A 57,671-nucleotide genomic window follows, 5' to 3' on the forward strand; every position below is an offset into this window, starting at 1 on the left:
GCGGGTATATTCCAGCCCAAATAATCGACCTTACAAACATAATCACAAGGATGCTGAAATGAAAACAAGGTGTTACCGGCCAGACAGGTTCGCAAAAACAGAATATTAGCCAACTGAAAAGAGGGGAAACGGCCTCTCAATTGGGAACATTCAATCGTTATGCTGTCGTTTTAGGCGGACGATTGATTTCTCAGGCACGTTGAAGTCATATCATTCCGATAAGAGTAGCCCAATAGCTAATCTTATTTTTAAGCCTTTCACCTGAAGAATATAATTTGTTTAAATATTATTAATGAATTGTTGCATTTGCGGTGAATATTAATTTATCGTCAAAATAATGAAGATGAATATCTAATTTACGATAAGAATATTTTATATTTACCAGAAGATTCGTTAACATAACCAACAGTTAATTTATTTTTTTGGGTTTTTAGTTTGCTCTCACTGTACGGCCTGTCGCAGCGTAGTACACCCGCAGTTATTGCTATTCTGGCAATACTGATGCTGTTTCTTGCTCCGGAAGTTTCAAAAAACCTGGTGCAATGGCAGGCAAATGCCACTGAAACGCATCTGATGCACAGTTCTGTGGCTCATGATGCTGTCGCAGACCATAACCACAGCGCTCACACAGCCGGACATCACGACCACCACGCTGAGAACGGCGGCCATCATATGATGGGCAGTACCACTATGGCAGGAGACTTTGCCTGTGGGTATTGCGAGCTTCTGATTCATTGCCCGCTGATTGTCTGGCTCTTCGTCCCCCTTATTTGGCTGTTACTGATTTCTTCTCGTACACCGCCGCCGATTATATATTGCCTTCTTCCCCTCGTTTATTTCGCAAGTAGTGCCCAACCGCGTGCTCCACCCGTTATTTGATATTTATTTCATATTAAAATTTAGCTCTGATTAATTTTGGACGCTATGTGACATTCAAGTCATACCCTGAATAATTCAGGTTACCCGTAGGCGCCAAGTTCAGCCAGGTAATGCGCATAGATAAACTATGTGATTAGACAGGCTGGACGCAGGCAGCCCCGGACAACTTGAAGTATGACCGCTATATATGTGCCTGGCACAGGATAACCCATGCCTGAAAAAAATATCACTCAACGGAATACACGAGCAGCCACACTGGAATTTTTCCGTCGGCTTCATTTCTATATTGGACTGTTTGTCGGTCCGTTTATTTTTATTGCTGCACTGACCGGGGCTCTCTATGTATCCAGCATACAGATCGAAAAAATACTCTATGCCTATGAGTTAAAAGTTGAGCCAACCGGAGAGCCGAAATCGCTGTCGCAGCAAATCGATGCTGCCAGACGGTATGCCGGCCAGAATGAAACAATTTATGCAGTGCGTCCGGCCCCCGGCCCGGCTGATAGCACAAGGGTTCAGTTTGTTGATGCCAACCTCGGTGCCTCGGAGTCCAGCGCTGTTTTTGTCGATCCCTATACCTTGCAGATCCTGGGATCCCATACAGTTTACGGAAGCAGTGGTTCTCTGCCTCTGAGAATGTGGATCGACCAGATCCATCGTGGTTTGTTACTGGGAGATTTCGGCCGCAATTATAGCGAACTCGCTGCGTCCTGGATGTGGGTTGCCGCTGTCGGGGGCATATTTCTCTGGTGGTCAAGCCGCCCGAAACGCCAGCGGCGTAAACCCAGAGGTGGCCTGGCTGCCAGTCGCCGTCTGCATATTACGCTGGGATTATTTTTACTGGCAGGCCTGCTACTGTTCTCTGCTACCGGTCTGACCTGGTCTCAGTGGGCCGGGGGCAATATCGACAGTATGCGTGCCGCATTTAACTGGCTGACACCCCAGGTTCGCACCACGCTGGAAGTCCCTGCTGCACACCACCACCAGGCACACGATCCACATGCAGAACATCATATGCCAGTCAGTCCGAGTGTGTTAAACAATCCGGATAATGCCCTCTGGGAGAATGTCCTGGCTGCCGCACGACTGGCTGGCGTCGATGCCAACAATGTTGAAATCCGCGCACCTAAAACAGCAAATCACGCCTGGACAGTGAGTGAAAGAGAAGCACACTGGCCTTCACAGGTGGATGTCGTTGCTATCGATCCACACAATATGCAGCTTGTCGATAAGGTCTCTTTTGAGCAATATCCGTTGGCCGCCAAGCTGACTCGCTGGGGTATCGATTTTCATATGGGGCTCTTGTTTGGCCTGCCAAACCAAATTTTGCTTATCGCTTTTGGTCTGGGTGTCTGCGTAATGATAGTACTGGGATACCGGATGTGGTGGCTACGTCGCCCGGCAGCACCGACTCCGCAAGCGGCCAGTACGCTTATCCATGCCTGGATAAATCTGTCACCGGGATTAAAAATGTTCTCCCTGTTCATTCCGCTGGTACTGGGATTTTGTCTGCCCGTCATGGGCATCAGCCTGCTGATATTTATCTTCATTGATTTATTACGCTGGCAGCGACAGAAGCGCCGTATAACCAGATAAAAAATGGCCGCAACACCCGGTGTTGCGGCCATCATCATAGACTTAATGGCATTTTTTGCTATGGCAGCTTGGGATAAGCTTCAGCAATCGTATCGCCGGTAAAATTGGCAATCCAGCCTTCCGGGTTATCAAAGATACGAATAGCGGTAAAGTTTGGCTCAGAACCCATATCAAACCAGTGCGGTGTTCCCGCCGGAACAGAGATCAGGTCATTCTTTTCACACAAGATCTGATAAACCTTACCGTCAAGGTGCAGACAAAAAAGCCCCGCCCCTTCCACAAAGAAGCGAACTTCATCTTCACCGTGGGTATGCTCAGCCAGAAACTTGGTACGGAAGGCCTCTTTTTGCGGGTGATCAGCACGCATACTGATAACATCCCAGCTCTGATAGCCTTTTTCTTCCACCAGCTTATCAATCGCGTGCTGATAAGCCTGGATCACCGTTTCCGGAGCAGGATCTTTTCCTAAGTCCTGATTGGCTTCCCAGCGCTCAAAACGCACGTCTTTGGCATTCAGTTGCTCACGAATAGCCTCTGCATCAGTGCTGTGCCAGACAGGCTCATGGGCTTCAGTATCGGTAAAAATGGTTAATGCACTCATGAAGAAATCGACTCCAGATTGATGTTATCAAAACCTTTTACTTGCTGATGATGGCTAACGTCATCAGGCTCGCCACGGACTAACTGCAAAGTATTCCAGCCGGCAGCTTCAGCGGCATCCAGTTCCTGATAAATATCAGACAGGAACAACAGCGACTCGGGTGGCAGGCCGATTTGCTCAGCAATATTACGATATGACTGCACTTCGCGCTTAGCACCGACATGGGTATCAAAATAGCCGCTGAACAAATCAGTAATATCACCGGCATCACTGTAACCCACTAGCAGTTTTTGCGATGCAACAGAGCCAGAAGAGTAAATATATAATCCAACCTCCTGTTGCTTCCAGGCCTGCAGTGCTGGCAGGACATCAGCATAAAGATGCCCCGTGAAGTCGCCCTGCTCATAGCCCTGACGCCAGATAAAACCCTGTAATGCCTTCAGTGAGGTCGATTTACGATCTTCGTCCATAAATCCAAACAGCACTTCAATCAAGCGCTCAGTATCCGCCTGGGGTTCATCTATTTCAGCGCGTAAGTTATTTAAAATATCCTGAATATCGTTCTGATTCTCACGGACAAATCCCGCCAGTCTCTCACGGGCATAGGGAAATAATACATTGTGAACAAAGCGAATATCCGTGGTAGTACCTTCAATATCAGTGACGATAGCGCGAATCATAGTTTCTCCAGCAGGCAGAACAGCATTGACTTTTTTACCTTCTTTTATCAAAAGCTAAGCAGAAAGTCTTCTCTCTTTAACAGACATTTAATGGAATTCCATTGCCAGGGCAGTTATAGCAATAGGGCTAGGCTCAATAAATTGCCTTTTCGTAGCAGGGTTAAGCACTACTTGCTCAGTATTTCTGACGAAATGCCAGATAACATCGTGTTATAGTTTTGATAACATCCAGATATCAATGTATTCCCTGTAAGGTCACCACACCATGAGTCATTCATCTTTCGCGCCCGAAAGTAAATTACCGGCGCTCGGAACCACCATTTTTACTCAGATGAGTATGCTGGCGCAGCAATATCAGGCAATTAATCTTTCTCAGGGTTTTCCTGATTTTGACGGTCCGGAATTTTTGCAGCAGCGCCTGGCCCACCATGTGAGTCAGGGGGCCAATCAGTATGCGCCTATGACCGGCGTACAGCCATTGCGTGAAGCGATTGCGGAAAAAACGGCAGCACTCTACGGCTATCAGCCAGATGCAAACAGCGAAGTTACGGTGACCGCAGGGGCGACTGAAGCACTCTATGCAGCAATTACCGCACTGGTTCGTCCCGGTGATGAGGTTATCTGTTTCGATCCGAGCTACGATAGCTATGCCCCGGCCGTCGCATTATCAGGCGGGGTGATGAAGCGCATAACCCTAAGTCCACCCCATTTCCGCGTAGACTGGCAGGCATTTAGTGAACTCCTGAGTCCACGAACTCGCCTGGTGATTATTAATACGCCACATAACCCTTCTGCTACTGTCTGGCAGAAAAGTGATTTTGCTTCTCTGTGGCAGGCTATTGCTGAGCAAGAGATTTATGTGCTGAGTGATGAAGTCTACGAACATATCTGTTTTGATGACCAGGGACATGCCAGTGTACTTGCCCACCCGGAACTGCGTGAACGGGCAATTGCCGTATCATCTTTCGGTAAAACCTTTCATATGACGGGCTGGAAAGTGGGTTACTGTGTCGCACCAGCCGCCCTGAGTGCGGAGCTGCGTAAAGTACACCAGTATCTGACATTTTCTGTGAATACGCCGGCTCAGCTTGCCATCGCCGATATGTTACGCGAACATCCGCAACATTACCTTGAATTACCCGCGTTTTACCGTGCCCGCCGGGACCGTTTTATCAACGCTCTCGCTGACAGCCGGTTAAAAATTTTGCCATGCGAAGGCACCTACTTCCTGCTCGCAGACTACAGTGCCATTTCAGATATGGATGATGTGAGTTTTTGCCAGTGGCTGACTAAAGAGGTCGGCGTTGCCGCGATCCCTCTGTCGGTCTTTTGTGAGGGAGAGTTCCCCCATAAGCTGATCCGTTTATGTTTTGCCAAGCAAAAAGCTACGCTGGACGCCGCAGCAGAAAGATTACGTACCTTGTAATCAAAGCTCTCCCTGTCGTAAAACGATGGGGAGGATCAGAGTCCGAGAATATCTTTCACAAAAGGGATAGTGAGCTTGCGCTGAGCGGTAATAGAAGCGTGATCGAGCTGATTCAGCGTGGTAAACAAGGTCCGCATTTCCCGGTCTAAACGTTTGAGCAAGAAACGGCCAACATCTTCGGGTAGCTCAAACCCACGTAGTCTGGCTCTGGACTGGAGCGCCTGAAGTTTATCGTCATCCGACAAAGGCTGTAATTTATAGATTTGTCCCCAATCCAGGCGAGAAGCAAGATCGGGTAGCTGTAGATTAAGCTGGCGAGGGGGCCTGTCACCGGTTATCAGTAATCGGGTTTTGCCTGACTCAAGAATACGATTATAGAGATTAAAAATAGCCATTTCCCACGGCTCATCCCCGGCAATACATTCAATATTATCGATACATACCAGGGAAAGTTGTTCCATACCATCAAGCACTTCAGGTACAAACCACGTCCGTTTGTCCAGCGGTACATAACCTACTGCATCGCCTCGCTGAGAGAGTTCCCCGCACGCTGCATGTAATAAATGACTGCGACCCGCCCCTTCCCGCGACCAGAAATAGATATATCCACTGTGCTCCTGACGAAGCACTGCATGGAGCGCTGCCAATAAAGAAGGATTATCACCCGGCCAGAAACTGGCAAAGGTTTCGTCATCGGGCAAATAAAGTGGCAGCGAAAGTTGCGCTGGCGTATTCAGAATTACCTCAACCATAACAGGCAGAAAACCCACGGAAGTCTACCACAGAATCCAGGCGCTTTCGAAGCATGTAACACAATATAAGGTAGATTCTGCAGCAAGAGAAAAATGTCGGGGTTTTATTCGCGAGAGAGGAAATACGGAGCAATGATTTGATTTTATAGCCAAAATAATTCGAGTTGCTTGTAGGCTCCCAGTTCAGCCCGTTGATGAGCACAGATAAACTCTGTGATTCGGCGGGCTGGGTGCAGACAACACCCGAGCCGCTGGATATATAACCTGTATTATCATTGTTGATAACCAGGGACCTGTAAAATCACAAATCCCTGCCATCATTCAAGGTCAGAGCAATGCGTTAGTCAGCATCATGCGCATCCAATACTTCCTCTTCCGGAATGACCAGGCTAATCACATGGAACAGCAAACTAAGAAGAACCCCAACCACGGTTGCCAGAGCCATGCCTTTCAGCTCAGCGGCACCAATATGAATTTTCGCGCCGCTGACGCCAATAATCAGGATAATTGATGTCAGGATCAGGTTTTTGGCTTTACTGAAATCAACTTTAGACTCAATTAATACCCGGATCCCAGACGCTCCGATGACCCCATACAGCAGCAGAGAAACACCGCCCATCACCGGCACCGGAATAACCTGAATCGCTGCGGCCAGCTTACCAATACAGGAAAGCAGAATAGCGAAAATCGCCGCCCCACCGATAACCCAGGTTGAGTAAACACGAGTGATGGCCATAACACCAATATTCTCACCATAAGTGGTATTGGGGGTTGAACCAAAGAAGCCTGAGAACACCGTTGAAATACCGTTAGCAAACATAGAACGGTGCAGACCAGGATTCTGGAGCAAATCTTTTTTAACGATATTTGCCGTCACCACCAGATGCCCGACGTGTTCAGCAATAACGACCAAGGCTGCCGGCAGAATAGTGAAAACGGCAAACCATTCAAAGCGTGGTGTATAGAAGGTTGGCAAAGCAAACCAATGGGCTTCACGGATTGCCGTGGTATCCACAATGCCCATAACAAAGGAGAGCGCGTAACCGACCAATACCCCGATAAGAATCGGAATAATAGCCATAAACCCACGGAATAATACCGATCCTAATACGGTTACGCCTAGTGTCACTAGCGAGATGAAAATGGTTGTGCCATCAGGGGCGACACCATCTGCAGGTAATAAGCCAGCCATATTTGCCGCCACGCCTGCTAATTCCAGACCGATAACCGCGACAATCGCCCCCATTGCCGCAGGGGGAAACATCACGGTAAGCCAGCCAGTACCGGCAACTTTAACGATAAGAGAGACTAAACAGAACAACACCCCACACATGATAAAACCGCCCAGGGCGACTTCATAACCGAGTGGTAACAGCAGCAGTACCGGAGAGATAAAGGCAAAACTAGACCCCAGATAGGCGGGGATCTTGCCCTTACAAATGAACAGGTACAACAACGTACCAATACCGTTAAACAGCAGTACAGTAGCGGGGTTTATCTGAAACAGAATGGGAACCAGAACGGTAGCCCCAAACATCGCAAACAGATGCTGAAGACTCAACGGAATCGTTTGCAATAGTGGTGGTCTTTCACTTACCCCGATAGCGCGGCGGGCCATGATGCTTTCCTCTAAGTATTATTACGACAAGTGTTGTTGTTATAGAAATCAAAAAAAAGCCGACTTCTTAGTCGGCTTGAATTACTTGGTACCAAATATCTTATCGCCTGCATCACCGAGGCCTGGAATGATGTACCCGTGTTCGTTTAATCCCTGATCAATCGATGCAGTATACAGTTCAACATCAGGGTGCGCTTTCTCTAACGCTTCAATACCTTCCGGCGCAGCAACCAGTACCAGGACTTTGATACTGACGCAGCCTGCTTTTTTCAACAGGTCAATGGTGGCTATCATTGAACCACCGGTCGCAAGCATCGGGTCAACAACCAATGCCATACGCTCTTCTATATTAGAAACCAGTTTCTGGAAGTACGGAACAGGCTTAAGCGTTTCTTCATCGCGGTAAACACCCACAACACTAATACGCGCGCTAGGCACATTTTCCAATACACCTTCCATCATGCCAAGACCAGCACGCAGAATAGGTACTACGGTAATTTTCTTACCCTTGATCTGCTCTATCTCGACCGGGCCATTCCAACCTTCAATAGTAACGGTTTCAGTTACTAAATCCGCCGTAGCTTCATAAGTCAGCAAGCTGCCAACTTCTGAGGCGAGTTCACGAAAGCGCTTAGTACTGATGTCATTCTCACGCATCAGGCCTAACTTATGTTTGACGAGTGGGTGTTTCACTTCCACAATCTTCATGCTCTTTCTCCCCGAGATAGTCTGGCATAAAAAAAATCGCCGGATTATACCGCTTTTTAACGGCAGTGCTATAGGTATTGCATCAGGTTCTGGTGAATCAGTAAGAATAGTAGAGATTGAACAATTATACATCAGCCATCAATAAGAGGCTCGCAAACGTTTGCTTCCACTGTTAGAATTGCCACGTTTTCATTTCATACCACCCACGGGGAACGCGCAGTGACCGATAAAACCTCTCTCAGCTATAAAGATGCCGGTGTAGATATTGATGCTGGTAACGCTCTGGTCGACAGAATTAAAGGCGTAGTAAAAAAAACGCGCCGTCCTGAAGTAATGGGTGGTTTAGGGGGTTTTGGCGCACTATGTGCTCTGCCACAGAAATACCGTGAACCCATTCTGGTTTCAGGCACCGATGGCGTAGGGACTAAATTGCGCCTGGCGATGGACTTAAAACGCCACGATGCGATTGGAATTGACTTGGTTGCTATGTGCGTCAACGATCTCGTGGTTCAAGGCGCTGAGCCGCTGTTCTTCCTCGACTATTACGCCACCGGCAAACTGGATGTTGATACCGCTTCCAGTGTGATAACCGGTATTGCTGAAGGTTGTCTGCAATCAGGCTGCGCCCTGGTTGGCGGCGAAACGGCTGAAATGCCGGGCATGTACCACGGTGAAGACTACGATGTTGCTGGTTTCTGCGTCGGGGTGGTTGAAAAATCAGAAATTATTGACGGTTCTAAAGTTGCCGATGGCGATGTACTGATTGCCCTTGGCTCCAGCGGCCCACACTCCAACGGCTATTCATTAGTACGTAAGGTGCTGGAAGTCAGTGGTACCGATCCGCTGACCACCGAACTGGAAGGTAAGCCGCTGGCCGACCATCTGCTGGAATCTACCCGTATTTACGTTAAAAATATTCTTGAACTGATTGAACAGGTCGATGTTCACGCTATTGCTCACCTGACTGGCGGCGGTTTCTGGGAAAATATTCCTCGCGTCCTGCCAGATAACACCCAGGCCGTTATCAGTGAGTCTTCCTGGCAGTGGCCGGCAGTGTTTGGCTGGTTGCAACAGGCAGGTAATATCAGCCGCCACGAAATGTACCGTACCTTTAACTGTGGTGTTGGCATGATTATCGCCCTCCCCGCAGCGCAGGCCGATAAGGCCGTTGAACTGATGAACGCCAAAGGTGAAAAAGCCTGGAAAATGGGTATCATCAAAGCATCTGATAGCGAAGATCGTGTGGTTATTGAGTAATGAAAAATATTGTGGTGCTGATATCCGGTAGTGGTTCTAATCTACAGGCTATTATTGATGCCTGTGAGCAACAGAAGATTAACGGCACCATTCGTGCGGTATTCAGTAATAAGGCCGATGTTTTCGGCCTTGAGCGGGCTCGTGATGCCGGTATTCCGGCCTTTTCACTTCTCCCTCGTGATTACGCTACTCGTGAAGCATTTGATAACCAGCTTATCACTGAAATTGATGCCTGGGCTCCAGATCTCGTCGTACTGGCAGGCTATATGCGAATTCTGAGCCCTGATTTTGTTGCACACTACAGCGGAAGGCTGTTGAATATTCATCCGTCTTTATTACCGAAATATCCCGGACTTCATACCCACCGCCAAGTACTGGAAAATGGCGATCGGGAACACGGCACTTCCGTGCATTTTGTGACTGAAGAACTTGATGGCGGGCCAATTATTTTACAGGCCAAAATTCCGGTATTTCCTGAGGATGAAGAAAGTGACATTTTTGCACGCGTTCAGCATCAGGAGCATGCTATTTATCCTTTAGTCGTCAGCTGGTTTGTCGATGGTCGTTTAGCTATGCGGGATAACGCTGCATGGTTAGATAATGTACGCCTTCCTCCGCAAGGCCATGCGGCTGACTGATGTCTCTGAATCTTTTTTAACCCCCTCCTGGGGGTTAAAATTTTCGGTCATTCTGTTTTGCTCACTGATAAGTGTATTTTCACTGTTGCACCTCTTCCCTCCGTTCATCAAGGCTCTCAATCCATTAAAAAATTTCATCTTTTTACTTTGATCTCATCTTGCTGTCATAATTCTGTCAGATAATTTTATTAACGAAGTTGGACATTTTTGATGAAAGCTCGCCATAATAAATAACGTGATGATGACAATATTGTCGTCTCTGCGTAAGAGAATGTGAGGACTAATGGGTCAGGATAAGTTGTATATCGAAAAAGAACTGAGTTGGTTAACTTTTAACGAACGTGTTCTACAGGAAGCAGCAGATAAAACTAACCCGCTTATTGAGCGGATGCGCTTTCTCGGCATCTATTCCAATAACCTCGATGAGTTCTACAAAGTCCGATTTGCCGAGTTAAAGCGACGGATATTGATTAATGAAGAGCAGGGATTACCGTCTAATCAGCGTCATTTACTGAATAAAATTCAGGCTCGGGTAATCAAAGCCGATCTGGAGTTTGACGGTCTGTACAACGATCTGCTGCTGGAAATGGCACGCAACCAAATCTTTCTGATCAATGAACGTCAGTTATCGCTCAACCAGCAATCCTGGTTACGTAGCTTTTTTAAACATCAGTTACGTCCACATATCACTCCTATTCTGATTAATCGTGATACTGATTTAGTCCAGTTTCTGAAAGACGATTATACTTATCTGGCAGTCGAAATTATGCGTGGCGATGATATTCGCTATGCCTTACTCGAAATTCCATCAGATAAAGTTCCGCGTTTTGTTAACTTGCCGCCTGAAGCACCACGTCGTCGCAAACCGATGATTTTGCTTGATAACATATTACGTTATTGTCTTGATGATATCTTTAAAGGGTTCTTTGATTACGATTCACTGAATGCGTATTCGATGAAGATGACCCGTGACGCAGAGTACGACCTGGTAACAGAAATGGAATCCAGTCTGCTGGAACTGATGTCTTCCAGCCTGAAACAGCGGTTAACGGCTGAGCCCGTACGTTTCGTTTATCAACGCGATATGCCAAAAGCATTGGTTGAAATGCTCTGCAATAAGCTCACTATCTCAAACTATGATTCCATCATTCCTGGTGGTCGCTATCATAATTTTAAAGATTTTATTAGCTTTCCGAATGTCGGCAAAGCTAACCTGGTGAATAAACCACTCCCCCGTTTACGCCACACGTGGTTCGATCATTTCCGCAATGGCTTTGATGCTATCCGCGAGCGTGATGTCTTACTTTACTATCCGTACCATACCTTTGAGCACGTACTTGAACTGCTGCGTCAGGCATCCTTTGATCCCAGCGTACTCGCGATTAAAATAAATATTTATCGGGTAGCAAAAGACTCACGCATTATTGATTCGATGATCCACGCCGCGCATAACGGCAAAAAAGTGACGGTTGTTGTAGAATTGCAGGCACGTTTTGACGAAGAGGCCAATATTCACTGGGCCAAACGTCTCACCGAGGCCGGAGTGCATGTTATCTTCTCCGCTCCTGGGCTGAAAATCCATGCCAAGCTCTTCCTTATTTCGCGTATGGAAGGCGAAGAGATCGTACGTTACGCACACATCGGCACCGGCAACTTTAACGAAAAAACCGCGCGAATTTATACTGACTATTCGTTACTCACCGCTGATTCGCGTATTACCAACGAAGTTCGTCGGGTTTTCAACTTTATAGAAAATCCTTATCGTCCGGTCATCTTTGACCATTTGTTGGTTTCACCACAAAATTCACGTCGTCTGCTCTATGATATGATTGACCGTGAAATTACCCATGTACAAAATGGACAACCTGCCGGAATTACGCTTAAACTCAACAATCTGGTCGATAAAGGGCTGGTAGACAGACTGTATGCAGCATCAACTGCCGGGGTGAAGATTAACCTCTTGATCCGAGGAATGTGTTCATTAATTCCGAATCTTAGTGGTGTCAGCGACAATATCAGTGTGATCAGTATTGTTGACCGTTATCTCGAGCATGACCGAGTTTATATCTTTGAAAACGGTGGTGATAAAAACGTGTTCCTTTCTTCTGCTGACTGGATGACACGTAACATTGACTATCGTATAGAGGTTGCTGTTCCGATCCTCGACCCGCGGCTGAAAAAGCAGATGCTGGATATCATGGATATCCTGTTTAGTGATACGGTGAAAGCACGCATCGTTGATAAAGAACTGAGTAATCGCTATGTACCGCGTGGCAACCGCCGCAAAGTACGTTCTCAATTAGCGATTTACGATTACCTTAAATTGCTGGAACAACCTGAATAACGCACTATGCCGCTATCAAACCCAACTCCCCGACCACAGGAATTTGCTGCGGTTGATCTAGGTTCCAATAGTTTCCATATGGTTATTGCCCGTGTGGTTGATGGAGCGATGCAAATTATTGGTCGCCTCAAACAACGAGTGCATCTGGCCGATGGTCTGGGCCCGGATGGCCGATTAAATGAAGAAGCCATGGAGCGTGGGCTTTCCTGTCTGGCGCTTTTTGCCGAACGCCTGCAAGGATTCAATCCTGATAATGTCTGTATTGTGGGCACACACTCGCTGCGTGAGGCCACCAATGCTGACGAATTTTTGCAACGTGCAGCCTTGGTTATCCCCTATCCGATTGAGATAATCTCCGGGAATGAAGAAGCCCGGCTTATCTTTATGGGCGTTGAACATACTCAGCCCGAGCGTGGCCGTAAGTTGGTGATTGATATTGGCGGTGGTTCGACTGAACTGGTCATAGGTGAAAATTTTGAACCACTGTTAGTTGAAAGCCGTCGTATGGGCTGCGTCAGTTTTGCCCGCCAATTCTTTCCTGACGGCAACATCACTGAAGCCAACTTTAAACGCGCACGCATGACGGCAGTACAGAAGCTGGAGAATCTGGCCTGGCAGTTCCGTCTTAAAGGCTGGAAAGTTGCCCTGGGTGCTTCTGGCACCATCAAAACCGCCCATGAGATCCTGGTCGAAATGGGTGAAAAAGATGGCATGATCACTCTGGAACGTCTGGAAATACTGCAACGCGAAGTTCTGAAATTTAAAAATATCTCCGCGTTAAGCCTGCCAGGACTTTCAGAGGAACGTAAGTCAGTATTTATCTCCGGACTGGCGATTCTCTGTGGTGTATTTGATGCCCTGGCGATTCGTGAACTCCGTCTTTCTGACGGTGCATTACGCGAAGGGGTGCTCTACGAAATGGAGGGGCGTTTCCGTCATCAGGACGTGCGTATTCGTACGGCGCAGAGCCTGGCGGAGCAGTATCATATCGACAGCGATCAGGCCAGACGCGTACTGGAAACGGTTGAAAATCTTCATCAGCAATGGGAAGAACAGAATCCCAAACTTGCAAACCTGCAGTTAACCGCGCTGTTGAAATGGGCGGCTATGCTGCACGAAGTCGGACTGAGCATTAACCACAGCGGATTACATCGCCACTCTGCTTATATTCTGCAAAACACTAACCTCCCGGGTTTCACTCAGGAACAGCAGCTCCTGATGGCAACTATGGTTCGTTACCACCGTCGTGTCGTCAGGCTGGATGACTTCCCGCGCTTTACCTTGTTCAGGAAAAAGCATTTCCTGCCGTTGATCCAGATCCTGCGTTTGGCAGTGTTACTGAATAATCAGCGCCAGTCGACGACAACGCCGCCGACACTGACACTGGTTACCGATGAAAACCACTGGACTCTACGCTTTCCTCATGACTGGTTTAGTCAGAACGCTCTGGTCCAGTTAGATTTGGAAAGAGAGCAACAATACTGGGAAACGGTTCTTGACTGGAAACTCAGCATTGAGGAAGCCCCTCATATTCTCGACTTCTGATCAGAACGTTATTATCAGCACCAGTCTCAAGCCCGTCGCATTTCTTTATTGCGACGGGCTTTTGTTATCCAGCAGGCTCTCCAGTGGTTGAGGATAACTGTTCAGATATCCTTGAATATAATCAACCCCTAACAGAATGACCGCTTCTTTGATTGATTCTGTTTCCACGCACTCTGCAACAATCTGCATTTTCTTGATGCGCGCTAACTGGCAAATAGAGCTAACAACCTGATAATCGAGGCTACTACTGAGAATATTACGGATAAAACCGCCGTCTATTTTTAACATATCAGCGTTCAGCTCTTTCAAGCTGGTATAACTCCCATAGCCCGTGCCAAAATCATCAATTGCTATCCGGCATCCCATACTTTGCAGGGCGCTTAGCGTGATATTAGCTTGTTCCATGTTAATCAGAGAGTCACATTCTGTTATTTCAAAAATAATCTGCCACGGCTCAATATGATAATGGGCAAGTAGTCGCCTGACTTCCTGCGAAAAATATTCTCGACACACAGATACCGGCGTCAGATTGATAGAAAAGCGGCATCCGGGCAATTGTTTACGATGCATCGCCATAAACATTAACGTTGCATTGAGTACCCAACGATCAATTCTCGCAGATAAACCAAATTCATGAGCAATCGGCATAAATTTATCCGGTGTAAGCAGCTCATTATTATCACCCTGCATCCGCAGCAAAATTTCATAATAAGTATCTCCCCGAACACCTTCAATAGACTGCGCCATCAGCACAAAACGGCCATTATCCAGAGAGTACTGTAAGCGGTTCATCATATCGACTTTATGCTTCACATCGTTCTGAACCGGGTTTGAACCCTGTGTTTGCAGTATTTCTGGGCGACAGGTCGTCAGTGAGTTTTCAGCCATGGCACCCAGTTCACCTAGCAGTAAATAGAGATGAGAAACGGGATGACGGATATCACAATAACTCATCCCTATTTGTGGCTGAAGTGGCAACCCATCCCAGATAAACCGGAACTGTCTGGCTCGCTGATAGATAGTCTCAATTTTATCCGGGGAAAATAAAGGTTGAGGAGAATCATGATTATGATTCAATCGCAGAACTAAACTTGAACCGGATAAATGATAAACCATCTCCTTTGGCATCAATTTGTTACGTAAAAATGCCGCCAACTGCTGCTTGTACTGAATGCGCAACATGACACCATAATTACGCCCCAATAATTCCAAGTCCGGAATGGTGATGACTCCAACAGTTGACCAGTTATGCTGTTCTAAATCCCGGCTTAATGCACGTAAATTGGGCATCTGTAACACCGGGTCAATGTAGGCCAGTCGTTTGGATTTATTATGCAAAATGCGCTGTCGTGTCGTGAGTGCGGCCATCAGATAAATAGTGACCGAAAAAACAGCATTACAAGAGGACACTATCGCTAAATGAAGTTCAATACCAATATCAGGCGAAAGATAATGATGGAATTTTGACGAAAGCAGGATCAGTAACAAGGTCCAGGCATTGATGATAAACAGAAAACCAAAACGCATGGCTCCCCATAACATGACAGGAAGCATCAGAATCAACGTATAATCGGTATTAAAAATCGTACTTTTTTCGCTGATGGGATTCAGGAGTAATACCATAAAGCAAACAACCAGGGCGCTCCAAAGAAGGATTTCAGTTAGCGTGACACCCTGTTGTTTCTGCGCCACCATACGACGCCAAAAACTTTTTATAAACAATGGATTAATAATAATCCGCAGCAGGTAATAAAAGAAAGGCAACCCGGTAAGGCAGCCCACTAATACTGCCTGATAATTGATAAGTGTACGAATCGTCCACAGCATTTCCGGGAAAATTAAATACTCTTGGTCGTACAATCCCAATAGTAAACCCGCTTCATAGAACAGTAAAAATAGCGTTCCGTTAACCCAGACCAGCCAGAACATTCGCGCCATCACCAGATGCATCATGTCAAATCGAACGACACGATGCCGTGGCACAAAAACATGGTAACAAAACCAGCTAATGCTCAGCGGCACTAAATAATGGAATGTATAGACAAGAACAACGAGCTCGGACTTCATGGGCAGGTAACGAATCAATAATGCCAGCACGATGCCAGGTAAAGCTGCCCAGCCGAAAAGCATGACAAAAGCGGTCATCAGGGCCAGTGGCATGTAAAGCAAGAAAACCCGACTACCATCAAGAAGAGTCTGGGCGTTCAAACTAACAACCAGAGGTAGCAAGAGGCTCGGAAGGATAAGCGGCAGTGCCCACCATTTATTTTTTGAACGTTGATACCAAAGAAAGAAACGCATTGTCATATATCATTTCCCCTTCCTGATTGGGTTTAGTGCCGCAAGTAACACTGACTCATTTTTATCCATGCTGCATGGATACGCGATAAGAGGGAGAATTTTAACCAGAAATAAATGTTTATAATAAAATTAAAGTATTACCAAATATGCTGCGACTTTGTCAGACAGTAACCACTTCGAAACGGTCCTACTCTGCAAACTATAGATTGACGGAGAAAATTTATCACTGCCAGCCCGTGAAAAATTGACCTGAGATGTTCCCTGTGACTAAATACTCATATTCCCAGAATAATGGATTATTTCTCAGCCCCCTCACGTGGCACAGGATACTTTGATGCGAAACCGCAACAGATTCAATAATCGTATGACGCGTATTATCCTTTTGATCAGTTTCTTATTTTTATTTGGTCGTTTCGTATATTCTTCGATTGGTGCCTGGTATCACCATCAGGATAAAAAAGAACAAAATCAGCAATCTCAGCAAAGTACCCAGTCGACAGAACGTAATAATACGCTATAGGTCCTCTCTACCTCAGGCTGCGCTTTCAAGATGCATTCTGAAGCATTCTCGCGTAGAAAACCAATCTCAGATGTTTGTCTTCATCGACAATAAATGAAGTATGGTTAAAGGTCACCTCCCCCTCCTCCGCTATTTGGAATGTTCGCTGGCCTTCACAACGACCATGAACATCATGCTGGCTCCACAAGGTTTTAAAATCACCCGATATCTCACTCAGCATAGCAACAAGGTTTACCATGTCCTCATCTTCTGGTGCCCGGGCAAAATCACGCCGAAAACTCGCTAATACCTGGGGAGCCTGAGCAGACCAGTCCACAATCTTGCTATTTAACTGACAATCAGAAAATAACATCCACAGCATATTTCGTTCTGATTCCGGACGTTCAGTGAAACCAAAAAGAGAATCAGCAGCCCTATTCCAGCCCAGAACATCCCAGCGTAAGTTAAGAATATAGGAAGGGCGCAGAGTTAAATCATCCAGTAACAGACGGATCATAGGGGATAACTGACACTCTGTCTGAGCCGTCATCGCCGGGGGACGTTGATGAGCCAGCAGAAACAGATGGCGTCGTTCAATTTCATCCATCTTCAGTACCCGGGACAGGTTATCAAGAAAACTCGTTGATACCCGAATACTGCGGCCCTGCTCAAGCCAGGTATACCAAGTAATACCAACCCCTGCGAGTGCCGCAACCTCCTCCCGACGCAGGCCGGGCGTTCGCCGCCGCTTTCCGGCAGGTAACCCAACATCCAAGGGAGAAAGTGACTCACGTCTGTGACGTAAAAAATCACCCAGTTCACTATGAGTTCTGTTCAGTCGGTTGCCCAGCATATTACCCTCAGTAACAGTATAACCAGTTATATAGTAATAGGTTAAACGTTCTGCGACACTCCGACAAGTTTCTTAAAACACCGGAGCTTTTATGACTGATACATCACTACCTGCAACCTGCCCGGCGGAATACCAGGCTCAGCGCCCCGCTTCCCCGATTGCGCTTTTTATCCTGTTACTCGGAGGTTTCATAACCATCTTTGATCTCTTTGTCGTCAATATTGCAGTGGCTTCTATTCAGGAAAGTTTCGAGGCAAGCTTCGCTGATATTGCTTTTGTTATCGCCGGATATGAACTCGCATTTGGTGTACTCCTGATAGCCGGAAGTCGACTCGGTGACCGTCATGGACGGCGGCGATTGTTTATTCTCGGTATGCTGGCCTTCACGTTGTCCTCCTTCCTTTGTGGTGTTGCTGCTTCAGCAACGATATTAATTGCAGCCCGCCTGATGCAAGGTGCTGCAGGCGCACTTTTGTTCCCACAAATTTATGCCTCATTACGTGTCATCTATGATGGCAAGGGACGTAGCAGAGCCTTTGGCCTACTCGGTATGACCCTGGGATTAGCCGCTATTGCCGGACAAGTGATTGGTGGATTACTGGTTGAAATGAATTTGTTCGGACTCGGCTGGCGGGTGGTTTTTTTAATCAATATCCCAGTTGGTATACTGGCAGCTATTGCCGCTCGCACCATTCCGGAATCAAAAGCCCAAACAGATACTGATATCGACTGGGTGGGTGTCATTCTGATTAGCTGCGGGTTATTGCTATTATTACTGCCACTTCTTGAAGGGCCCAATATCGGCTGGCCACTCTGGACAGGATACAGCTTTATTGCAGGTCTTACTCTGACAGCCCTCTTCCTGACCTGGCAATACCGCCTCGCGAATATGGGCGGAACACCGATTATTTCGCTGACATTATTTCGCCAACCGGCTTTCTCTGTCGGCTCTCTGTGTGTCTTACTGATTTATTCTACCGCAACATCACTTTTTCTTTGTTTCGCCCTGTTACTCCAGTCCGGACTGGGGCTTTCTCCCCTTGCTGCCGGGATGATCTTTGCGCCTTGCAGTGTCGGGTTTATCGCCTCCTCACTGTCCGCACCGAAACTGGTGGCTCGTTTTGGCAACAAAATTATTGCTCAAGGTGCTGCGGTCTATGCCGCCGGAATTGCCGGATTAATGGTGATGACCTGGAATTTCAGTCAGGAATCAGACGTTATTCTACTGATTTGGCCGTTAATCGTCTTAGGTTTTGGCCAGGGAATGGCGATGACTCCTATGCTGAATCTTGTGATTGGTTACATAGAAGAACGCCATGCGGGTATCGCAGCAGGATTTATTTCGACCATGCAGCAAGTAGGAGGGGCATTCGGTGTCTCTATTAGCGGTATTTTCTTTATGAATATTTTGACCCGTGACGCCAGTTTAACCACTGCCGCACGCTATCTTGACGCTTTTTCAGGTGCAATGATTTACAACCTGTTTGCTGTTGTTATCGCTATCATTCTGATTATCAGGCTTCTCCAACGTAGTCGTGGTATTGACAAAGAAGTCGGCCGTTAACCGGTCGCTTCCAGCAACAGCAAGTCCATCAGCAAGACCAGATTTGACTCAAAGGAGGTCACACCCGCGGCCTCCGCGGCATAATGGACAGCTTCGTCATATAAGGCAAAATGCAGATCGGCCATGCCTGCCAAACTATTCGCTGATGCACGGGTAAATGCCACCACTGTCATGCCAATATTTTGTGCGATCCTCGCCTTATCCAGTACTTGTTCCGTTTCACCGCTGCGTGAAACGGCAACAAATACCTGATAACGGGCGGCATTACTCAAAAAGATATTGCGGCTATCGCCCGGACCTGAAATAAAAGCAGTTTTACCAAGCACTTGTAATTTTTTAGTCAAATACTCGGCAAATAAATAGGAAAAACCCGCACCATAAAGAAAAAAGCTCTCTTTTTCGCGCAAAAGCTGAGTAAAAGTATGACGTTTTTCTTCGGTAACCCACTGGAAGGTTTGCTGATAATTAGCGACAAACTGGTTAAATAACGCAGGAAGTTCCGGAACATTATTCGTTCGCGTCGCCCACTGTGGCGTTTCTGATAATAGCTGTTTGCAGTGCCAGATAAACTCACTAAAACCGCTAAAACCGAGCTTCTGAGCTAAACGCATTATTGTGGCGGTAGAAACGTAGGTCGCCTCAGCCAATTCACGAACGGTAATATGCCCGACCCGTAAAGGGTGTTCCATTAACCAGGAGAGAATACGATATTCAGCACGCGTTAAATTGGCATCACGCGTTAACAGGGATGAAAGACGAGTATCCATCAGGCTACCCGCCTGAGTGCAGGAATCAGACATTCAGTACGTTTTTTCAGCACATCAGACAGAATATTCCAGCCATCGCGCGTTTTTAAGTACCAATGAATAAGAGTCAAATCACCTGATGACATATGTAGCCCCTGAGCCTGTTAATCAAAATAGGATTGTCGGTGTTTTTTCTCACACCGACAAGTCGCTCAGGGTTTTAGTCACTGATTGCTGACAGCTTCACCATCACGCCAGGCTTGTTGCAAAGCCGGCCAGTAATCGCGGTTAGCCTCAATCATCTCATCGAGAATTAATTTCGCGTGTTCCATTGTCGGTACGGTTCTGTTCAGCGTAAAGGCCTGGAGTGCTTTCTCATAACTTCCCTCAATCGTTGCCTCAACCAGTAGTTGCTCAGATGCCAGTTGCTGCTGGAGCAAGGTCTGGTGGAATAATGGCACCTGACCAATACGTACAGGTTCCGGCCCTTCGCTGGTGATACAGGCAGGTACTTCGACCATGGCATCATAAGGCAGGTTAGTTATCGCTCCTTTATTCTCTACCATCACCAAGTGGCGCTGACGCAGGTTAAAGGCCAGTGAACGGGCCACATCAACAATAAACTCACCATGAACGCCCACATGGAAGGCATCGGACAGAATACCGGTGCGCTTATACTCCGCCGCGGCTGCAAACAGTTTTTTCTCCCGCCCATCCATCACTTCATTGGCGCGGGTATAGTCCGGGTTTTGATGTGCTACTATCTGGTCAGGCATCAGATAATATTGCAGATAAGGATTCGGCAAATACTCCGGGAAGTTATCCATGATTGGCTTAATATTACGCCATGTTTTGACCCATGAAGGATCGGAATGCTGCGGATCGGTTTTTGCTGCATCTTCGGTCAGTAAACCAAAACGGGCAATGTGACGACGTAGCTCCGGGAGTCTGTCCTCACCGTCCACCAGCACTCGGGTAAACCAGCCAAAGTGATTCAGCCCAAAATAGTCCACTTCAAGCTTATGACGGTCAACACCGAGGATCGCCCCCATATTGCGCATCGCTGCGACTGGCATATCACAAATATTCAGCACCCGGGCGTTCGGGCGCAGGCGACGCACACCTTCTGCGACAATGGCTGCCGGGTTTGAGTAGTTCACAATCCAGGCTTTTTTATCCGCATAACGGTCAACCATATCGATAAGCTCAACCATCGGCAAAATAGTACGTAAACCGTATGCCAAACCACCCGGACCACAGGTTTCCTGCCCTACAACACCGTGACGCAGAGGGATTTTCTCATCCTGCTCACGCATTTTATATTGCCCTACGCGCATCTGAGCAAAAACAAAATGCGCACCGCTAAAGGCTACTTCAGGGTTGTCAGTAACGGTAAATTTAATCTCTTGGCTATGGTCACGAATCACTTTTTCCACAACCGGTGCAATGGTGTTCTGCCGTTCGGTATCAATATCATAGAGACGGATTTCCGCGAGCGGAAAATCTGCCAGTCTGACCATCAGACTTTTTACGATACCCGGTGTATAGGTACTGCCGCCACCAGCAATAGACAGAATAAATGGGGGTGTAAACATAATTGTCTCCTTCAGAGAAACGTCTCTACTGCTTCTCGCATTTTCTTGACATGCAGCCCGTAGACCACCTGAACGTTATTACCTTGTTTAATAATGCCTTTGGCACCTGTTGCCTTGAGCCCTGGCTCATCAATCATGGCAACATCTTTAACGGTGACGCGTAGTCGGGTGTAGCAGTTATCCACTACGTCGATATTGTTTGCTCCACCAAGCCCCGCAATAATCGATTTACCTATCTCATGGTTATTACCTCGAGCCTGATACTCTTGCTTACTGTGCAGACGAGTCTCCTCTTCATCTTCTTCGCGGCCCGGCGTCTTCATATTTAATTGCACAATCAACAGACGGAAGGTGATGAAATAAAGCCCGAACATGATGAGGCCCACAAGGATATACATCGGCCAGTTAGACTTCTCGCTACCCAGCGGCAAGTTATAGAGAATAAAATCGATGAAACCGTTAGCACCGATAGCGTGAACGCCAAACAGTGAAAACAACACCATGCCTATTCCTGTTAATACGGCATGAACAACAAACAGCAAAGGTGCGACGAACAGAAAAGCAAATTCAAGTGGTTCAGTGACCCCGACCAGCATGGCAGTGAGGGCGGCGGGTAACAGGATTGCTTTTGCCTGAGTCTTACGTTCTGGTTTAGCTGTCACGTACATGGCGAGTGCCACGGCTGGCAGACCAAACATTTTGCTGATACCACGCGCATCCCATACCACCGTGCTACTCAGTTGCTTGACATCCTGACAGGCCATTTCGGCGAAGTAGATATTACGTGCACCATGGTATAGCGTTCCGCAGACCTCTTTTGACCCACCCAGTTCGGTGTAAAGGAAGGGGGTATAGACCAGATGATGCAGTCCGGTCGGCACCAGAATACGCTCAAGGAAACCGTATATCGCGACCCCAAATGGCCCGGAGTCTTTTATTGCCAGGGCCATCGAGCTAATGCCGTGCTGAACATAGGGCCAGACTTCGCTCATGACCACACCAAGCAGAATAGAAACCGGCAGCATGATAATGGCGACAAAACAGTGTCCGGAATAAATTGCCATCACCCCGGAAAACTGAACGACGGAGTATTTGTTATACAGATAACCGGCCAGAGCCCCGGTCAGAATACCAGCAAAGACGCCCATTTCCAGGACCTGTACCCCCAGCACCATTGCCTGTCCTCCCATACGCATCTGCGCTGCGGGTAACAGCTGTCCCTGAATCTGTAATGTCACATTCATCGCATTAATAAACACCACAAAAGTGACCAGCCCTATCAACGCTGCATATCCCTTATCCCGGCTCGCCAGGCCAATAGGAATGCCAACGGCAAATACCAGACCTAAATTGACCAGCAATGAAACGGCTGATTTAGCAATCAGCTGTCCGGTATGCTGAATAAACGGGTGGCCAAGAAACGGAAGGTATTCCGCTAAATTGCCATTACCCAGCACATTACCGAACGCAATAAATAATCCGACAATGGGTAAGATAAGCACCGGTCCGTACAGCGACTTTCCAAAATTTTGTAGGGCATTAACGGCTCGTTTCATAGAGGTCTCTCTCAATAGGCGCGCACTTTCTGTGCGTCTCGCTCGTCAAATTAACAGGATTACAAGAGAGATATCCAGCTATCTTGTTGTTTTTAAAATAAATGACGTTAAAGGTTACATGTAACCTTTGGAGCTGTGATCAAGGTAACAGAGGGATTGAGCAGGCCAATCGGGAAAGCGTTGTTCACTGCCGTTTCATTGCGGGGGATAAAATTAAGGCGAAGGTTACTGATATTAATTATCATTATCTTCTTTCAACGATAAAATGTTATCTTGATTCATCACTTACAGAAACGTAACTTATTAATTAAAATGAAAAAATCCATCTTCAGCTGTCTGCTGGTATGTAGCTCCCTGGTATTAGCGGCTTGTCAGCACCAGACATCGTCTGAAACAGCCAACTCACTCATTCCTGAAGGTTCACGTATTCAAAATATCCGGACAGGTGCAGCACTGACCCCTCAACAACTGCTTAAGGTGCTAAGTGATGCCCCGATGGTGATCGTGGGTGAAGAGCATACCAATATCGCACATCACGAGATTGAACTGTGGCTTCTGCAAAACCTGCAACAGAAACGCCCTCAGGGTAGCGTGCTCCTGGAGATGATTACTCAGGATCAACAGCCGGTTATCGATGAAGCCAGACAATCCCTGGCAACAGGAAAAAGCCTGAGCGAGTCACAAATACAAGAGACTATTCGCTGGAATAAAGGCTGGCCATGGCCGATGTATGGCAAGCTCGTGACAGAAGGATTGAAAGGCCCAGCCCCGCTGCTGAGTGCCAATATCTCACGTGCCAGAATCACAGAAATTTATCAGGACTCGACCTTCCCGGCAGGCGAGCACAGTTCACAGAAGGCGGTTCGGGACAAAATATCTGACACTATTACAGTCATGCATGGAGGCAATATTGAAGCCAAACAACTCACGGCAATGCTGGCTATCCAACAACATCGCGACCGCTTTATGGCCGGGCAATTACTGAATGCACCACAACCCGCCCTGCTGTTTGTTGGCGGATACCATGCGGCTAAAGATGTCGGCGTACCGTTGCATATTCAGGATCTGAACGGCAAGCCAGCAGTGGTGCTGATACTCTCAACTCAAGGCACAACCGTCAGTGCAGCTCAGGCGGATTATGTCTGGTATGTTCCGACTATTAAAAAATAACGGAATAATACAGGCACAGAATAACACCGTTTTAACGTTCTTTCTGACAGAGGGGTAATACCTTCCTGTCAAAAAGAACGTTAAATATTACATACCCGTCACCAAAATTGCGCTAAATCAAATTCACTGCAAATAGCTATAAAATCCTCTGGTCAGTCTGCAAAATTAAGCCTAGCTTAAAGATGTATTTAAAATACAACTTATAAAGATAGGTGAGATTATGTTTTGTGTGCAATGTGAACAAACTATTCGTACGCCAGCCGCTAACGGCTGTGCTTATGCCCAAGGTATGTGCGGTAAAACCGCCGAGACGTCCGACTTACAAGATCTGTTAATTGCGACGCTACAAGGGCTTTCCGCCTGGGCCTGTAAAGCGCGTGAATACGATATTATTGATCATGAAGTCGACAACTTCGCCCCTCGCGCCTTTTTCTCAACGCTGACAAATGTCAATTTTGACTCAATACGTATCGTCGGTTATGCGCGCGAAGCCATCGCTAAACGCGAGGCACTGAAAGCTATCTGCCTTACGCTAGACGTCAATGCCACAGTGGATCACCCAATGGCAGATTTACAGCTCGTAAGTGGCGATCTCGGGGATTTACAAAAACAGGCAATGGCGTTTGTTCCTAACCGTGACAAAGCTACGATTGGCGAAAATGTTCTCGGCCTGCGTTTACTCTGCCTGTATGGTCTGAAAGGTGCCGCAGCCTATATGGAACATGCTCATGTGCTGGGCCAGTATGACAACGCTATCTATGCCCAATATCACAAGATTATGGCGTGGCTGGGTACCTGGCCTGCTGATATGAACGCATTGCTTGAATGCTCAATGGAAATCGGTCAAATGAATTTTAGCGTCATGCGAATTCTTGATGCCGGTGAAACCAATGCCTACGGCCACCCAACACCTAACCAGGTCAACGTTAAAGCCGTCGCGGGTAAATGTATTCTTATTTCCGGGCATGATCTGAAAGATCTTTATCATCTGCTACAACAAACCGAAAATACCGGCGTTAACGTCTATACACATGGCGAAATGCTTCCCGCACATGGTTACCCTGAGCTACGTAAATTCAAACACCTGGTCGGTAACTACGGCAGCGGCTGGCAGAATCAACAAGTTGAATTTGCCCGCTTCCCGGGCCCGATTGTGATGACCTCCAACTGTATTATCGATCCTGCTGTCGGTTCCTATCAGGATCGTATCTGGACTCGCAGCATTGTCGGCTGGCCGGGCGTCAATCACCTGGAAGAGGATGATTTTAGCCCGGTGATAAATCAGGCATTGCAGTTAGAGGGTTTCCCCTACAGTGAAATCGAGCATCTGATAACCGTGGGTTTTGGCCGCCAGACATTGCTGGGTGCGGTGGATACGCTGATTGACTTAGTTAGCCGGGAAAAACTGCGCCATGTCTTCCTGGTCGGTGGTTGTGACGGTGCACGCGGTGAGCGTAATTACTTCACTGATTTCGCGACTCAAGTTCCGGAAGATTGCCTGGTCCTGACACTGGCCTGCGGTAAATATCGCTTTAATAAACTCGATTTCGGTGACATTGAAGGACTGCCGCGTCTGATTGATGCCGGACAGTGTAATGATGCTTATTCCGCCATCATACTGGCCGTCACACTGGCAGAAAAACTGGGTTGCGGCGTCAATGAACTCCCGTTGTCACTAGTGTTGTCATGGTTTGAGCAAAAAGCCATTGTTATCCTGCTGACGTTGCTGTCATTAGGCGTCACTAATATTGTAACCGGCCCAACTGTACCCGGTTTTCTGACACCTGATTTGCTCGCGGTGCTCAATGAAAAATTTGGTCTGCGTCCCGTCACTACCGTTGAGCAAGATATGCAGCAGATGCTGAACGTATAAGGGGGTAATCATGACTATGCCAACTTCCCAGTGCCCGTGGCGTATGCAGGTACATCATATTCATCAGGAAACACCAGATGTCTGGACACTGTCGCTGCTCTGCCACGATTATTATCCCTATCGCGCAGGCCAGTACGCGCTGGTCAGTATCGGGAATAACAGCGATACACTGCGAGCCTACACCCTGTCTTCAACTCCAGGTGTCAGCGAGTACATCACACTGACAGTACGACGTATTGATAATGGCGCAGGTTCGAACTGGCTGACCCAGAATGTAAAACGAGGTGACTATCTCTGGTTATCTGATGCCCAGGGTGCATTTACCTGCGACCACATCACCAGTAAAAAAATATTATTACTGGCAGCGGGTTGTGGCGTGACTCCAGTCATGTCGATGCAGCGCTGGCTGGCCGCTTTTCGTCCTGAGGTAGATGTGCAGGTTATCTACAGTGTACGTTCCCCAAAAGATGTTATTTTCGCTGATGAGTGGCAAGACTATAAGGTCAGTCTGGTCGCAGAAAATGATGCCTGTGAGGGTTTTATGTCGGGACGTTTGACGGAAGCAATGTTAAACGCGGTGCCAGAACTCACTGAACGTACCCTGTTCTGCTGTGGTCCGGCCCCTTATATGGACTGGGTTGAAAATGCGGCACATAAACTGGGTGTCACAGATTTCTATAAAGAGCAGTTCTTTACCCCGATTGCGGCCCCCGTTACTGAAGGCATCAAATTCACTAAACTGTCCCCTGAAAAAACCTTCTTCGCGGCACGGGGCCATTCCCTGCTGCAAGCGATGGAAAGCAATCAGGTACCCGTGAATACCGCCTGTCGCGAAGGAGTATGTGGTTGCTGTAAAACTCGGATTATTTCCGGTGAATATAACGTCAGTAGCACGATGACCCTCACCGAACAGGAAATAGCCAATGGCTATGTACTGGCTTGCGCCTGCCAGCCGGTAAGCGATTTGGTACTCGCCTGAGAACCCGAACAACGCCCTTTCATAAGTTTAAGGGCGTTTCTCTTCACGGAAACATCCTCATCAATAAAACCTCAAAGCGCCTGCCGATACTTGTAACTCATTGGTAATAATAAAATCTTTATCGGAATCGATAAGTAGGAGCAGCTTAAACGATGAATATGCTGCATCGGTATAAAACCATTCAGCACCCTATTCGGTCGTTCGTGATGATAAAACCATTGCCATTTTGCCGCATATTCCTACAACTCATTCAATGATGAAAACAGGCTCTACCCCAGCCAGCGGAAGCTAGAAGGATAGCTTAAACCGGTTTATCGCGACTGGAATCATGAAGGCGCTCAAGCTCAGTTTTTTGCTGTTCAGTGATGAAGATTTTCATGGTGGATAGCATGATCCTCTGTTGTCAACAAATCGAGCATCTTCAATGATCACGGGTATATACCCAAAATAATTCGAGTTGCTTATAGGCGCCCAGTTCAGCCCGTCGATGAGCATAGATACACTCTGTGATTCGGCGGGCTGGACGCAGGCAACACCCAAGCAACTTGAAGTATGACGGGTATAAATCCATTATATTGGATACAACGGCTATTATAACGCTCTCCTAAAACAAGACAGTTATTGTTATACTTTCCGTTTTGATATTTACAGAGAACAAATAAAACACTCAATGAATGAATAACAAAATAATTAACAAGCCTATTATATAATCCGTATTTTAATATAGGACTATTATGATTGACTAAGATAAAATCAGCTTTAAGATGGTGATTGAAAATGACGACTCGCTTATACTCACCCTCGTATTTCAAGAAAAAAGACATGGAGGTTATATGAATACAATCACCGATCAAAAACCAGTATCATCGTCAAGTCAGTTACATGAACGATTAATTATTTTAAATCAAAGTGTAAAAGGTATGCTTCCTACCATTAACACCAGAAACGTTGGTGAGATATTACACTTACCTCAACAAACAACAGCCCTGGCTTGGAATTGGTCAAAGGGTTTTAATTATTAATTTAAATAATATCATCATATATACCCAAAATAATTCGAGTTGCTTCTAGACAAAAAGAGAAGGCAGTCGATGAGCATAGATGGACTATGTGATTCGGCTGCCTGAACGCCAGCAACACCCAAGAAACTCGAAGTATGACGGGTATATATATATGCACTTGAAGTATAAAAACATAACTAAGTGATTAAACTAACAGGTATCGCTGCTGATGAATTTAAATATATTCATTAATGACTTAAAACTAAAACCCGCAGCAACTCTTTTAGCTCTGGTGATTACTGTTATTGGCTTGGCGGCGACAGTGCTGGTCATTATGCTTTATATTACTGACCGCAGTATTGATCGGAGTCTCTCTGAATCTCAACAACTATATCGTATTGAAAGTCAGTTCAATCTCCCTAATGGCGATACTGTGCGTTCAGCGAAAACTCCTTTTCCACTAGTCGAAGCACTACAAAAACATCCCGATATTGAGAGCGTGGGCTATACTTGGCGGCTGGATGCCCAACTCAATCACCGAGGGAGTACGATCCCCCATATATCTGTATTTGCCGTTACACCTGCATTTATGGAACAACTTCATCCTTTTCGTAATCATTTGCCGGCTCCAGGACCACATGAGATCTACATCACTGCGGATTTTAATCGCCAGTATCTCGGACTGGATGAGCCCCTTGGTAAAATAGTTGATCTGGGAAAAAGTGGGCAGTTTATTATTAAAGCGCTTGTTGAGCCACGTCCCAATAGTAGTCTTAATTTACCGGCCATTATTGCCTTCACTCCCGACCTGGTAGATGAGTATCAGGATAAGCGGCTGGACTGGTATGATACCCATGTCTATGCCTTTGCTCATCTTCACTCCGGTCACTCACATTTTAATCAACAGATACTGTCTGATATCGTCACCCGTGACGCACCACAACTGGCGGGTGTACCTTTTACGCCGTCATCATTTCTTACTTTTAGTGCCCGACAGATCCAGGATATGCATTACAACCATGGCTATGCCGATGAATTTGCTACTACACGCGCAAAGTCATTACTTTATATTCTGTATATTGCCGCGCTGTTTGTCCTGCTTTCTACAACGATCAATTTTTTCAATATCAACGGTATTCTCAATACAGCCAGACTACCCAGCCTGCATATCAAACGCAGCATCGGTGCCTCAAATCGTCAGCTTCTGACAGAATCACTCAATCTGTTATTACCGCAGTTTCTTATAACAGTGACATTAGCAGGCTTTTTCCTCTGGGGGTTAGTACAGCTCTCACCAGATATCAATAACCTGTTCGCTCATCAGTCAGTAATACAAATACTGGAAATTTTTACCGGCGTAGCGCTGTTTATCGGCTTGATTATGCTGAGTTCGCATGTTCTCAATCTTTCACTGTTTATATACGACAAACAAACTTCACATAGTTTAAGCCGCTATCAACACAGGCAAACTGATTACAATAATCGGATCATAATGGTGATACAGCTTGTGGTGACAGGTATTACTGTTTATCTGTGGGCTGGGGTAATGACGCAAAATTATACCGCGGAAAATACCGATTTTGGTTATCAGAAAACGCACCGCTTAACATTCTCGCTGGATGAGGGATTTTATTCGTCGGGTAGTGTGCATGAGTTACAACAAAGACTCAAAGAAATAGAAGAAACCTCAAATCTCAGCTTAAGCAGCTGGCAGCCCTTTGATATGTCGCGCCAGATACTCAGTGTGCAACATGCTCAGCAGTCAGTACATGACCAGTTCACTACCGTTAATGCTCTCTTTGCAGATAAAAACTTTATCGATGTCTGGGGATTAACCACGCTAGCAGGTCAGAAAAGCAGGCTGTTAGCCAGCTCAGACGATCGTGTATCGCATGCTATTGTCACTCGGGAATTTATGCATGCAATGGGACAAAAGAGCTTCGATGAAGTGCTTAATACTCGCTATTACATTCCCTATCCAGAACAGCAACAGGAGCTGCGCGTATTGCAAATAGTGGAGGATTTCGATCTCGGAGAACACCTTTCCTCCCCACAACCGCTAATCATTTTTATCAATGATCGACTGGAAAAATTTGCAACACTTTCATATTCGCATCAACAGCATCTGCCAGCCCTTATCACACTACTTAAACGCTATGGCCCCCCAGGTCTGTCAATACAAACAGTAGAGCAAATTCATAACCACCATTTTCAGAACTCTCACCTGATGCTCAGTGTCATCATGCTTACCGCAATACTGGCACTGGTCGTTATGGTGATAAGTACCCTGATTATTAGTATTTCGGAAGCACAACGATTAAACAGCACACTAAAAATTATGGAGGCAGTGGGAGGCTCTGTTGCCACCAGCATGTTTTTTTTTCTACGACTTTATGTCCTGCCAATAGTGCTTTCGTTAGCCGTCGCACTTCTTCCGGGTAGCCTGTTATTAAGAAGCTGGTTACAGCAGTATCCGTCTATAAGCGGAGTTGTCTACATCAATGCGTTTGGCTCTCTGTTACTCCTGGGTCTGGTGGTTATTTCCATCATGGCGATAGCATTAGTGCTGTGCAATGTTCAGGGCACACGACACCAATTAAAGAGAAAGCCAGCCTGATGGATATCCAACTGGACAACAAAAATACAGCGCATCGATTAGCAAAAGGGCTAGTCGCTCTGGCGCTGATTCTGTTTGCCCTGTTATTTCTGTGGCTGATAACACTTTTCAGGACAGAAAAGATAACACGCATACCCTTAGCCAGTATCACTCTTCATTCCGTACAACGCGGCACATTTACTGATCGACTAGTAACGCGAGCAGTGGCAATACCGGGTAAAAGTGTAATGGTAACCTCTGAACGCGGCGGCACGATAACAACTCTTCGCCAGGTTGAGTCCAGTAAAATTAAAAAAGGCGATCTTATTGCCCAACTCTCCAATGATGACTTTGTTTTACAAGTGACATCGCGAATTGCCGATGTTACTGAACAAATCAATAATCTACGTAATATTCGTCGGTTGCTGGAAAAAGATGACCTTGAAACGCATCTGGCTCAGCAAGATGCTCAGTATCAAACAGATAAACGCCATAAAGAGGTGGTGCGTAAAAAAGTATTGTACGAACGCGGTATTATGGAAAAAGCCACCTATGAACAACTGCTGGATGAACTGACATACTGGAAAAAACGCAACAGGATTTTAACCACTTATCAGGAACAGCAAGAAAGTGTGCACCCGTTACGACTTACGGAAATAGAGGCTTCACTCAACTATCTGGAAAAATTGATAAAACAGACAGAGAAAAGCCTGGAAAAACTCACCATTACAGCACCGATCGACGGCATTCTTTCACCCTTAACAATGAAAATTGGCCAGCAAATTAAAGCTGGGGAACAAATCGCCACCTTAGATAATACAGGAAGTTATTATTTTGAAACCTTATTAAGTGAATACTATCTGGACAAAATCAAACCCCAGGACAGTGTCATCGCCCATTATGCTGGTACCGATATACCACTCATTATTATCTCGGTCTCATCTCAGGTAGAAAACGGTAAATTTATTGCAAGATTTGCTCTTGCTCATCCGCAACTCTTGTCGCTAAAGCGGGGGCAATCTGTCGATCTACAAATATCATTAGCAACCACATCAGATGTATTACATGTCCCTTCTAACGCCGTTTTTATCGAAGAAAAGAGTACCTCAGTTTATCTCTATGATGAGAAACAGCATCGCGCCTTTAAAACCGCTGTTGTGATTAAACGTCAGGGTGAAATAGAGTCGGAAATAACCAGTGGAGTGTCATCAGGGCAACAAGTTGTTGTCTTTACTGACAGCCACATAGCCAAATCGAACATTATTGAGTTTGAATAATATGATAAATCTGGAACATGCCGAAAAGGCTTATACCACACGAACAATCAAAACGCTGGCACTACGCGATATAAATCTGCGTGTCGAAGCTGGGGAGTTTGTCTCTATTATGGGGCCATCCGGCTCAGGTAAAACAACATTACTCAATGTAATTGGGATGTTTGAAACACTGGATACTGGCCGATTGCAACTGGCTCAGCAGGAAGTCACTCAGATGACTTACAGCCAAAAAATAGCACTTCGCCGCCAGCTGATTGGTTATATATTTCAGTCCTTCAATTTGATTGAATTTATGTCGGTATATGAAAATATCGAGCTACCCCTTAAGTATCGCAGTGTACCAAAGACTGAGCGCAAAAGTCGCGTAACACAAACACTTGAACAATTCGGATTATCCGCCAGAGGAGCCCATTATCCGGCACAGCTTTCCGGAGGCCAGCAACAGCGAGTGGCTATAGCTCGCGCGATGATTTCCCGGCCAAAGATCATTTTAGCCGATGAACCCACAGGGAATTTAGACAGTAAAAACAGTAGCATAGTATTAAATCAGCTAACCGAAATTAACCAGATGAGCACCACCGTTATTATGGTCACCCATTCTTTAGAAGCAGCAGATTATGCCGGACGGCATCTGATAATGAAGGATGGATATCTTACATGACAGAGAAGGAGGTTATAAATGAATGGAATCATACCTACTATTCAGCTCGAGACAAATCTAACATCAATGCTAAATGCAAGTGAGCTCGAAAAAATTGCCACTCAAGATTATCGACAAATGAGTGCTTACCTAATTGGTCAAATATCTGAACGAGATTTATTAGATACTGAAGAACAAAATATTTTTCATATTGAGATACAACGAGAAATTACAGTACAACCACTGATTGCAAAAAAATTAGTTATCGTATTAAAAGCAACTCGTTTATGTAATTTACGCTGTACTTATTGCCACTCCTGGGCTGAAGGCCCTAATCAAACAATGTCATTTGAGATAATGGCAATTATTATCCATAAAATATTATCCATTCCAAATATTAAACGATTTGAGTTTGTCTGGCATGGTGGTGAAGTAACGCTGCTTAAACCATTGTTCTTTCAAAAATTAATATGGCTACAGCAAAAATTCAAGAAACCAGAACATCATATTACTAACTCAATGCAATCAAATGTAGTGAATATTTCGGATGATTGGTTATCCTTTATCAAAGGAATTGGAATGCATGTTGGTATTAGCTTGGACGGTGTCCCTGCTATTCATGATTCTCGTAGAGTCGATTACAGGGGTAGAGGAACTTCACAACGTGTTGCATTGGGAATTGAAAAACTTAAGAGACATAACATACCCTTTGGAGCCTTAATCGTTGTTGACAAGCAAGTATATAAAACTGATCATCGAAAAATGTTAGATTACTTCATAAAAATAGGTCTTAATAATATCGAGTTTCTTAACATCGTCCCTGATAATCGTATTCCCTCTGGAGATAAAATAGATAGTAGTTATATTACTTATGCTGATTTCATTTCCTTTCTGACTCAAATATTTATAATTTGGTGGAATGAATACCGCACAAAAATAGTTATTCCACAATTTAGTGATTTTATCCACGCAATAAAATTCCCAGGAACTCAATTAGCTGCCTGTTACTGGTCTGAAAATTGTTCGCAGGAAGTCATTACGATTGAGCCAAACGGAAACGTATCCCCCTGTGATAAATATGTAGGTGATGCAAATAGCCAGTATGGATCATTATTGAAAAACGATCTGGCAAACCTTCTAGCCAATTCGAGGCATAACCAAACAGCAAGGCGTGAGGAGCAGGATGTTTTTAATAAAATGCGCCAGTGTCGCTGGTTTTATCTATGCCAAGGGGGATGTCCGCACGATCGGGTGATTAATCGGCGGCATGTCGTTGGTTATCAGGATGACTGTTGTGGTACAGGAAAACTATTAGCGGTAATTGCTGAATTTTTAGATAAGGAACAGAATACTGTCTTATCATAGATACATGTTACTTCAAAAAACAGGAATTAAAAAATGAACCCAGCGAACCTGATGCTACCTGACGGAATGCAAAAAGCGGTATGTGATAAGTACAACTTATCCGCACATCCCCCCGAGGATAGGGTTGCGATAGCATTGGGCACGCTGCATAAATCCCCCATTTATGGAACCCGAGTCGAACTCCCTGAAAACGGTACGATAAGCTGGTTTATTCACTGCGGGGAGCATTCATCTGCAAACGATTTTTATCAGCCACTTCACACCCATCATTTAACAGAAACCCTCCCTGAGGTCATGAAATACCTTTTCCTCCCGGCTGGAGTAAAATTTATTATCGACCGGGAGGGTTATGAGGATGTATGGATGAATGAGTCTAATTCATCTGTCGAATAAGCTGCTCTCTGCTCTTATTTATCACGAATCGCATTTTCATTTTTTACTGATGATATTAACAGACACAGAGATGCAGCCAGCAAAACTAAATCTTTTAAAAGAAACTGCCCTATTCCGGCAGAGATAGCGGGAAATCCACCTAAAGAACTCTCAAAAACACCCGGAGTGGTAATGAAAAACGTGATTGTGACCAAGAATGTCACAGATGACATAAGAGCATCGAGGATTGAAAACAAAGCACTAAAAGAGCCAATAACCAGCAATACACCCGTCGTTATCTCGGCAGCGCCAAGAAAATAGCTTGCACCTTGTATCCCAAAAAGAGTATGTAACCAGCTCATAATAGGGCTATTTTCAATAAATGGAGCAATACCGGCAGCCTCGTATGCCGTAAATTTCATTCCTCCAAACCAGAAAAACATCACCACAAGAGACCATCTTAAAAAAGATAAATCACGGTATGACCCTGAGTTTTTTCAGCCACAAAAAAAAGATTACTTATTCATAATATACATTCCTGGAAAGTATATTTAAGCTTATTAGCAACACATCCATTACAAATAAACAACAATTTAAATGTACATTAAAATTTTATTTCATGGTTCTATTTACATGAGTGAACAAAACGCATACTCAACTTCAGACACGCTATTAAGTTCATTTAATATATCATTCATCTCCTCTGGTGTTATTGATGTAAAGGCTTTTTTAGTCGTGATATCAATTACTCAGGAATAAATGGATGAAATATTAAACGAGTTCAATCAGATTTCTGAGGTGGATAATGCATTTTGATAAATTACATAATCAATTGATATTAAAGATTTTTATATTTATTTTAATTATTGACTCTGTAAGTGTTCCAGCAAAAAGAACCATTCTCTTTTAGAGATTTTACAACATCCTAAATATGTCCTCAGAGGAGCTAAACACATGTAATGTGTGTACAGGCTCATCCACGAGCGGAATATAAGTCTTGCTTATCACATTTTAATAATCCGATTTTTACGACCTGATTGAATTATTTTTCACAAGTCAGAGAAAATATGTCAATGTATACCCGCAATCATTGAAGATGCTTGATTTATTGACAACAGAGGATCATGCTATCCACCATGAAAATCTTCATCACTGAACAGCAAAAAACTGAACTTGAGCACCTTCATGATTCCAGTCGTGATAAGCCGCTTTGTGATCGCATTAAAGCTATCCTTCCAGCTTCCGAAGGCTGGAATTCTGCAATGACTGCTCAGGCCACCAAAATTAGTTACGGCTGGATACGCAAAGGCGACAGAAAAGCGGTAAAAACAACGGGTAGCCGTATCCGGCTGAATATTATGGGGACGCTGAACCTGAAGGCTCCGGAAAGCCCAATAATCTGCGAATATAAAACGATTAATGAGCATAAAGCATCCAGTTTTTTCAATGAGATAAGAGAATTTACCGAATTATAGCCAGAAAACACATGTCATTCTGGATGGTGCGGGTTACCACCGTTCACAATTGGTAAAGGACTGGGCGCAGGTGGTGAATATAAAGCTGCATTATCTTCCACCGTACAGCCCGAACCTGAACCCCATAGCGCGAATGTGGAAATTAATGAACGAACATACCCGAAATAACCGTTATTTCAGTAGTGCACGGGAGTTCAGCGATGTGATATCGGTATTTTTCAAATCGACGCTACCGGATATAGCTGAAACTCTTACATCCTGAATTAACGAGCACTTTCAGGTGCTTAAATCTGCGCCCTGAGGGTTATTGGATATATCCACCTTAATCTGGAAGATGTATACATGGACGAACTTATAATCTTTGGCTGTATCATTCTTTTTTTCGTGGTGATTGTGGTGCCGGTACTGGCCATTATTGCTTTCAATCGCAGCTCAGCGCTGAAGTTTGAACTTGTTCATCTTCGTCGTCGTGTTGAACAATTAGAGCTGGCAGGCGTTCAGTCTGCACCTGTCGAACCGACTGCCTTCACAACGCCTCGATCTGTTGTCAGCGTCGATAATCCTTCCTCAGCGCCCATCATGGCAGAGGAGCGAGTTCCTTATGCCGTTCAGACTGCTCCAGTCATTCCGGTGAGTAAAGAGGCGGAAACCCCCACTTCAATCCTGAGAGATAAACCTTCTGCGTTCGACGGCATGGTCACTTCGTTGATACGCTGGTTTATGCAGGGCAATCCGCTGGCAAAACTGGGTATCATCCTGCTGTTCCTCGGCCTCTCTTTCCTGCTGCGCTATACCGTGGAGCATTCGTTGTTCCCGCTGGAATTGCGTCTTGCCGCAACCGGACTGGGAGCGATGGCGCTGCTCGGTATGGGCTGGCGGTTACGCCATAAGAAGCCGCTGTACGCGCTTATCCTGCAAGGAGGAGCGACAGGTGTACTTTATTTAACGGTATTTGGCGCTTTTCATCTGTGGAAAATGCTGCCGATGACTCTGGCCTTCGCGCTGCTGGTATTGATTTGTGCCGCAAGCGTCGGCCTGGCGGTGCTACAAAAGGCACTCAGTCTGGCGTTACTGGCAAGTCTGGGGGGTTATCTTGCGCCGCTGTTACTCTCTACGGGCGGTGGCAGCCACGTGGGGTTGTTCTCCTTCTATCTGCTTCTGTCGATAGGGATACTTGCCATCAGCGCCTGGCAGCACTGGCGGGAGCTGAACCTGCTCGGGCTGCTGTTCACTTTTGGCGTGGGTGGTTTATGGGGTCTGCAAAGTTACCAGCCTGAGTTTTATCTCAGTTGTCAGTTGTTCCTGCTCGCTAACGTGATTTTGTTTGGTGTACTGAGCGTTGCGCTATCGCTGCGGGCGCAGCAAAAGGGCAAACGGATAGTCGACGGCGTGCTGCTGTTTGCCCCGCCGCTGATTGGTTTTGGTATGCAGTATGCCATCACCCAAGACACGCGCTACGGCCCGGCACTGAGCGCGTTAGGTTTTGGCGCATTGTATATCACTCTTGCGTGGCTGGCGCTTCGTCGCTTCCCATCGCTTGGAAAAATGTTTGTGCTGGCGGCGGCGGTGCTTGGCGGCGCATTTGTCACGCTGGCTATTCCGCTGGCACTTTCCGCACGCTGGACGTCCATGGCCTGGGCGCTGGAAGGGCTGGGAATTTTGTGGCTGGGTATGCAGCAACAGCAGCGTCGGATGAGCTACAGCGGCACCGCTCTTTTGCTACTGTCCGTACTCTGCGGCATCAAGGCATTGGACCAGACAATTGTACCACTCTCCCTACTGACGATTTTTATCGTGCTAAGCCTCTGTTGGCTGGCGGCATCGTGGCTATGGCGTGGCGATAAACTACCACTCAGCCTGCCGCTGCTGATTGGGGGGATCCTGTTCTGGCTAATCGCGCTGGCAGGAGCGTCGATGATGGCGTTTGGCGAAAACCAACATGCCGGATTTGGTGTGCTGGGGGGGCTCGCGCTGTCGATTTGGCTCTGGCGTTACGGCGCAAACCGCCTGACGTGGCCGGAGTTGGGTTTATCCGTCTGGCTACTGTGGCCTGCGATGTGGCTGGCGTTACTGTCGCAGATTGCCCAAGGGCATATTTTTAGCGCTGGTTGGAACAATCTTGCCTGGTTCCTGGCATTGCCTTCAGCCCTACTGATGCTGAAGCTTGAGGCTGACAGAGCGCAGCAAAGCATCTCACAGGTCCTGCATCTGGCTCTGTTCTGGCTGCTGCTGTTGACGGTGGCAATAGAACTGTGGTGGTTTGTCGATGACCTGGGATGGGGAATGGACGCATGGCGCAGTGGTCTCCTCATGGCGGCGAGCGCGCTTGTGATCCTGCTGGTGAATCAGGCAATTCGTCGTTCTCTCTGGCCGTTTAACCGCTGGCCTGCACTGTATGGTGTTTTTGGCGTCGCCCCGGTTCTTCCGGTTTTAGTCGGGCTGCTGCTGTTTGCTAATCTTCAGGATGGCTCTGTGATTTACCGGGGCTATCTGCCGCTGGTAAACCCGCTGGAGGAGGGAGCTGGGTTTGCCCTGTTGGCACTTTGGTATTACAGCCATTTTGCAGAACGTCATTGCACTGCGTTTACCTGTGAAATTCGTCACTGGCGACCTCTGGTGTTCGCGGGGCTTGGTTTCTGGTGGCTCAATGGCATGCTGTTGCGCACGCTGGCTTGGTATGGCGAAGTCACCTGGTACTTTGGTGACCTGTGGCATTCGCGTCTGATCCAGACCACATTTACCCTGTTCTGGATGCTAACCGCGCTGGTAGTGATGCTGTGGGCAACCCGCCGCCACTCACGGCATGAATGGCTCGGTGGTGCAGCACTGCTGGGTGTTGTGATTGTCAAATTGATACTGGTCGACAGTGCGCGCGGCGGCGGTCTGGCACGGGCAATAGCCTTTATTGGCGTGGCAGTTCTGGTGTTGATTATCGGCTATTTTTCCCCGCTGCCACCAAAGGCGGAGTTGCCGCAAAATTCAGGAGAAGAAAAATGAAAGGACTTAAGCATATTGTGTTTGCGGCGCTGTTTTGCAGTACGTTGCCTGTGCAGGCCGCAGAACAAGCGGCAGAAACTCCCCAGGATTATGCTTTTGGTGCAGCACTTACCACACCGTCCGCTTCGCTGTGGTATCACCTTGCGCTGCCCGAGGCAATCTATCAGCAAAGCAGCTGGCCCGACCTTCGCGACGTGCGGGTTTTTAACCAGCAGGGTGAAAGCATGCCGTTTGCGTTGCAGACACAGATGATCCCTTCCACCGTACCCGAACCCGTTGAGCTTCGCCTATTCCCACTGGATATTTCTCCGCTCAGCAAAGGGGAAGAGAGCGGTGAAGAAACGGTGGTGCTGCGCGGAAGAGGTGGCGTGGAGATAACGCTGCGGAGCGAAGCGGTAAAATCGTTCGCCCAGAGCTGGCTACTGATGCTGCCAGAAGATCAGACTTCACCGCTGTCCGTTTCACAGCTGCGTCTCAACTGGACAACGCCTACGGGTAACTGGCAGGGGAAAATGTCCGTCTGGTCGAGCCGCGATCTGAACAACTGGAGCAGCGAAAACGAAGGCGTAATCATGATGGATCTCACAAGCGGGACCGATAAGCTCAGGATCAACGCCCTCGACCTGGATCTGACGATGTCGGCCTCATCCCGGCGCTATCTGCTGCTGGTGGCGGACTCGACGCAAAAAGAACTGACGCTGACTCAGGCTGAGGTCATTCGTCAGAGCACCCAGCCGCGTCCGAAGCTGATTGAAGTAAAAGGCAGTGTACAGAAAGTCTCCGATCGCGAAGTGGTCTGGCAATGGGCACAGCCGCAACCTTTGACGTCGCTGCGGATCGCACTTAACAGCGAAGGCATAGTGCCTGCAGATTTAGCCTGGCGTGATTCCGCGAAGGGAGAATGGATGCCGCTGAAAAAAGAGGTGTTGTACAGACTGAAATACCAGCAGTCTGAAGCCATTGCGCTTTCCGGTCAGCCGGTGCAGGCAGTCAAAATGACCGTTGCCAAAGCCCATCTGCTGGATGAATTGCCAGATGCGAGTGGTAGCCGTGAAGAACAGTTCCTGACCTTCAACGCTCAGGGAAAAGGCCCGTACCTGCTGGCGTGGGGAAATGGGGCAGCACTTCATGAGGCGGTTCCGCTTGACACGTTAATTCCGGCAGCCCTGCGGAAAAACGATCCGGTGGATGCCCTGCCGTGGGCCACGGAACAGGAAACAATAACGCTTGGCGGTGAAGCACGTCTGACCGCCACATCAGTGGATGAACGGGAAAGCCAGTGGAAAACGCTACTGGTGTGGGGCGTGTTGATCCTCGGCGTTCTTGTGCTGGCAGGCATGGCCTGGCGAATCTGGCGTGAGGTGAAGGACGATAAAACGCTCCAGTAACCTGATGATATAGCTGGCAGAGCGTATCGCCGGTGAGAAGAACTTCACGCCACCAGTGCCGTACAAAAAAAGCCTGCAATTACGCGGGCTTAGAGGTACTTTACTGCCATCTGGTTTACTATGGTGTGTTAGCCGGAAAGTTTCTGTATTTTTTGATCTGACTGATCAAAAATAACGTCTATGAAGCCAGGTTTCGCCAACCTTAGTAGGAATAAACGAAGAGTTGAAAGAATTACGCAACGTGTTTTAGATGGTCTAATTCTGGTAGAGACATTGTCTGTCTAATAACTACTATGTGCTTTATTGTCACTACGAAAATACAGTAAACGACAAAAAGCGGAATATTGTGAGGTATATTTTATGAAATTAAGAGTTATTGCGGCAATGACGGCTTTGAGTTTATTAGCTGGCTGTCAATCTACATCGTTATCAAACTCAAACAAATCAAAGATCCCGTTGGTTGACTTAAGTAAAAAACTCGAAGGATCTCAGCACAAAGTGTGGAAAGGTGCCTCATATAAGGGAATACGAAATAAGTTGTAAGAAGGAGAAATAATTATCTTTAAGGATGTGGAAGCTAGACCATCATACAATAACTCAGCCTATTACTACCTGGGTTATATCTATTCGGAGGACGGTCAGTTACTTTTTGATAAAAAGTACGCATTATCTGATGTAGGCGTTGTTCAAGCGTTAATAAAATTGACAAAACTATTAACCCTGAGGTTATTAATTCCTCAAGAGGTATTCATTACCACGGTAATCCTGATGTAGATTACGGTTTTTCTTCAACATACTGGAAAAGTTCAGGAGGCGATACGCCAGAAGCAATACCCGTAAAAAATTATAAATCGTCAATTGGAGATTTACTTAAAGTTGCTGAAAATAATTGGAGAGGATTATATTTAAACTGTATATCAAATAACGTTTACGCAAGTTTTAACAATAAAGAAAACATATACGCCTCAGACAAAGAAAATATAACCATTACAGTTTCATTCCCGTATTCTAAAGGAAAAAACTATAAATCTAAAGCTTTAGGATACACTGGATTCTCATTAAAAATAGATCCGTATATTGAGCGAATATTACTTGAAGAAGACGCGATTAAATTTGTGGCATATAGTAACACTAATCGTAGATTTACAGAAATTACTGCATACAATAATGGTTTAGCGGAAGCTTATGCACGTGTAAAAAATAGTTGTCATATATAGCTATACCTGAAGCAGTTTACTGAATTTGGCCTCCTGAATAAAGGTGATATCATCACCTCATAACTTAAACAGGTGACATTATGACCGGGCGTAACAGACATAATTTTAGCTCCGAGTTCAGACTATAGGCGACCCAACTTGTACTTGATCAGCATGACACTGTAGCGCGTCGGGTGCCGCTACCGCAATGAATGTTGGTAAATCTACTATGGATAAATAGGTTCGACAGCTGAAAGAAGAACGTGGTAGAAAGTCACCCTTAGCTTCACCAATGCCCCCGAACAGATTGAAATACGCGAGCTAAAGAAAAGACTTCAACGCGTTGAAATGGAAAGAGATATACTAAAAAGGCTACCGCGCTCTTGATGTCAGACTCCCTGAACAATTCTCATTAGTTGAGAAGCTCAGGCGCGGTTTCCCGTTGCCGTTGTGTGCAATTGTCCACTACCCCTAAATGAGACAGCTATAATTATATTTTCTGCCTTTACATTTGCAGAGGTAAAAATAAAAAAAGCCCATTTTTACATGGGCTTAAGTCGTTATTTTGCCAGTCAGTACCAGCAAATACTTATCGCAGGATTATTCCCATTCAATTATCAATAGCTGATTTACTGCATTGATTTCATTGCGTTTGTTTCCAGACCATCTTGCCAATACCATCCAAAATACCATCCCCAGAAGCTTGCTTGGCGTTGCTTGCGATTGCTTGATGCTGCCAGGTTTTTGAGCGAATTACACGTTTTCGGGCATAAATGCTGCTTTTTGGGCAAATCGCTGGATCATGGTATTGATAAAGCGCTTTTCCATCACGGAGTGTTCCTATGCCACCGCAATGCGTGTATAATTGGGATAACAAAACCCGCCAAGGCTATGCGCGAAAGCGAATCCTCAAACCGGCGGGTTACTTTTTTCCAGGCCTGTACTCTAACTGCGCCAAATACGGCATGGGTTCATCATGCCGATACTAAGATTTCCTTTTCCCAAGCCGGCAACAACCTATGCCGAGCAGGTTTCCATCCTTCAGCAGCGCGGCATGCGTGTTGATGACCCAGCCTCTGCAGAATTTTACCTGCAGCACCTGAACTACTACCGCCTCAGTGCCTATTGGCTGCCTTTTGAAGCAAGCCATAACCCGCATGAATTTCAGCCGGGCACTCGGTTTGATGATGTACTGAACCTGTACGTATTTGACCGCAACCTTCGCCTGTTGGTTCTGGATGCCATCGAGCGCATAGAAGTCTCCGCTCGCAGCCAATGGGCCTACCATCTGGCACATCGTCATGGGCCTCATGCCCATCTGGACATTTCCCTTGCTGCCAGGCCCCACTTGTGGGAAACCAATATTGCCAAGTTGCGCAATGAGGTCGAGCGGTCAGATGAAGTCTTTATCAAACACCTCCAGAACAGCTATTCAGAATCCTTGCCCCCAGTCTGGGCTGTGTGCGAAGTCATGTCCCTGGGCCTGCTCTCACGCTGGTATGGCAACCTCAAACCCATGCAAACACGTCGTGCCATCGCCTCGACGTATAGCCTGGATGAAAAGGTATTAGGGTCTTGGCTGCATCACTTGGCTCTGGTGCGCAATACATGTGCTCACCATAGCCGTTTATGGAACCGGGAATTCACAATAACTCCGTTGCTGCCACGTAGTAAGCCCTCGTCATTGACATCGCAATTTCATGTCGGCTCTCGCAAGCTGTACAACTCGCTGGTCATTCTGTTGTATTGCATGGACATCGTGGCTCCTCAGCATAGCTGGAGACGGAGGCTAAAAGAGCTGATCAATCAGCACAAAATCCCCGTTTCCGCGATGGGCTTCCCGCCTCAGTGGCATCAGTTGCCAATCTGGCAGTAGACGACGTAAGCGCAACAGTGCGAACTGGATACTGTTTCTGTATCTGCATGCCGCTCTACGCGGTTTTAGGTTCTCCCGCCTCACACCACTAACCTACCCACCAACCAAGGCGCTCCCGACATAACTGGTGCCTGTGCTACGGGCGCGTCCCGGAGCACTTATGTCGAACGAACCCCTATCAGAGGTCATGCGTATTCGCCTGACCCCCGGCCAGCATCGGCGTCTTTCTGAAGCTGCCGCCCTGTCTGGCCTGAACCTGTCAGATTACGTACGCCGACGGCTGACCGCCGCCGATACCTTGGCCGAAGAGCTTGACGCCTTGCGCCAGGCGGTACGGCATCTGAGCCAAATTTCTGAAATCCACGCCGCCGCACTTGAAACGGCACTTCTGGTTCGCGCCACGGCACGGCCTGAACAAATCGCCATTGCCCAGGCGGCTATGCGTCGTCGCGGCATAGAACACCTTTCAGATTAAACGGGTTCACAACCCGCTTTAATTTCGACCCATACAGGCCCTACCCGCCTACATCACTCTTGCCAGGCATCGTCTGGCACCCTCCAGAAAAACACCGGAGAACATCCATGAAGCACCTTCCCACTGCGGTTGGCGTGCTGGCGTTCGCCTGCGCGTCCATCCCTGTCCTGGCCCAATCATCGGGCGAGCCATCCAACGATCTGCTAAGCGGCAAGACCCGCCTGGCCTGCGAAGCAATTCTCTGCTTGTCCAGCAGCTTGCAACCAGGCGAATGCGCCCCATCACTGAGCCATTACTTTGACATCAAAATTTTCCATAAAGGACGCCTGGACTGGGGTGACACGGTAGACGCCCGCCGCGCATTCCTGGGTATGTGTCCCGCATCTTCATCAGCCGAGATGCCTGCCCGACTGGATGCCATTTCCAGGGGTGCGGGAAAGTGCACTGCAGACTACCTGAACAGAGCCTATGCGAGCACCAGCTATCGCTACAAGCAGCGCAAAACATCCTGGAACGGCGAGGATTACACCGAGGCGTTTGACGTGCATCCCATCAAAACCGTAACCCTGGACACGTTGCCGTCCTATTGCGTGGCTTACAACGATCACGAATGGACTTATGAGCTGGGCATCAAGTATGTCGGCGAACCGCTCAAGGGTGGGCACTGGGTCAAGGCCTCGAACTACGACGCCGCACAGGCCAAGTGGCAGGCCGATCACAGTGGAACCTGGGCCAAGGGCTGGACGTTTTCTTGGGCCAACCCGAACACCGCCCCTTAATGGAGAAACGTATGCAGACTAGCTCAATGCGCCGTACCCATACTGTCAGCGCACCCTCTAAGCACAGCCTATCCGCAGACCTGGCCTTTCGGTTCGCGCAAGACGCCCAACGGGATCCTGTCGATGCGTTTCATGATGCACAAACGCTGTACCTGATCCTGCACGACATTCACCAGCTCGTAAACGACCCGACAACCCGCTATGTATTGACGGCTCGAATCCGGGAAGACCTGGCCCGCTGCGACTTGGCAGCGGTGCTAGCCGAAGCACAGCAACTGCTGCAGCTCAACGAACGCCGTTGCAATACATTTGCATCCGCCGACCGGGACCGACCTGATGATTGCTGAACTTGCCGCTTTAATGCTGACGTGCGCACCGAATATCCATCCGGTGACGCTAAAGGCGGTTATCCGACATGAATCCCGCCTCAACCCTTACGCCATTGGCGTAAACAACAAGCAACACCGACTAAAAAGCCAACCAGGCACCTTAGGCGATGCAAAGGAAATTGTTCAACGCCTGATCAAGCAAGGTATAGACTTTGACGCCGGGCTGGGTCAAATCAACGTTCGCAACTGGCAGTGGCTGGGTCTAACGCCCAAAACGGTCTTCGACCCTTGCACCAATCTGCAAGCCGCCCAGACGGTACTAACTGATTGCTACGCGCGGGCAGCCCGCCAGCTCAAGGCGCAACAAACGGCACTTCGGGCCGCGCTGTCCTGCTACAACACCGGCAATTTCCAGCGGGGCTTTAGCAATGGCTACGTAAGCAAAGTCCTGACTCAGGCGGGTATCAAGGTTCCCGCCATCGAAACTGCCCCTAACGACAGTCAGCCATCTGACACCAAGCAGGCCGTCACAAAAAAGCCTAGCGGCGACCCGGATGGGTTTACTGCACACCCAACCCCCGACGGCTTCACTCCGCCCCAGCCTCCCGCCACCGAAACCCCACCAGCCAGTACGTAGATAGCTGGCCTTCATTTCTTTTTAATTAACGCCTCTGCGACCAAAACGGGTCCCAGCGGCCGGAGCCATGACAATGTCACTTTTACCGTTTCTGCCTGATCCGTTCTCTCGCATCCTGACCCGCCTACGGGCACGTACCCCCTTGATAACAGCGCTTACCCTAGCCGGAGCATCCCGCGCTGCTCTTGCCCAAAGCACGGGCGGGCTAGCCAAAGCCCAGACCACACTGACCATCATCAAAGACAACCTTCTAATCATCCTGCCAATTGCGGCCATCATCATCGGCCTGATCATCGTCGTGCTGTATATGGCCGAGATCATGCGCAAGGATGACATGGTGCGCTGGCTTATCGGACTGGTGGTGGCCGGATCCATCGCGGAAATTGTCGCGCTGCTCTGGAAGTAACGACTATGAACATAACTTCCGACACGGCGGCAGAAAAGCCAGCCAGCACCACCTACCCCGTATTCAAGGGCCTCGGGCGTAGACCCACCTTTTTTGGCGTACCCACCACATTGCTATTTGGTGCCTTCATGCTGGTAGCGGTAATCACCATGCTTGCAGGTCTGGCATGGTGGGGGCTGTTGCTTGTCATCCTGCCTACGATTGCCATCGTCACCCGCCACGACGACAAGGCGTTTGATGTCCTCTGGCTGGAAGCCAAGACACGGGCCAGAAACCGAAACAAACGATTCTGGAACGGCTCAAGCTATTCGCCGCTGACCTATCACCGACGCCGCCCCTGGCGCACCCTTATTAATCGGAGAACTCAGCCATGACTGCTGCCCTGGCCCTCGATGAACGTCTGGTATCCCGCTACCTGCCGTACTCACACCACGTCACCGAACAAATTATTGCCTGCGACAACCAGGAATACATGGCTGTTATCAAGGTGGCTGGCCGTGTACCGGATGCCCACAGCCTGGACGAACAAAAGGAATGGATTGAGGCACTGCATAACGTCATACGAGGCATGCAGCTGGGCACCATCGGCCTGTACTCACATATTGTGCGCCGCCGCGTCAAGGAATATCCACAAAGTGATTTTCCGCAAGCCTTTGCAGCCCAGTTCGACAATGCCTACCGACGCACCTTTGATGCTCGTGGCCTGATGGTCAACGATTTGTATCTGACCGTGTTGGTACATCCGGTGGCCGACCCGGTCATGGGCACCTTTGCCAGCCTGGAAAAAGCCGATGCAACACGTCTGGCGCTGTGGCAAGCGGAATCCATAGACCGATTGCAAAACACGCTACGCGCATTGAAAGCCGGTCTGCATCGCTACGATCCAGAAGTCCTGGAGATCGTGCATCGTAACGGGCACGCTTTCAGTGAACCGGCTTCGTTCCTGGGATACCTCATATCAGGATCATGGCAAAGCGTACCTGTCACGCGTTCACGATTACGTGATGCACTACCCGACACTCGGCCTATTTTTTCCCGATTCGGAGAGATCGGGGAGCTACGCAGCATTCAATCATCACGGATTTTTGGCATGTTGGAGTTGCGCGATTACCCGGAAAACACCAAGCCTGGCCACATGGACAAGCTGCTGGCCTTGCCTTACGAATATGTGCTGACGCAATCGTGGGGCAGTTTTACCGGCGCGGCGGCAAAGGGGATGGTCAAGCGCCATCGCAAACTGCTGGCCGATTCTGGTGACGACTCTGTCAGCCAGGTCACTCAGCTTGATCAGATCATGGACGAGCTGACATCAGGACGCTTAGGACTGGGTGATCACCATGCCACGCTACTAATTTATGGCGACACACCCGCAGCGGTACGCCAGGCCATAGCCAATACAGCCAGCCTGATGGCCGAGGAAGCCATTGTCGCCAAACCGCTAGAACGCGCCCTGGAAGCGGGGTACTGGGCACAACTGCCGGGCAACTGGCATTGGCGACCACGCCCGGTACCGATCACCTCATACAACTTTCTATGCCTGTCTAGTCTGCACAATCAGTTGACTGGTAAACCGGCAGGTAATCCATGGGGCCCAGCAGTAACCATGCTCAAAACGCATACCGGCTCACCCTTTTTCTTCAGCTTTCATGCTTCGACGGAGGATTTGGACGACACCGGCAAGCGCCGCCCAGGGAACACAATGATCATAGGTATGACGGGCACCGGAAAAACCGTGCTTCAAGGGGTGCTGCTTACCCAGGCGCAAAAATTCGGTGCCACCTGCGTGATCTGGGATAAAGATCAAGGCATGCAGGTCTTGATCATGGCGCTGGGTGGCCGGTACTTCAACTTGCGCCAGGGAACACCCACGGGCTGGAATCCGTTTCAAATGGAGCCCACCAAAGGCAATGTCGCTTTTATGCGCCGTCTGGTTGTACACCTGGCATCGCTACGCGGCGAAGCCGTCACCACACGTCAGCGTGATGAAATCGCCAAAGCCATCGAACAAATGACAACGCTGATTGATCGAAAAAGCCGAGGCCTGTCCACCCTTAATACCTTGCTGCCCAATCCATTCTCTGAAGATGGGGGCAGCACCGTACACGCCCGTTTGGCTGCCTGGTGTCAGGACGGCGAATACGGCTGGGTGTTCGATAACCCAGAGGATCGGCTGGATCTGGATAGCGATGACCAACAGCTCCCCATCTTTGGGTTTGATTTGACCGAGCTGCTGGATGATGACGACGTACGCGGCGCTGCCACTATGTATCTACGTCATCGAGTCAACGCACTGCATAACGGACAACGCATCATCAACCTGTTCGATGAATGCCAGCACCCACTAAAAGACCAGCACTTTCAGGAGGACATGCAAGACGCCAGCCGCACGATACGCAAGAAAAACGGTGTCCTGGCGTTCGCCACGCAGGAGCCTGGGGCAATATTGGAAAACCCTGTGGGGCCGTCGCTTATTCAGCAGGCGGCAACCCTGATCTTTCTACCCAACCCAAGGGCCAAGGCCAAGGACTACATCACTGGATTCGGGCTATCCCCCAGCGAGTTTGAACTACTCAAATCCCTGGGTGAGGCCAGCCGCAAGTTCCTGATCAAGCAAGGCAGCAATGTCACCGTTGCCCAACTCGACTTAAACGGATGCGAGGATGAATTGCTGGTTTTCTCGGGCAGCCCAGATATGGCCGCTCTGGCCGAATCAGCCGTACAGCAGGCAGGACCAAACCCGGCTGACTGGTTGCCTGTGTATCTGAACTCTGTCAAAGGTGTACGGCAGTAACTTGGCTCGCCCCTAACCCGCAAGCACACCATACTTAAAGCTTTTTATGCCCAACAGGAGGATGCAACCATGAATCGACGACAGTTTCTGATGGCCGCAAGTGCCGTAACACTCACCACACTGGCCGGATGCCTGGACGATTCAGGTGCAAAGTTTGCGGGGTACTGGAAAGAAGAATTAACGGGCGACAAGAAATTCCCAGCGCTTATGCAGATACAGCCCAATGATTCGACCTATCTGATTACCGTACGCCTGCGTGACCGGGTTTTTGCCAAATACAAAACCTTCACAAAGCCTGGCAACGTCCAGGACAACATCATGATGGTCGATGGCAAATCCATGATTTCCTACACCAAGGCCACCGACACCGTTCAGGTTGGCAACGAACGCTACACCCGTATCACCGAGTCTGAATACAAGCAAGCCGTTAGCACAGACTAACCCCCCTTTCCCCTCTGGAGCCCATTATGAAGCGCAGCAAAACCCTTGCTGCCAGCCTAGTGCTGGCCGCAACATTTACGTCGTCCGCCTATGCCAACGGCATTCCGACGCTGGACATTAACTCCATCGCCCAACTGAAAGCTCTCCAGGAGCAAGTCCAGACGGCGATGCAGCAGCTCAATCAAGCCAAGGCACAGCTCGCCGCCCTGACGCAATCCAGCGGCTTTGGCTACGTCCTGAATAACCCCGGCGTACGAGAACAACTGCGCGGCGCTTTGCCCGCCGATGCAAATGCCTTGCTTGATCGGATGGAGAACGACAACTCGGGTATGTCTGGTGCCGTCGATAGCATCATCCAGGACGTGAACGCGCCCGTAAATTTTTCTGAAGATCGGACCAAACTTGCGGAACGCAAAATCAATATCGATGCCACGGCCAAGGCACTTTCCCAACGCGCCTACGATTCGATGACAAAGCGGCTGGAAGTTCTGGACGGCTTGCAAGCCAAAATCAACGAAACCACGAACCCCAAGGAAATCGCAGAACTACAGGCGCGTATCGCCATTGAGCAAGCCAACGTACAAACCGACCAGACCCGGATTGAACTGGCCAAACAGCAGCTAGACGCCGAACGCGCCTTACTCAACGCCCGCGCCGAACGCGTCTATGGCGGCTGGTTTGGCAACAGCGGACAGCAGCCCAACTAACAGGAGAATCTTATGGCCGGTGGATTCAATACCGCCACAGTCACGGCCCCACCCGACTCGGGCAGCATTGCACAGTGGATTACCAACCAGACCGACGCCGTATTGCAATCAGCCGTGGCGCAGCCGATTGAGCAATTAACGACGGCCCTGCTGCCTATCATTACCATGGGCTTGACCTTACAGTTCCTGGCCTACGCGTTTGCCATCATGCACGGTCAGGGCGGCATGACGGTGACCGAGTTTTTCAAGAAAGCCGTCATGGTTGCCATCATCGCTATGGTGGCAACCGCTGGGGGTCTGTATCAGACGGACATCTCCAAAACCATGCTGTCGCTACCCGATGATTTAACCGCCGTCGTAACGGGCAACACCACGGTTGCCGCCGAGGTGGACAAGCTGCAGCAGAAAACAACCGCCGCCACGGATCGAATGGGATCAGCAGGCGGAGAGTCCAACAGCTGGTACAGCGTGCTACCCAGTACCAAGGAGGTCTTTGTAGGGATTTTAACGTTTGCCGTCACCATCAATTCAGCCGTTATCGGTGCGGCAATCGCCGTCATTATGGTGGTCATCAAGGTGGGTATGGCACTTGTCGTCGCCACAGGCCCTTTGTTCATCGCGGGTCTGTTATTTGAACCAACCAAAAAGCTTTTCGATAGCTGGGTAGCGCAAGCCTTGAACTTCATTTTTCTGGCGCTTCTCGCGGGCCTGATCTTCGCCATCCTGCTGCAAATGAACTTGCAGTTCATTGAGGCCATGGCGAAATTCATCGACGAAGGCGAGACCAATCTGCTCGCGCTTCTTGCGGGACAACTTCTAGTCGGCATTGCCAGCATCGCCATCATGCTGATGCTGCCTGGCCTGGCAGCCGGTCTATCGGGCGGCTTCGGCGCTCAGATGGGGATCGGTGCAGCCGGTCGCGGCGCATTTACTGCTATGCGCATTTCCAGAATGCTTCCTCGCATGCCCAAGGGCAAATAGCCCGCTTTCCCCCTCTTTACCCTCAACGCCTGCCGATGCCTTTGCACTGCGGGCCAGGAGTCTTTTACCTATGAAAACCCTGATTACCGCCCTGGTGCTGGCTGGAATGCTTTCAGCTTGCGCGTTTCACGCACCGCAAGCCCCTCAACCTGCCGACTCGCCACGCCTACCCGTGAACGCGACTGCACCATATGCCCAAGGAGGCTGAATTGTGAACGATCAAATCAAGTCAGAAGACTTGGCCGCACACCTGGAAAGGTCACGCGGCCTGGAACGCGACTACCTGGGCGAACTGGTCACCAGCCGCCGACGTGCCTGGCGTATCGCGACAGCAGCGGGCGTGCTGGCTTTTGCTGCCGTAGGTGCTGTGGCGGGTTTGACCCCGCTAAAAGCACCGCCAGAAATGTATGTCGTACGCGTCGATAACGCCACCGGTTCAATCGAACACGTCAGCACACTGGGTGAACCCATGGACGATTACGGCAATCGCATTGCCAAGTATTTTCTAAACACCTACGTCCTGAACTGCGAGGGTTATAGCTGGCAAACGATACAAGAGCAGTTTGATACCTGCGCCCTGCTTTCATCCCCGCCCATGCAGACCCGCTACGGAAAGCGTTACGAAGGGCCGGATGCACCCACTACCCGCCTGCGCGACCTTGGCGCGATAGACGTGCAGGTGCACTCGATCACCCTGGGTGCAAACCAATCGGCCACCGTACGGTTTACGACGCTGGAACACGAAGTAGCCAGCGGCCAAACCCAAAGCACACGCCATTTAATCGCCACGATGGCTTACGAGTACGTCAATGTTCCATTGACCGAAAATGTGGCCAGGCGCAATCCCCTGGGGTTTCAGGTCGTGCGTTATGACCTGGCCTCTGACCTATCGCGCTAAAAGGAGTACGCATGTTGCACAAGCTCATTACCTGCCACGCCGTCGTGCTGGCACTGGCCTGCGCCCTGCCAGGCCCCGTATCAGCGCTGGACTTACCCAAGCATTCCCGCGCTGATTCCAGAATTCGCTATGCCAACTACAACCCGGCTGATGTGATCCAGCTTGATGCCGTCATCGGTGTGGCCACCCATATCGTTCTGGAAGAAAACGAGGAATACGTCTACCACGTCTTTGGTGACTCCGAGGCCTATGCGTTCACACACAAGGCCAATCACCTGTTCTTCAAGCCCGTTGCTGACGACGCCGACACCAACCTGATTGTCGTCACCAATCGGCGCAACTACACCTTTCGAATCAGCTACAGCCCAAACCCCAAGGCCCGTGCCTTGTACAAGCTGGTGCTTCGCTACCCGGATACTGAAGTACAGCGCACCCGTAAGGCGGCTGAAAAAAGAGCCATCCAAACCGCATTTCAAAAAGTCGGACAGCCCATCAACTGGCAGTCATACAGCAAAAGCGGCGACATCAGCCTGGCGCCCGTACACGCCTGGGACGATGGCCAACAAACATGGATGCAGTTTTCCCGCACGGCAGATATTCCCGCCGTATACCGCGTCACTGCGGACGGCCAAGAGGTTATTACGAACTACCACATGGCCGACGAACGCACGATGGTACTGCATCGCACCGCCTCAAAATGGCATATACGCCTGGGCAATCAGGTTGCCGCGATTCACAACACCAGCTCTGGCCAGACTTCCGCGATGGAGCATACCGGCACGGCCTCCCCAAATGTCAGACGTGTCATCCAGGGTTCTGACGCTAATAAATCCAGCCTAACGATTTCTAAAGAGCGATAAACCATGACGGAACACATCAATGAACCAGGTATTACGGTTCTGGACAGCGAACGCGGCCCCGCCCAACTGGACGATACAAAACGCACCGTACCACGCGGGGCACGGGCGTTCTTATGGCTCACGGGTCTTGCGGCAGTCGCTGTCACGGCTGGTGTATTCATCAGCACATTGGACAGACAGGCGGCACAAGAGTCGCAGGGTCTGGAGGCCACTCGTAGCGGGATCACAAACCGGCTATCGGCACCCCAGGTACAACGCACACCGCCCCCAAGCAACGCTGCCCCGGCCGTGCCTACACCAAAGCAGACGCCAGCCACCGTTCCCGTCATTATCAATAGCGGCCTCGCGCTACCGGACGACACCACGGCCAGGCGCTTGCGCAGCCCGCTAAGAGCCGAAAACGAGCCGTCTGCTGAAAGCCCTGCAAACACAAGCGCAGCGGCGAGCGGCCCAATGCGTGATTCCGGCCCCTTGGCCGACAAGCTGCACCCACTGGAACTGGCACCCTCCGTCGCTGGACAACTGGGAGATCGCAATTTCCTTATTACCCAGGGCACCATGATCGACTGCACCTTACAAACGCGATTGATCAGCACCCACGCGGGATTACTGACCTGCCTGGCCACGCACGACATCATGAGTGCAAACGGCAAGGTCAAACTCATTGATCGGGGAACGAAGTTCACCGGCTACCAGTCAGGCGGCATCGTCCAAGGTCAGGCCCGAGCATTTATTACCTGGAACCGCCTTGAAACGCCTACAGGTGTCATTCTGAACCTGGCCTCTCCGGGCACGGGGCCACTAGGCGAAGCGGGCGTCGATGGCTACGTTGATAACCACTTTTGGGATCGGTTCGGCAACGCGATCTTGCTAAGCCTTATCGGCGACCTGGGCAACTGGGCAAGCAGTCAAGGCCAGCAAGGGGATAACAACATCCGGTTCGATTCCACACGCGAAGGTGGGCAGGAAGTCATTGCCAAGATACTGGAGCATTCCCTGGATATCCCCCCAACTCTCTACAAAAACCAGGGCGAACGCATCGGCATCATGGTCGCCCGCGATCTGGATTTCAGCCACGTCTATGACCTTAAACCCACCTCAAACTACCATTCCCTTCGATAGGGCCATTTCAGCACGCACGTTCTTGCGGCCCATTGCCCCCTTCCTGGACGACCCTGCCATCACCGAACTGGCCATCGTACGCCCTGGCGAGCTTTTCACCCGACAGGCCGGGGCCTGGCATCACCAACAATGCCCCGCCTTAACCTACGATCACCTAGCAGCCTTGGCCAATGCCCTGACTGTCTACAACAAGCTGGGTACAACACCCATCCTGTCAGTTGTTCTGCCCGACGGTGAACGCGGGCAGATCATCCAGCCACCAGCCTGCCTGGACGGCACCATCGCCATGAACATCCGTAAACATACCCAGGTGGTTAAAACCCTGGACGACCTGGACACAGACGGCGCTTTTGATCATGTTCACGATAGCGCCAACGAGATTTGTGCCGATGGCCTGATGCCAACAGATCACCGGTTATTGGTCCTTAAAAATGCCGGACGCATGGTCGAGTTTTTGCATGAGGCCGTGCAAGCACGGCGCAACATCGTTATTGCCGGTGCCACTGGATCAGGAAAAACCACCTTTGCCCGGTCGCTGATCGAACGTGTACCGCTAAACGAGCGCTTGATCACCATCGAAGACGTTCACGAGCTGGTGCTGCCTAATCACCCCAACCGAGTCCACATGATGTACGGCGGCACCCGTGGCCGCGTCACCGCCATGGACTGCATTGCCGCCTGCATGCGTCTGACGCCTGATCGAATATTTTTGGCTGAACTGCGCGGTGCGGAAGCCTGGGAATACCTGGCGGCATTAAACACCGGTCACCCTGGCTCAATTACAACGACACACGCCAATAGCGCCGCCGACACCTACGACCGGCTGGTTACGCTGATTAAGCAATCACCTACGGGCGGGCAACTTGATCTGAATACCATTCGAGATTTTTTGACTCATACGGTGGACATCGTGCTGTATTACGAGCACTACCGCCTCACCCAGGTCTGGTACGAACCGCGTCGGCGCACGTTGGCGACCGCTAACCAAGGAAACCTTTATGGCTGAACCACACGAAGGCGTAGGGTTTCGCGCGATTGCCTACAGCGTCATGCAAAAAGCCTATAACGATGGCATGGCTCAACGCAAAACCTCCGATCAAATTGCCGCCGACATTGATGCCGCCTACCCATGGCAGATTCCACGCCAAGGGCACCGATATAAATGTTGGAAGGCCGTACGTCGCGAATTCTTCAAACGCCACAGTCTGCCAGGGCTACGTCCTGCAAAGCCCATTCAGCGACTTGCCCAAAAGCTGCTAAGAAGCCGCTGACGCGCCGCAGCAAAGCTGCACTCTGGCTAATCAGGCCATTGCTGCCCAGCCTATCCCATTGATCAGACACACGCCGCACCGCTGACGCTCGTCGCTAGCTGTGCCGCACGTCCTTTCACGCGTAACAAGGGGTAGGCGGCGCAAGTATTTGCGCGGGCTTATCCCTGCGCACCTGCACGGAATCATCGCGCATGAGTAACCCTCACCTACCCTTCCCAAGAGCCACAAACCTGCATCGTCTATCCACGGCCTTGGAATTCGCCCATAAGAAAGCCGCTGAGTCCCTTGCCGCAGCCGCTGAAAAGGAGGCCAACACTCCTGTTCCCCTAGTCCTACCCGGACTATCTGAAAATGTGCGGGCCATACCCAACTACATCGCCCGCAGCGCAATTTTTGCACCAGTTCGTCGAGGATGGCGACCACTGCACGATGAAACAGTATTCCTTAGTGGCAATAACATCCTGCTCAAAGGCTCCGGCAAGCAACTGTCCGAAGATCATGCCGATATCTGGATGCACGCCATGTTTCTACAAACCACCGCCCTACTCGGCGATCAACCCGCCATCAACCGAGCGGATTTTCTGCGCGGCATGGGCAGAAACACCAGCGGAGCCAGCTACGAATGGCTGCACCAAGGCATGAAAGACCTGGCCCGTTTCACAATCTCCATTGAAGCCAAGCGCAAGAATGGCAGCGTCAAATACAGCTACGGCAATCACCCATCAGCGCGGGTGCTGGCCATGATAGGAGGCTTTGACTACAACGAAGCTAGCGGGGTGTACACGCTATATGTGGATCCACGCTGGGCGCAGATTTTCAGCAATCGCGAGTACGCGTTAGTAGACTGGGAAAAACGCTTACGTATGCGTCACGACCTGTCCAAAAGCCTGCAACGACTAATTGGCACATCAGCCGATGAAATCCAGAAATACAGTCTGGATATTCTTAAAGAACGGGCCCAATACACCGGTCGCCTACGGGATTTTCAGGCTTCTCTGGAACGTTCTCTGCTGGAGCTTGAAAGGTTGGAAATTATCGCCAACCCTCGTATCGAAACCAGCAGTAAAAACCAACTGCAGGCGGTCTGGATGCGCTTGAATCGGTAAATATAACAGCCATTGAGCAGTAGTTTCGGGCTGTGGATAACTCAATTTATCCATCGTAATAGCATCGCGCCTGCATCGTAACAGCATCGCGGCTTATCGTAATAACATCGCGCTTTATCGTAATAGCATCGCGGATAGATTCTCAAGGGCCGCATAAACAAAGGCTCTTAGAAGATATTCTTTCCTTCTATCTTTCTTCTACCTTTCCTCTACCCCAAAGGCTTGTGGATAACACAACAGCCTAAAGTCAAAAATTACATTTCAGTAACAAGCACTGTTGACACCTCAACGTGCTCAAAGGCAATCGCCTAGCCACGCACTGAAATGCACGATCCCCACCTCGCTCCGGACCCGCTTACGCGGGTTTTGGTTCGGCAATAAAAGGAGCATTCACATGCAAATTATTCTTTCCAAAATACGCGATGCCGAAAGCGGAAATCTCGGCATTCTGTCCACGGGTGAGGCGTTGATTGCCGCACTGGTCCTAAACCGTAACGACTGGCTCAGCGACATGGGCTACACCGTCGCCCAGGCACTGGAGCGAATCGGTCCAAACTGGTCAGCGCGGCTCCCAGAAATTTCCCAAGAGTATCGTCGGCAGGAGGCGTCCGTAAAAGCGGATCCCAAGCCATTCCGTGAGACTGGTGAGCAGGCATGGAACTAGACCGCTACGTTGCAGAGTTCCAGGCCGCGCTCGACCGCACAGACCCCCGCGCCAGCCTCTCGGCCCGATTACGGCCTCTGCTTCCACGCATCCACGAACGCATCAACGCGGGATCGCCCTACTCAGCCATCCTCGACGACCTGGAAGGCGCGGGCCTGACCGTCAAACGCCGGATGCTTGAATCAGCCCTGTACCGTTGGCGCAAAACACGGATCACCCAAGCCTCGACCTCACCAGCACCCACACCGCTCCGACCCACACCCTCCAAGGCGCTGTCATCGCATGATGTACAGGCCGTCACGGGCCGACCTGACCGCATCGAAACCCCGGCTGATCTACGCAAGATCAGAGACATGAAAATCGACCTCGACGCCTTACGTCGCGAGGGCGAAGCCAGTCGAAAACTCAAACGTGAACAGCACGCACCCCACATCAACAACCCACTACAAAACCAGGAGTAATCCCCCATGAAAGTCGCTGTTTTGAACTACACAGGATCGGTCGGCAAGACCGTCGCCGCCTCTCACCTGCTGGCTCCCCGCATGAACAACGCACGTATTTTTGCGATTGAATCCACCAACGAAACCGCCGCCGATCTAGGGCTGGATATCGACCAACTGCGCGGCGAACAGTTTGGCACGCTGTTTCGTGAATTGCTGATGCTGCAAGATGCCATCGTCGATGTCGGCGCAAGCAACATCGAAGACTTCCTGACCCACATGAATCGCTACGAAGATGCCTACGAGGAACTGGATTACTTCGCCCTACCCGTCATCAATACCGGCAAGGCACAGCGAGAAACCATCAAAACGGTTGCCGCACTGGCCGAGCTAGGGGTGGC

The 57,671-nt window shown here is 48.8% G+C and carries 52 protein-coding genes and 3 pseudogenes (2 of these 55 cut by a window edge); 43 read left to right on the forward strand and 12 right to left on the reverse strand.

Going from position 1 to position 57,671, the window contains the following annotated elements:
- The 3 genes from mtnA to Q1A40_RS03950 form a co-directional block, all read left to right on the forward strand.
- Positions 1-24: the 3' end of an S-methyl-5-thioribose-1-phosphate isomerase gene (gene mtnA, locus Q1A40_RS03940; RefSeq protein ID WP_299998135.1), read on the forward strand. It extends 999 nt beyond the left edge of the window; the window shows 24 of its 1,023 coding nt (coding positions 1,000-1,023); its start codon lies beyond the left edge, outside the window; it ends in the stop codon at positions 22-24.
- 411 nt (positions 25-435) lie between these two features.
- A complete protein-coding gene (locus Q1A40_RS03945; protein ID WP_299998136.1) occupies positions 436-879 on the forward strand; it encodes a DUF2946 domain-containing protein in 444 nt (147 codons plus the stop codon).
- Positions 880-1,089: 210 nt separating this feature from the next.
- Positions 1,090-2,475, forward strand: a complete 1,386-nt coding sequence (locus Q1A40_RS03950) for a PepSY domain-containing protein (protein ID WP_299998137.1) — start codon at positions 1,090-1,092, stop codon at positions 2,473-2,475.
- A 58-nt stretch (positions 2,476-2,533) separates the two neighbouring features.
- Here Q1A40_RS03950 and Q1A40_RS03955 read toward each other — a convergent pair whose 3' ends face one another.
- A complete protein-coding gene (locus tag Q1A40_RS03955; RefSeq protein WP_299998138.1) occupies positions 2,534-3,076 on the reverse strand; it encodes an acireductone dioxygenase in 543 nt (180 codons plus the stop codon).
- Positions 3,073-3,756, reverse strand: coding sequence for an acireductone synthase (gene mtnC, locus Q1A40_RS03960; protein ID WP_299998139.1), 684 nt, complete (start codon positions 3,754-3,756; stop codon positions 3,073-3,075). The genes Q1A40_RS03955 and mtnC overlap by 4 nt, the downstream gene beginning before the upstream one ends.
- A 265-nt stretch (positions 3,757-4,021) precedes the next feature.
- Here mtnC and Q1A40_RS03965 point away from each other — a divergent pair, with 265 nt between their 5' ends.
- Positions 4,022-5,182: a pyridoxal phosphate-dependent aminotransferase gene (locus Q1A40_RS03965; RefSeq protein WP_299998140.1), complete on the forward strand. Its 1,161-nt coding sequence runs from the start codon at positions 4,022-4,024 to the stop codon at positions 5,180-5,182.
- 35 nt (positions 5,183-5,217) lie between these two features.
- Here the strand turns inward: Q1A40_RS03965 and Q1A40_RS03970 are convergent, their stop codons facing one another.
- The 3 genes from Q1A40_RS03970 to upp form a co-directional block, all read right to left on the reverse strand.
- Positions 5,218-5,919, reverse strand: a complete 702-nt coding sequence (locus tag Q1A40_RS03970; protein ID WP_299998338.1) for a DnaA inactivator Hda — start codon at positions 5,917-5,919, stop codon at positions 5,218-5,220.
- Between the two features lie 355 nt (positions 5,920-6,274).
- Positions 6,275-7,552, reverse strand: a complete 1,278-nt coding sequence (gene uraA, locus Q1A40_RS03975; RefSeq protein WP_299998141.1) for a uracil permease — start codon at positions 7,550-7,552, stop codon at positions 6,275-6,277.
- 81 nt (positions 7,553-7,633) lie between these two features.
- On the reverse strand, positions 7,634-8,260 hold the full coding sequence (gene upp, locus Q1A40_RS03980) for a uracil phosphoribosyltransferase (protein ID WP_299998142.1): 627 nt from the start codon (positions 8,258-8,260) through the stop codon (positions 7,634-7,636).
- A 219-nt stretch (positions 8,261-8,479) separates the two neighbouring features.
- On the opposite strand from upp, the gene purM reads away from it, so the two are divergent.
- The 4 genes from purM (at position 8,480) to ppx (ending at position 14,044) form a co-directional block, all read left to right on the forward strand.
- On the forward strand, positions 8,480-9,517 hold the full coding sequence (gene purM, locus Q1A40_RS03985; RefSeq protein WP_299998143.1) for a phosphoribosylformylglycinamidine cyclo-ligase: 1,038 nt from the start codon (positions 8,480-8,482) through the stop codon (positions 9,515-9,517).
- Complete coding sequence (gene purN / locus Q1A40_RS03990) at positions 9,517-10,155, forward strand: phosphoribosylglycinamide formyltransferase (RefSeq protein ID WP_299998144.1); 639 nt, start codon at positions 9,517-9,519, stop codon at positions 10,153-10,155. Before purM ends, purN begins: the two co-directional genes overlap by 1 nt.
- Before the next feature lie 283 nt (positions 10,156-10,438).
- The gene (gene ppk1, locus Q1A40_RS03995) at positions 10,439-12,499 is read left to right on the forward strand and encodes a polyphosphate kinase 1 (RefSeq protein ID WP_299998145.1); all 2,061 of its coding nucleotides are present in this window, start codon (positions 10,439-10,441) and stop codon (positions 12,497-12,499) included.
- 6 nt (positions 12,500-12,505) lie between these two features.
- A complete protein-coding gene (gene ppx, locus Q1A40_RS04000) occupies positions 12,506-14,044 on the forward strand; it encodes an exopolyphosphatase (protein WP_299998146.1) in 1,539 nt (512 codons plus the stop codon).
- Between the two features lie 45 nt (positions 14,045-14,089).
- On the opposite strand, the gene Q1A40_RS04005 is transcribed toward ppx, so the two are convergent.
- Complete coding sequence (locus Q1A40_RS04005; protein ID WP_299998339.1) at positions 14,090-16,345, reverse strand: EAL domain-containing protein; 2,256 nt, start codon at positions 16,343-16,345, stop codon at positions 14,090-14,092.
- 316 nt (positions 16,346-16,661) lie between these two features.
- On the opposite strand from Q1A40_RS04005, the gene Q1A40_RS04010 reads away from it, so the two are divergent.
- Positions 16,662-16,865, forward strand: coding sequence for a YfgG family protein (locus Q1A40_RS04010; protein WP_299998147.1), 204 nt, complete (start codon positions 16,662-16,664; stop codon positions 16,863-16,865).
- Between the two features lie 25 nt (positions 16,866-16,890).
- Here Q1A40_RS04010 and Q1A40_RS04015 read toward each other — a convergent pair whose 3' ends face one another.
- Positions 16,891-17,697, reverse strand: coding sequence for a helix-turn-helix transcriptional regulator (locus tag Q1A40_RS04015; protein ID WP_299998148.1), 807 nt, complete (start codon positions 17,695-17,697; stop codon positions 16,891-16,893).
- A 91-nt stretch (positions 17,698-17,788) separates the two neighbouring features.
- On the opposite strand from Q1A40_RS04015, the gene Q1A40_RS04020 reads away from it, so the two are divergent.
- The gene (locus Q1A40_RS04020; protein WP_299998149.1) at positions 17,789-19,261 is read left to right on the forward strand and encodes an MFS transporter; all 1,473 of its coding nucleotides are present in this window, start codon (positions 17,789-17,791) and stop codon (positions 19,259-19,261) included.
- Here the strand turns inward: Q1A40_RS04020 and Q1A40_RS04025 are convergent.
- The 3 genes from Q1A40_RS04025 to Q1A40_RS04035 form a co-directional block, all read right to left on the reverse strand.
- Entirely contained in the window at positions 19,258-20,028 is a 771-nt protein-coding gene (locus tag Q1A40_RS04025) for a MurR/RpiR family transcriptional regulator (RefSeq protein ID WP_299998340.1), read from the reverse strand. The genes Q1A40_RS04020 and Q1A40_RS04025 overlap by 4 nt on opposite strands.
- Before the next feature lie 203 nt (positions 20,029-20,231).
- Entirely contained in the window at positions 20,232-21,602 is a 1,371-nt protein-coding gene (locus tag Q1A40_RS04030; protein WP_299998150.1) for a 6-phospho-alpha-glucosidase, read from the reverse strand.
- An 11-nt stretch (positions 21,603-21,613) separates the two neighbouring features.
- Positions 21,614-23,158, reverse strand: a complete 1,545-nt coding sequence (locus Q1A40_RS04035) for a PTS transporter subunit EIIC (protein WP_299998151.1) — start codon at positions 23,156-23,158, stop codon at positions 21,614-21,616.
- A gap of 312 nt (positions 23,159-23,470) precedes the next feature.
- Here Q1A40_RS04035 and Q1A40_RS04040 point away from each other — a divergent pair, with 312 nt between their 5' ends.
- From Q1A40_RS04040 to hcr, 3 genes are all read left to right on the forward strand, one after another.
- Positions 23,471-24,328, forward strand: a complete 858-nt coding sequence (locus Q1A40_RS04040; protein ID WP_299998152.1) for a ChaN family lipoprotein — start codon at positions 23,471-23,473, stop codon at positions 24,326-24,328.
- A 220-nt stretch (positions 24,329-24,548) separates the two neighbouring features.
- A complete protein-coding gene (hcp, locus tag Q1A40_RS04045) occupies positions 24,549-26,201 on the forward strand; it encodes a hydroxylamine reductase (RefSeq protein WP_299998153.1) in 1,653 nt (550 codons plus the stop codon).
- A gap of 10 nt (positions 26,202-26,211) precedes the next feature.
- On the forward strand, positions 26,212-27,180 hold the full coding sequence (gene hcr, locus Q1A40_RS04050) for an NADH oxidoreductase (RefSeq protein ID WP_299998154.1): 969 nt from the start codon (positions 26,212-26,214) through the stop codon (positions 27,178-27,180).
- Positions 27,181-27,326: 146 nt separating this feature from the next.
- Here hcr and Q1A40_RS04055 read toward each other — a convergent pair.
- Positions 27,327-27,467 (reverse strand): annotated as a pseudogene (locus tag Q1A40_RS04055) (IS3 family transposase); the annotation flags it as partial.
- Between the two features lie 546 nt (positions 27,468-28,013).
- Between Q1A40_RS04055 and Q1A40_RS04060 the strand changes: the two are divergent.
- The 6 genes from Q1A40_RS04060 to Q1A40_RS04085 all read left to right on the forward strand — a co-directional run bounded on the left by Q1A40_RS04060 (position 28,014) and on the right by Q1A40_RS04085 (position 34,452).
- Positions 28,014-28,202, forward strand: coding sequence for a hypothetical protein (locus Q1A40_RS04060; protein ID WP_299998155.1), 189 nt, complete (start codon positions 28,014-28,016; stop codon positions 28,200-28,202).
- 208 nt (positions 28,203-28,410) lie between these two features.
- Positions 28,411-30,798 carry a darobactin export ABC transporter permease subunit gene (gene darB / locus Q1A40_RS04065; protein ID WP_299998156.1) on the forward strand — a complete coding sequence of 796 codons (2,388 nt, stop codon included), beginning with the start codon at positions 28,411-28,413 and terminating at the stop codon, positions 30,796-30,798.
- A complete protein-coding gene (darC, locus tag Q1A40_RS04070; protein WP_299998157.1) occupies positions 30,798-32,054 on the forward strand; it encodes a darobactin export ABC transporter periplasmic adaptor subunit in 1,257 nt (418 codons plus the stop codon). The genes darB and darC overlap by 1 nt, the downstream gene beginning before the upstream one ends.
- A gap of 1 nt (position 32,055) precedes the next feature.
- Positions 32,056-32,715, forward strand: coding sequence for an ATP-binding cassette domain-containing protein (locus Q1A40_RS04075; RefSeq protein WP_299998158.1), 660 nt, complete (start codon positions 32,056-32,058; stop codon positions 32,713-32,715).
- 18 nt (positions 32,716-32,733) lie between these two features.
- Positions 32,734-34,059, forward strand: coding sequence for a darobactin maturation radical SAM/SPASM protein DarE (darE, locus tag Q1A40_RS04080; protein ID WP_299998159.1), 1,326 nt, complete (start codon positions 32,734-32,736; stop codon positions 34,057-34,059).
- A 33-nt stretch (positions 34,060-34,092) separates the two neighbouring features.
- Complete coding sequence (locus Q1A40_RS04085) at positions 34,093-34,452, forward strand: hypothetical protein (protein ID WP_299998160.1); 360 nt, start codon at positions 34,093-34,095, stop codon at positions 34,450-34,452.
- Between the two features lie 14 nt (positions 34,453-34,466).
- On the opposite strand, the gene Q1A40_RS04090 is transcribed toward Q1A40_RS04085, so the two are convergent.
- The gene (locus Q1A40_RS04090; RefSeq protein ID WP_299998341.1) at positions 34,467-34,874 is read right to left on the reverse strand and encodes a YkgB family protein; all 408 of its coding nucleotides are present in this window, start codon (positions 34,872-34,874) and stop codon (positions 34,467-34,469) included.
- Positions 34,875-35,555: 681 nt separating this feature from the next.
- Between Q1A40_RS04090 and Q1A40_RS04095 the strand changes: the two are divergent.
- The 24 genes and pseudogenes from Q1A40_RS04095 to stbB form a co-directional block, all read left to right on the forward strand.
- Positions 35,556-36,168: pseudogene (locus Q1A40_RS04095) on the forward strand (IS630 family transposase).
- An 80-nt stretch (positions 36,169-36,248) separates the two neighbouring features.
- Positions 36,249-38,903 (forward strand): DUF2339 domain-containing protein, encoded by a 2,655-nt coding sequence (locus Q1A40_RS04100; protein WP_299998161.1) that lies wholly within the window; start codon positions 36,249-36,251, stop codon positions 38,901-38,903.
- Positions 38,900-40,291, forward strand: coding sequence for a DUF3999 domain-containing protein (locus Q1A40_RS04105; RefSeq protein ID WP_299998162.1), 1,392 nt, complete (start codon positions 38,900-38,902; stop codon positions 40,289-40,291). Before Q1A40_RS04100 ends, Q1A40_RS04105 begins: the two co-directional genes overlap by 4 nt.
- A gap of 1,260 nt (positions 40,292-41,551) precedes the next feature.
- A pseudogene (locus tag Q1A40_RS04110) lies at positions 41,552-41,953 on the forward strand (transposase); the annotation flags it as partial.
- A 510-nt stretch (positions 41,954-42,463) separates the two neighbouring features.
- On the forward strand, positions 42,464-43,363 hold the full coding sequence (locus Q1A40_RS04115) for an Abi family protein (protein WP_299998163.1): 900 nt from the start codon (positions 42,464-42,466) through the stop codon (positions 43,361-43,363).
- Between the two features lie 160 nt (positions 43,364-43,523).
- Positions 43,524-43,838, forward strand: coding sequence for a DUF1778 domain-containing protein (locus Q1A40_RS04120; RefSeq protein ID WP_299998164.1), 315 nt, complete (start codon positions 43,524-43,526; stop codon positions 43,836-43,838).
- 107 nt (positions 43,839-43,945) lie between these two features.
- Positions 43,946-44,617, forward strand: a complete 672-nt coding sequence (locus Q1A40_RS04125; RefSeq protein ID WP_299998165.1) for a TrbM/KikA/MpfK family conjugal transfer protein — start codon at positions 43,946-43,948, stop codon at positions 44,615-44,617.
- 11 nt (positions 44,618-44,628) lie between these two features.
- Positions 44,629-44,964: a hypothetical protein gene (locus Q1A40_RS04130; RefSeq protein WP_299998166.1), complete on the forward strand. Its 336-nt coding sequence runs from the start codon at positions 44,629-44,631 to the stop codon at positions 44,962-44,964.
- Positions 44,954-45,583, forward strand: a complete 630-nt coding sequence (locus Q1A40_RS04135) for a lytic transglycosylase domain-containing protein (protein ID WP_299998167.1) — start codon at positions 44,954-44,956, stop codon at positions 45,581-45,583. Before Q1A40_RS04130 ends, Q1A40_RS04135 begins: the two co-directional genes overlap by 11 nt.
- Before the next feature lie 73 nt (positions 45,584-45,656).
- Complete coding sequence (locus Q1A40_RS04140; RefSeq protein ID WP_299998168.1) at positions 45,657-45,989, forward strand: TrbC/VirB2 family protein; 333 nt, start codon at positions 45,657-45,659, stop codon at positions 45,987-45,989.
- 5 nt (positions 45,990-45,994) lie between these two features.
- On the forward strand, positions 45,995-46,363 hold the full coding sequence (locus Q1A40_RS04145) for a VirB3 family type IV secretion system protein (RefSeq protein ID WP_299998169.1): 369 nt from the start codon (positions 45,995-45,997) through the stop codon (positions 46,361-46,363).
- A complete protein-coding gene (locus tag Q1A40_RS04150; protein ID WP_299998170.1) occupies positions 46,360-48,780 on the forward strand; it encodes a VirB4 family type IV secretion/conjugal transfer ATPase in 2,421 nt (806 codons plus the stop codon). The genes Q1A40_RS04145 and Q1A40_RS04150 overlap by 4 nt, the downstream gene beginning before the upstream one ends.
- A gap of 69 nt (positions 48,781-48,849) precedes the next feature.
- Positions 48,850-49,221, forward strand: coding sequence for a hypothetical protein (locus tag Q1A40_RS04155; RefSeq protein WP_299998171.1), 372 nt, complete (start codon positions 48,850-48,852; stop codon positions 49,219-49,221).
- Positions 49,222-49,247: 26 nt separating this feature from the next.
- On the forward strand, positions 49,248-49,928 hold the full coding sequence (locus Q1A40_RS04160) for a type IV secretion system protein (RefSeq protein ID WP_299998172.1): 681 nt from the start codon (positions 49,248-49,250) through the stop codon (positions 49,926-49,928).
- A gap of 12 nt (positions 49,929-49,940) precedes the next feature.
- The gene (locus Q1A40_RS04165; RefSeq protein WP_299998173.1) at positions 49,941-50,909 is read left to right on the forward strand and encodes a type IV secretion system protein; all 969 of its coding nucleotides are present in this window, start codon (positions 49,941-49,943) and stop codon (positions 50,907-50,909) included.
- Between the two features lie 211 nt (positions 50,910-51,120).
- Complete coding sequence (locus Q1A40_RS04170) at positions 51,121-51,807, forward strand: virB8 family protein (RefSeq protein ID WP_299998174.1); 687 nt, start codon at positions 51,121-51,123, stop codon at positions 51,805-51,807.
- An 11-nt stretch (positions 51,808-51,818) separates the two neighbouring features.
- Positions 51,819-52,667: a TrbG/VirB9 family P-type conjugative transfer protein gene (locus Q1A40_RS04175; protein ID WP_299998175.1), complete on the forward strand. Its 849-nt coding sequence runs from the start codon at positions 51,819-51,821 to the stop codon at positions 52,665-52,667.
- Positions 52,668-52,670: 3 nt separating this feature from the next.
- On the forward strand, positions 52,671-53,789 hold the full coding sequence (virB10, locus tag Q1A40_RS04180; protein ID WP_299998176.1) for a type IV secretion system protein VirB10: 1,119 nt from the start codon (positions 52,671-52,673) through the stop codon (positions 53,787-53,789).
- Positions 53,749-54,795, forward strand: coding sequence for a P-type DNA transfer ATPase VirB11 (virB11, locus tag Q1A40_RS04185; protein WP_299998177.1), 1,047 nt, complete (start codon positions 53,749-53,751; stop codon positions 54,793-54,795). Before virB10 ends, virB11 begins: the two co-directional genes overlap by 41 nt.
- Complete coding sequence (locus Q1A40_RS04190) at positions 54,788-55,060, forward strand: hypothetical protein (protein ID WP_299998178.1); 273 nt, start codon at positions 54,788-54,790, stop codon at positions 55,058-55,060. The genes virB11 and Q1A40_RS04190 overlap by 8 nt, the downstream gene beginning before the upstream one ends.
- Positions 55,061-55,251: 191 nt before the next feature.
- Positions 55,252-56,166: a plasmid stabilization protein gene (locus Q1A40_RS04195; RefSeq protein ID WP_299998179.1), complete on the forward strand. Its 915-nt coding sequence runs from the start codon at positions 55,252-55,254 to the stop codon at positions 56,164-56,166.
- A gap of 394 nt (positions 56,167-56,560) precedes the next feature.
- Positions 56,561-56,830: a hypothetical protein gene (locus Q1A40_RS04200; RefSeq protein ID WP_299998180.1), complete on the forward strand. Its 270-nt coding sequence runs from the start codon at positions 56,561-56,563 to the stop codon at positions 56,828-56,830.
- Positions 56,821-57,291: a hypothetical protein gene (locus Q1A40_RS04205; protein WP_299998181.1), complete on the forward strand. Its 471-nt coding sequence runs from the start codon at positions 56,821-56,823 to the stop codon at positions 57,289-57,291. Before Q1A40_RS04200 ends, Q1A40_RS04205 begins: the two co-directional genes overlap by 10 nt.
- 6 nt (positions 57,292-57,297) lie before the next feature.
- Positions 57,298-57,671, forward strand: the 5' portion of a protein-coding gene (gene stbB, locus Q1A40_RS04210) for a StbB family protein (RefSeq protein ID WP_299998182.1). Its footprint extends 370 nt past the window's final position; 374 of the gene's 744 nt are visible here — the first part of the coding sequence; the start codon lies at positions 57,298-57,300; its stop codon lies off the right edge, out of view.

The organism is uncultured Cedecea sp. (assembly GCF_947498825.1).
Lineage (GTDB): Bacteria > Pseudomonadota > Gammaproteobacteria > Enterobacterales > Enterobacteriaceae > JGM124.

What these genes read in the sequence shown, in the direction of transcription:
- Q1A40_RS03950 (WP_299998137.1), top strand. Translation starts at nt 1,090, where the DNA reads ATGCCTGAAAAAAATATCACTCAACGGAATACACGAGCAGCCACACTG.
- Q1A40_RS03955 (WP_299998138.1), bottom strand. Translation starts at nt 3,076, where the DNA reads ATGAGTGCATTAACCATTTTTACCGATACTGAAGCCCATGAGCCTGTC.
- mtnC (WP_299998139.1), bottom strand. Translation starts at nt 3,756, where the DNA reads ATGATTCGCGCTATCGTCACTGATATTGAAGGTACTACCACGGATATT.
- Q1A40_RS03965 (WP_299998140.1), top strand. Translation starts at nt 4,022, where the DNA reads ATGAGTCATTCATCTTTCGCGCCCGAAAGTAAATTACCGGCGCTCGGA.
- uraA (WP_299998141.1), bottom strand. Translation starts at nt 7,552, where the DNA reads ATGGCCCGCCGCGCTATCGGGGTAAGTGAAAGACCACCACTATTGCAA.
- upp (WP_299998142.1), bottom strand. Translation starts at nt 8,260, where the DNA reads ATGAAGATTGTGGAAGTGAAACACCCACTCGTCAAACATAAGTTAGGC.
- purN (WP_299998144.1), top strand. Translation starts at nt 9,517, where the DNA reads ATGAAAAATATTGTGGTGCTGATATCCGGTAGTGGTTCTAATCTACAG.
- ppk1 (WP_299998145.1), top strand. Translation starts at nt 10,439, where the DNA reads ATGGGTCAGGATAAGTTGTATATCGAAAAAGAACTGAGTTGGTTAACT.
- ppx (WP_299998146.1), top strand. Translation starts at nt 12,506, where the DNA reads ATGCCGCTATCAAACCCAACTCCCCGACCACAGGAATTTGCTGCGGTT.
- Q1A40_RS04005 (WP_299998339.1), bottom strand. Translation starts at nt 16,345, where the DNA reads ATGCGTTTCTTTCTTTGGTATCAACGTTCAAAAAATAAATGGTGGGCA.
- Q1A40_RS04015 (WP_299998148.1), bottom strand. Translation starts at nt 17,697, where the DNA reads ATGCTGGGCAACCGACTGAACAGAACTCATAGTGAACTGGGTGATTTT.
- Q1A40_RS04020 (WP_299998149.1), top strand. Translation starts at nt 17,789, where the DNA reads ATGACTGATACATCACTACCTGCAACCTGCCCGGCGGAATACCAGGCT.
- Q1A40_RS04025 (WP_299998340.1), bottom strand. Translation starts at nt 20,028, where the DNA reads ATGGATACTCGTCTTTCATCCCTGTTAACGCGTGATGCCAATTTAACG.
- Q1A40_RS04030 (WP_299998150.1), bottom strand. Translation starts at nt 21,602, where the DNA reads ATGTTTACACCCCCATTTATTCTGTCTATTGCTGGTGGCGGCAGTACC.
- Q1A40_RS04035 (WP_299998151.1), bottom strand. Translation starts at nt 23,158, where the DNA reads ATGAAACGAGCCGTTAATGCCCTACAAAATTTTGGAAAGTCGCTGTAC.
- Q1A40_RS04040 (WP_299998152.1), top strand. Translation starts at nt 23,471, where the DNA reads ATGAAAAAATCCATCTTCAGCTGTCTGCTGGTATGTAGCTCCCTGGTA.
- hcp (WP_299998153.1), top strand. Translation starts at nt 24,549, where the DNA reads ATGTTTTGTGTGCAATGTGAACAAACTATTCGTACGCCAGCCGCTAAC.
- hcr (WP_299998154.1), top strand. Translation starts at nt 26,212, where the DNA reads ATGACTATGCCAACTTCCCAGTGCCCGTGGCGTATGCAGGTACATCAT.
- Q1A40_RS04060 (WP_299998155.1), top strand. Translation starts at nt 28,014, where the DNA reads ATGAATACAATCACCGATCAAAAACCAGTATCATCGTCAAGTCAGTTA.
- darB (WP_299998156.1), top strand. Translation starts at nt 28,411, where the DNA reads ATGAATTTAAATATATTCATTAATGACTTAAAACTAAAACCCGCAGCA.
- darC (WP_299998157.1), top strand. Translation starts at nt 30,798, where the DNA reads ATGGATATCCAACTGGACAACAAAAATACAGCGCATCGATTAGCAAAA.
- Q1A40_RS04075 (WP_299998158.1), top strand. Translation starts at nt 32,056, where the DNA reads ATGATAAATCTGGAACATGCCGAAAAGGCTTATACCACACGAACAATC.
- darE (WP_299998159.1), top strand. Translation starts at nt 32,734, where the DNA reads ATGAATGGAATCATACCTACTATTCAGCTCGAGACAAATCTAACATCA.
- Q1A40_RS04085 (WP_299998160.1), top strand. Translation starts at nt 34,093, where the DNA reads ATGAACCCAGCGAACCTGATGCTACCTGACGGAATGCAAAAAGCGGTA.
- Q1A40_RS04090 (WP_299998341.1), bottom strand. Translation starts at nt 34,874, where the DNA reads ATGTTTTTCTGGTTTGGAGGAATGAAATTTACGGCATACGAGGCTGCC.
- Q1A40_RS04100 (WP_299998161.1), top strand. Translation starts at nt 36,249, where the DNA reads ATGGACGAACTTATAATCTTTGGCTGTATCATTCTTTTTTTCGTGGTG.
- Q1A40_RS04105 (WP_299998162.1), top strand. Translation starts at nt 38,900, where the DNA reads ATGAAAGGACTTAAGCATATTGTGTTTGCGGCGCTGTTTTGCAGTACG.
- Q1A40_RS04115 (WP_299998163.1), top strand. Translation starts at nt 42,464, where the DNA reads ATGCCGATACTAAGATTTCCTTTTCCCAAGCCGGCAACAACCTATGCC.
- Q1A40_RS04120 (WP_299998164.1), top strand. Translation starts at nt 43,524, where the DNA reads ATGTCGAACGAACCCCTATCAGAGGTCATGCGTATTCGCCTGACCCCC.
- Q1A40_RS04125 (WP_299998165.1), top strand. Translation starts at nt 43,946, where the DNA reads ATGAAGCACCTTCCCACTGCGGTTGGCGTGCTGGCGTTCGCCTGCGCG.
- Q1A40_RS04130 (WP_299998166.1), top strand. Translation starts at nt 44,629, where the DNA reads ATGCAGACTAGCTCAATGCGCCGTACCCATACTGTCAGCGCACCCTCT.
- Q1A40_RS04135 (WP_299998167.1), top strand. Translation starts at nt 44,954, where the DNA reads ATGATTGCTGAACTTGCCGCTTTAATGCTGACGTGCGCACCGAATATC.
- Q1A40_RS04140 (WP_299998168.1), top strand. Translation starts at nt 45,657, where the DNA reads ATGTCACTTTTACCGTTTCTGCCTGATCCGTTCTCTCGCATCCTGACC.
- Q1A40_RS04145 (WP_299998169.1), top strand. Translation starts at nt 45,995, where the DNA reads ATGAACATAACTTCCGACACGGCGGCAGAAAAGCCAGCCAGCACCACC.
- Q1A40_RS04150 (WP_299998170.1), top strand. Translation starts at nt 46,360, where the DNA reads ATGACTGCTGCCCTGGCCCTCGATGAACGTCTGGTATCCCGCTACCTG.
- Q1A40_RS04155 (WP_299998171.1), top strand. Translation starts at nt 48,850, where the DNA reads ATGAATCGACGACAGTTTCTGATGGCCGCAAGTGCCGTAACACTCACC.
- Q1A40_RS04160 (WP_299998172.1), top strand. Translation starts at nt 49,248, where the DNA reads ATGAAGCGCAGCAAAACCCTTGCTGCCAGCCTAGTGCTGGCCGCAACA.
- Q1A40_RS04165 (WP_299998173.1), top strand. Translation starts at nt 49,941, where the DNA reads ATGGCCGGTGGATTCAATACCGCCACAGTCACGGCCCCACCCGACTCG.
- Q1A40_RS04175 (WP_299998175.1), top strand. Translation starts at nt 51,819, where the DNA reads ATGTTGCACAAGCTCATTACCTGCCACGCCGTCGTGCTGGCACTGGCC.
- virB10 (WP_299998176.1), top strand. Translation starts at nt 52,671, where the DNA reads ATGACGGAACACATCAATGAACCAGGTATTACGGTTCTGGACAGCGAA.
- virB11 (WP_299998177.1), top strand. Translation starts at nt 53,749, where the DNA reads ATGACCTTAAACCCACCTCAAACTACCATTCCCTTCGATAGGGCCATT.
- Q1A40_RS04190 (WP_299998178.1), top strand. Translation starts at nt 54,788, where the DNA reads ATGGCTGAACCACACGAAGGCGTAGGGTTTCGCGCGATTGCCTACAGC.
- Q1A40_RS04195 (WP_299998179.1), top strand. Translation starts at nt 55,252, where the DNA reads ATGAGTAACCCTCACCTACCCTTCCCAAGAGCCACAAACCTGCATCGT.
- Q1A40_RS04200 (WP_299998180.1), top strand. Translation starts at nt 56,561, where the DNA reads ATGCAAATTATTCTTTCCAAAATACGCGATGCCGAAAGCGGAAATCTC.
- Q1A40_RS04205 (WP_299998181.1), top strand. Translation starts at nt 56,821, where the DNA reads ATGGAACTAGACCGCTACGTTGCAGAGTTCCAGGCCGCGCTCGACCGC.